This window comes from Azospirillum sp. HJ39, from assembly GCF_041507355.1.
GTDB classification, from domain to species: Bacteria; Pseudomonadota; Alphaproteobacteria; order Azospirillales; family Azospirillaceae; genus Azospirillum; species Azospirillum thiophilum.
In genome coordinates this window covers 688,436-743,033 of sequence record NZ_CP167905.1, presented here as the reverse complement: position 1 = coordinate 743,033, position 54,598 = coordinate 688,436, and the positions used below count along the sequence as shown (strand labels likewise).

55 protein-coding genes, 3 pseudogenes and 1 riboswitch (2 of these 59 cut by a window edge) are annotated in these 54,598 nt (G+C 68.1%); of the genes and pseudogenes, 25 read left to right on the top strand and 33 right to left on the bottom strand.

Annotated features, from left to right (window positions below):
* A riboswitch (cobalamin riboswitch) is annotated at positions 1-41 on the bottom strand (it extends 223 nt beyond the left edge of the window).
* 222 nt (positions 42-263) lie between these two features.
* The 3 genes from ABMY26_RS03945 (at position 264) to ABMY26_RS03935 (ending at position 3,511) form a co-directional block, all read left to right on the top strand.
* A complete protein-coding gene (locus ABMY26_RS03945) occupies positions 264-689 on the top strand; it encodes a DUF2946 family protein (RefSeq protein ID WP_372394148.1) in 426 nt (141 codons plus the stop codon).
* Positions 690-759: 70 nt separating this feature from the next.
* A complete protein-coding gene (locus ABMY26_RS03940) occupies positions 760-1,305 on the top strand; it encodes a DUF2244 domain-containing protein (protein ID WP_372394146.1) in 546 nt (181 codons plus the stop codon).
* Between the two features lie 133 nt (positions 1,306-1,438).
* Positions 1,439-3,511, top strand: coding sequence for a TonB-dependent receptor family protein (locus ABMY26_RS03935; RefSeq protein ID WP_372394144.1), 2,073 nt, complete (start codon positions 1,439-1,441; stop codon positions 3,509-3,511).
* Between the two features lie 100 nt (positions 3,512-3,611).
* On the opposite strand, the gene ABMY26_RS03930 is transcribed toward ABMY26_RS03935, so the two are convergent.
* From ABMY26_RS03930 to ABMY26_RS03900, 7 genes are all read right to left on the bottom strand, one after another.
* Positions 3,612-4,370 carry an amino acid ABC transporter ATP-binding protein gene (locus tag ABMY26_RS03930; RefSeq protein ID WP_372394142.1) on the bottom strand — a complete coding sequence of 253 codons (759 nt, stop codon included), beginning with the start codon at positions 4,368-4,370 and terminating at the stop codon, positions 3,612-3,614.
* Positions 4,370-5,470, bottom strand: coding sequence for an amino acid ABC transporter permease (locus tag ABMY26_RS03925; protein WP_372394140.1), 1,101 nt, complete (start codon positions 5,468-5,470; stop codon positions 4,370-4,372). The genes ABMY26_RS03930 and ABMY26_RS03925 overlap by 1 nt, the downstream gene beginning before the upstream one ends.
* A 38-nt stretch (positions 5,471-5,508) precedes the next feature.
* Positions 5,509-6,663 (bottom strand): amino acid ABC transporter permease, encoded by a 1,155-nt coding sequence (locus ABMY26_RS03920; protein ID WP_372394138.1) that lies wholly within the window; start codon positions 6,661-6,663, stop codon positions 5,509-5,511.
* A 39-nt stretch (positions 6,664-6,702) separates the two neighbouring features.
* A complete protein-coding gene (locus ABMY26_RS03915; protein WP_372394136.1) occupies positions 6,703-7,758 on the bottom strand; it encodes an amino acid ABC transporter substrate-binding protein in 1,056 nt (351 codons plus the stop codon).
* Positions 7,759-7,840: 82 nt separating this feature from the next.
* On the bottom strand, positions 7,841-9,028 hold the full coding sequence (locus tag ABMY26_RS03910; RefSeq protein ID WP_372394134.1) for a PLP-dependent aspartate aminotransferase family protein: 1,188 nt from the start codon (positions 9,026-9,028) through the stop codon (positions 7,841-7,843).
* 205 nt (positions 9,029-9,233) lie between these two features.
* A complete protein-coding gene (locus tag ABMY26_RS03905; protein ID WP_372394132.1) occupies positions 9,234-9,935 on the bottom strand; it encodes a LysR substrate-binding domain-containing protein in 702 nt (233 codons plus the stop codon).
* A 20-nt stretch (positions 9,936-9,955) separates the two neighbouring features.
* Positions 9,956-10,165 (bottom strand): LysR family transcriptional regulator, encoded by a 210-nt coding sequence (locus ABMY26_RS03900; RefSeq protein ID WP_372394130.1) that lies wholly within the window; start codon positions 10,163-10,165, stop codon positions 9,956-9,958.
* Positions 10,166-10,371: 206 nt separating this feature from the next.
* Here ABMY26_RS03900 and ABMY26_RS03895 point away from each other — a divergent pair.
* From ABMY26_RS03895 to ABMY26_RS03855, 9 genes and pseudogenes are all read left to right on the top strand, one after another.
* Positions 10,372-12,396, top strand: a pseudogene (locus ABMY26_RS03895) (ABC transporter permease subunit).
* Positions 12,397-12,472: 76 nt separating this feature from the next.
* A pseudogene (locus tag ABMY26_RS03890) lies at positions 12,473-12,946 on the top strand (amidohydrolase family protein); the annotation flags it as partial.
* A 22-nt stretch (positions 12,947-12,968) separates the two neighbouring features.
* Positions 12,969-13,343: an SDR family NAD(P)-dependent oxidoreductase gene (locus ABMY26_RS03885; RefSeq protein ID WP_372394128.1), complete on the top strand. Its 375-nt coding sequence runs from the start codon at positions 12,969-12,971 to the stop codon at positions 13,341-13,343.
* Positions 13,288-13,617 carry a hypothetical protein gene (locus tag ABMY26_RS03880; RefSeq protein WP_372394126.1) on the top strand — a complete coding sequence of 110 codons (330 nt, stop codon included), beginning with the start codon at positions 13,288-13,290 and terminating at the stop codon, positions 13,615-13,617. The genes ABMY26_RS03885 and ABMY26_RS03880 overlap by 56 nt, the downstream gene beginning before the upstream one ends.
* A 48-nt stretch (positions 13,618-13,665) precedes the next feature.
* Positions 13,666-14,280, top strand: a complete 615-nt coding sequence (locus ABMY26_RS03875; protein WP_372394125.1) for a hypothetical protein — start codon at positions 13,666-13,668, stop codon at positions 14,278-14,280.
* Positions 14,265-14,873, top strand: a pseudogene (locus ABMY26_RS03870) (SDR family NAD(P)-dependent oxidoreductase); the annotation flags it as partial. The gene ABMY26_RS03875 and the pseudogene ABMY26_RS03870, both read left to right, overlap by 16 nt.
* A gap of 7 nt (positions 14,874-14,880) precedes the next feature.
* A complete protein-coding gene (locus ABMY26_RS03865; protein WP_372395122.1) occupies positions 14,881-15,303 on the top strand; it encodes an SDR family NAD(P)-dependent oxidoreductase in 423 nt (140 codons plus the stop codon).
* On the top strand, positions 15,300-15,998 hold the full coding sequence (locus ABMY26_RS03860) for a ThuA domain-containing protein (RefSeq protein ID WP_372395121.1): 699 nt from the start codon (positions 15,300-15,302) through the stop codon (positions 15,996-15,998). The genes ABMY26_RS03865 and ABMY26_RS03860 overlap by 4 nt, the downstream gene beginning before the upstream one ends.
* 31 nt (positions 15,999-16,029) lie before the next feature.
* Positions 16,030-16,926: a TauD/TfdA dioxygenase family protein gene (locus ABMY26_RS03855; RefSeq protein WP_372394124.1), complete on the top strand. Its 897-nt coding sequence runs from the start codon at positions 16,030-16,032 to the stop codon at positions 16,924-16,926.
* A gap of 122 nt (positions 16,927-17,048) precedes the next feature.
* Here ABMY26_RS03855 and ABMY26_RS03850 read toward each other — a convergent pair whose 3' ends face one another.
* From ABMY26_RS03850 to ABMY26_RS03810, 9 genes are all read right to left on the bottom strand, one after another.
* Entirely contained in the window at positions 17,049-17,792 is a 744-nt protein-coding gene (locus ABMY26_RS03850; RefSeq protein ID WP_372394123.1) for an SDR family oxidoreductase, read from the bottom strand.
* A gap of 172 nt (positions 17,793-17,964) precedes the next feature.
* Entirely contained in the window at positions 17,965-18,816 is an 852-nt protein-coding gene (locus ABMY26_RS03845) for an alpha/beta fold hydrolase (RefSeq protein ID WP_372394121.1), read from the bottom strand.
* Positions 18,803-19,447 carry a polysaccharide deacetylase family protein gene (locus tag ABMY26_RS03840; RefSeq protein WP_372394119.1) on the bottom strand — a complete coding sequence of 215 codons (645 nt, stop codon included), beginning with the start codon at positions 19,445-19,447 and terminating at the stop codon, positions 18,803-18,805. The genes ABMY26_RS03845 and ABMY26_RS03840 overlap by 14 nt, the downstream gene beginning before the upstream one ends.
* A gap of 19 nt (positions 19,448-19,466) precedes the next feature.
* The gene (locus tag ABMY26_RS03835) at positions 19,467-20,303 is read right to left on the bottom strand and encodes an ABC transporter permease (protein ID WP_372394117.1); all 837 of its coding nucleotides are present in this window, start codon (positions 20,301-20,303) and stop codon (positions 19,467-19,469) included.
* Complete coding sequence (locus ABMY26_RS03830) at positions 20,300-21,148, bottom strand: ABC transporter ATP-binding protein (RefSeq protein WP_372394115.1); 849 nt, start codon at positions 21,146-21,148, stop codon at positions 20,300-20,302. The genes ABMY26_RS03835 and ABMY26_RS03830 overlap by 4 nt, the downstream gene beginning before the upstream one ends.
* Positions 21,149-21,153: 5 nt before the next feature.
* A complete protein-coding gene (locus tag ABMY26_RS03825; RefSeq protein WP_372394113.1) occupies positions 21,154-21,906 on the bottom strand; it encodes an ABC transporter permease in 753 nt (250 codons plus the stop codon).
* Between the two features lie 8 nt (positions 21,907-21,914).
* On the bottom strand, positions 21,915-22,886 hold the full coding sequence (locus ABMY26_RS03820; RefSeq protein ID WP_372394111.1) for an ABC transporter substrate-binding protein: 972 nt from the start codon (positions 22,884-22,886) through the stop codon (positions 21,915-21,917).
* A gap of 25 nt (positions 22,887-22,911) precedes the next feature.
* Positions 22,912-24,072, bottom strand: a complete 1,161-nt coding sequence (locus ABMY26_RS03815) for a CaiB/BaiF CoA transferase family protein (protein ID WP_372394109.1) — start codon at positions 24,070-24,072, stop codon at positions 22,912-22,914.
* Between the two features lie 5 nt (positions 24,073-24,077).
* Complete coding sequence (locus ABMY26_RS03810) at positions 24,078-24,890, bottom strand: citryl-CoA lyase (protein WP_372394107.1); 813 nt, start codon at positions 24,888-24,890, stop codon at positions 24,078-24,080.
* A 280-nt stretch (positions 24,891-25,170) separates the two neighbouring features.
* On the opposite strand from ABMY26_RS03810, the gene ABMY26_RS03805 reads away from it, so the two are divergent.
* A complete protein-coding gene (locus ABMY26_RS03805) occupies positions 25,171-25,977 on the top strand; it encodes an IclR family transcriptional regulator C-terminal domain-containing protein (protein ID WP_372394105.1) in 807 nt (268 codons plus the stop codon).
* Between the two features lie 21 nt (positions 25,978-25,998).
* Here the strand turns inward: ABMY26_RS03805 and ABMY26_RS03800 are convergent, their stop codons facing one another.
* Positions 25,999-26,475 carry an Lrp/AsnC family transcriptional regulator gene (locus ABMY26_RS03800; RefSeq protein ID WP_372394103.1) on the bottom strand — a complete coding sequence of 159 codons (477 nt, stop codon included), beginning with the start codon at positions 26,473-26,475 and terminating at the stop codon, positions 25,999-26,001.
* 236 nt (positions 26,476-26,711) lie between these two features.
* Between ABMY26_RS03800 and ABMY26_RS03795 the strand changes: the two genes are divergently transcribed.
* Genes ABMY26_RS03795 through lpdA form a run of 4 tightly spaced genes read left to right on the top strand, consistent with a single transcriptional unit; the run spans position 26,712 to position 31,710 of the window.
* Positions 26,712-27,956 (top strand): thiamine pyrophosphate-dependent enzyme, encoded by a 1,245-nt coding sequence (locus ABMY26_RS03795; RefSeq protein WP_372394101.1) that lies wholly within the window; start codon positions 26,712-26,714, stop codon positions 27,954-27,956.
* A gap of 3 nt (positions 27,957-27,959) precedes the next feature.
* Positions 27,960-28,973 (top strand): alpha-ketoacid dehydrogenase subunit beta, encoded by a 1,014-nt coding sequence (locus ABMY26_RS03790; protein ID WP_200909845.1) that lies wholly within the window; start codon positions 27,960-27,962, stop codon positions 28,971-28,973.
* A gap of 2 nt (positions 28,974-28,975) precedes the next feature.
* Positions 28,976-30,292: a dihydrolipoamide acetyltransferase family protein gene (locus tag ABMY26_RS03785; RefSeq protein WP_372394099.1), complete on the top strand. Its 1,317-nt coding sequence runs from the start codon at positions 28,976-28,978 to the stop codon at positions 30,290-30,292.
* A complete protein-coding gene (gene lpdA / locus ABMY26_RS03780; protein WP_372394097.1) occupies positions 30,289-31,710 on the top strand; it encodes a dihydrolipoyl dehydrogenase in 1,422 nt (473 codons plus the stop codon). The genes ABMY26_RS03785 and lpdA overlap by 4 nt, the downstream gene beginning before the upstream one ends.
* Positions 31,711-31,782: 72 nt before the next feature.
* Here the strand turns inward: lpdA and ABMY26_RS03775 are convergent, their stop codons facing one another.
* The 5 genes from ABMY26_RS03775 to ABMY26_RS03755 form a co-directional block, all read right to left on the bottom strand.
* A complete protein-coding gene (locus ABMY26_RS03775; RefSeq protein WP_372394095.1) occupies positions 31,783-32,997 on the bottom strand; it encodes an NAD(P)/FAD-dependent oxidoreductase in 1,215 nt (404 codons plus the stop codon).
* Between the two features lie 36 nt (positions 32,998-33,033).
* Positions 33,034-33,990, bottom strand: a complete 957-nt coding sequence (locus ABMY26_RS03770; RefSeq protein WP_372394093.1) for a GTP-binding protein — start codon at positions 33,988-33,990, stop codon at positions 33,034-33,036.
* Positions 33,980-35,503 carry an amidohydrolase family protein gene (locus ABMY26_RS03765; RefSeq protein WP_372394092.1) on the bottom strand — a complete coding sequence of 508 codons (1,524 nt, stop codon included), beginning with the start codon at positions 35,501-35,503 and terminating at the stop codon, positions 33,980-33,982. The genes ABMY26_RS03770 and ABMY26_RS03765 overlap by 11 nt, the downstream gene beginning before the upstream one ends.
* A 111-nt stretch (positions 35,504-35,614) precedes the next feature.
* Complete coding sequence (locus tag ABMY26_RS03760) at positions 35,615-36,472, bottom strand: helix-turn-helix transcriptional regulator (RefSeq protein WP_372394090.1); 858 nt, start codon at positions 36,470-36,472, stop codon at positions 35,615-35,617.
* Positions 36,473-36,537: 65 nt separating this feature from the next.
* Entirely contained in the window at positions 36,538-37,224 is a 687-nt protein-coding gene (locus tag ABMY26_RS03755; RefSeq protein ID WP_372394088.1) for a DJ-1/PfpI family protein, read from the bottom strand.
* Positions 37,225-37,317: 93 nt separating this feature from the next.
* Between ABMY26_RS03755 and ABMY26_RS03750 the strand changes: the two genes are divergently transcribed.
* The 7 genes from ABMY26_RS03750 to argE all read left to right on the top strand — a co-directional run bounded on the left by ABMY26_RS03750 (position 37,318) and on the right by argE (position 44,661).
* Positions 37,318-38,277: a GlxA family transcriptional regulator gene (locus tag ABMY26_RS03750; protein ID WP_372394086.1), complete on the top strand. Its 960-nt coding sequence runs from the start codon at positions 37,318-37,320 to the stop codon at positions 38,275-38,277.
* Positions 38,278-38,785: 508 nt separating this feature from the next.
* Positions 38,786-39,973, top strand: coding sequence for an ABC transporter substrate-binding protein (locus tag ABMY26_RS03745; RefSeq protein WP_372394084.1), 1,188 nt, complete (start codon positions 38,786-38,788; stop codon positions 39,971-39,973).
* A gap of 39 nt (positions 39,974-40,012) precedes the next feature.
* Positions 40,013-40,822, top strand: a complete 810-nt coding sequence (locus ABMY26_RS03740) for an ABC transporter ATP-binding protein (RefSeq protein ID WP_372394082.1) — start codon at positions 40,013-40,015, stop codon at positions 40,820-40,822.
* Positions 40,823-40,859: 37 nt separating this feature from the next.
* Positions 40,860-41,552, top strand: coding sequence for an ABC transporter ATP-binding protein (locus tag ABMY26_RS03735; protein ID WP_372394080.1), 693 nt, complete (start codon positions 40,860-40,862; stop codon positions 41,550-41,552).
* Between the two features lie 22 nt (positions 41,553-41,574).
* Positions 41,575-42,462 (top strand): branched-chain amino acid ABC transporter permease, encoded by an 888-nt coding sequence (locus ABMY26_RS03730; RefSeq protein WP_372394078.1) that lies wholly within the window; start codon positions 41,575-41,577, stop codon positions 42,460-42,462.
* 39 nt (positions 42,463-42,501) lie between these two features.
* Positions 42,502-43,443, top strand: coding sequence for a branched-chain amino acid ABC transporter permease (locus ABMY26_RS03725; protein WP_372395120.1), 942 nt, complete (start codon positions 42,502-42,504; stop codon positions 43,441-43,443).
* A gap of 45 nt (positions 43,444-43,488) precedes the next feature.
* Entirely contained in the window at positions 43,489-44,661 is a 1,173-nt protein-coding gene (gene argE / locus ABMY26_RS03720; protein WP_372394076.1) for an acetylornithine deacetylase, read from the top strand.
* Here the strand turns inward: argE and ABMY26_RS03715 are convergent.
* Positions 44,636-45,544 (bottom strand): LysR family transcriptional regulator, encoded by a 909-nt coding sequence (locus ABMY26_RS03715; protein ID WP_372394074.1) that lies wholly within the window; start codon positions 45,542-45,544, stop codon positions 44,636-44,638. The two genes, argE and ABMY26_RS03715, sit on opposite strands and share 26 nt — an antisense overlap.
* 93 nt (positions 45,545-45,637) lie before the next feature.
* Here ABMY26_RS03715 and ABMY26_RS03710 point away from each other — a divergent pair, with 93 nt between their 5' ends.
* Positions 45,638-46,504 carry an aldo/keto reductase family oxidoreductase gene (locus ABMY26_RS03710; RefSeq protein ID WP_372394072.1) on the top strand — a complete coding sequence of 289 codons (867 nt, stop codon included), beginning with the start codon at positions 45,638-45,640 and terminating at the stop codon, positions 46,502-46,504.
* 700 nt (positions 46,505-47,204) lie between these two features.
* On the opposite strand, the gene ABMY26_RS03705 is transcribed toward ABMY26_RS03710, so the two are convergent.
* From ABMY26_RS03705 to moxJ, 10 genes are all read right to left on the bottom strand, one after another.
* The gene (locus tag ABMY26_RS03705; RefSeq protein ID WP_372394070.1) at positions 47,205-47,735 is read right to left on the bottom strand and encodes an SRPBCC family protein; all 531 of its coding nucleotides are present in this window, start codon (positions 47,733-47,735) and stop codon (positions 47,205-47,207) included.
* 4 nt (positions 47,736-47,739) lie between these two features.
* Positions 47,740-48,726, bottom strand: a complete 987-nt coding sequence (locus ABMY26_RS03700) for a vWA domain-containing protein (protein ID WP_372394068.1) — start codon at positions 48,724-48,726, stop codon at positions 47,740-47,742.
* On the bottom strand, positions 48,723-49,340 hold the full coding sequence (locus ABMY26_RS03695; RefSeq protein ID WP_372394066.1) for a hypothetical protein: 618 nt from the start codon (positions 49,338-49,340) through the stop codon (positions 48,723-48,725). Before ABMY26_RS03695 ends, ABMY26_RS03700 begins: the two co-directional genes overlap by 4 nt.
* Positions 49,337-50,392 carry a vWA domain-containing protein gene (locus ABMY26_RS03690; RefSeq protein ID WP_372394064.1) on the bottom strand — a complete coding sequence of 352 codons (1,056 nt, stop codon included), beginning with the start codon at positions 50,390-50,392 and terminating at the stop codon, positions 49,337-49,339. Before ABMY26_RS03690 ends, ABMY26_RS03695 begins: the two co-directional genes overlap by 4 nt.
* On the bottom strand, positions 50,389-51,330 hold the full coding sequence (locus tag ABMY26_RS03685) for a hypothetical protein (protein WP_372394062.1): 942 nt from the start codon (positions 51,328-51,330) through the stop codon (positions 50,389-50,391). The genes ABMY26_RS03690 and ABMY26_RS03685 overlap by 4 nt, the downstream gene beginning before the upstream one ends.
* Before the next feature lie 8 nt (positions 51,331-51,338).
* Positions 51,339-52,187 (bottom strand): DUF58 domain-containing protein, encoded by an 849-nt coding sequence (locus ABMY26_RS03680; RefSeq protein ID WP_372394060.1) that lies wholly within the window; start codon positions 52,185-52,187, stop codon positions 51,339-51,341.
* The gene (locus tag ABMY26_RS03675) at positions 52,184-53,218 is read right to left on the bottom strand and encodes an AAA family ATPase (protein WP_372394058.1); all 1,035 of its coding nucleotides are present in this window, start codon (positions 53,216-53,218) and stop codon (positions 52,184-52,186) included. The genes ABMY26_RS03680 and ABMY26_RS03675 overlap by 4 nt, the downstream gene beginning before the upstream one ends.
* Before the next feature lie 73 nt (positions 53,219-53,291).
* The gene (locus ABMY26_RS03670; protein ID WP_372394056.1) at positions 53,292-53,627 is read right to left on the bottom strand and encodes a methanol dehydrogenase [cytochrome c] subunit; all 336 of its coding nucleotides are present in this window, start codon (positions 53,625-53,627) and stop codon (positions 53,292-53,294) included.
* A gap of 103 nt (positions 53,628-53,730) precedes the next feature.
* Complete coding sequence (gene moxG, locus ABMY26_RS03665; protein WP_372394054.1) at positions 53,731-54,309, bottom strand: cytochrome c(L), periplasmic; 579 nt, start codon at positions 54,307-54,309, stop codon at positions 53,731-53,733.
* A gap of 67 nt (positions 54,310-54,376) precedes the next feature.
* Positions 54,377-54,598, bottom strand: the 3' end of a protein-coding gene (gene moxJ / locus ABMY26_RS03660; RefSeq protein ID WP_372394052.1) for a methanol oxidation system protein MoxJ. 645 nt of this gene lie beyond the right edge of the window; only the last 222 of its 867 coding nucleotides appear in the window; the start codon falls outside the window, past its right edge; the stop codon is at positions 54,377-54,379.

Here is a 54,598-nt window from a genome sequence, read left to right as displayed (position 1 = left end):
TGCCCGCGGACGTGCAAGGAACCATAACCATCCCCACGGTAAGGTCAGGATGCGTCCGCCGTCAATAGGCTCCCCCGTGGCTGGCCGGATGGCGGGGGCGTGTCTTCCGGCCCCGTCCGGATCGGTGCCGGAACGGATCATCGGTAGAAGAATGAACTCGTCTTGCGCGGGCGGCCCGGGCTATGGTGCGGCGACGCCGTGCATCCGCGACAGTTTCGGGACACGGCAGGGCGGGTGGTCGGCGGATTGGTCGGCGGAGTGGAATGATCCTGGATCGGAACGGAAGGCGACGGGCGTGGCGGATCGGCGGTTTGGCCGGTGCGGTCGCGCTGCTGTTGCAGATCGTTTCCTGGGCCTGGATGCCCGCCGCGATCCAGGCAGCCAATGCCGACGATACCAACCGGATCGTGATCTGCGCGCCGGACGGCTTCAAGACGGTGCTGCTCGACGATCGCGGAATGCCGGTCGATCCGGATGCCGCGGACAGCGGCGCGCCCGGAAACGCCATGTCCGGCGGTTCCTGCCCGTTGTGCCCCCTGATCGGCGGCTTGGCCATGCCGCCGCTCGCCGTGTTCGCGATGGCCGTCGATTTCGAACGGCATGGTCCGGAGCAGTTGCCCGGCAGCCGCATCGCTGCCGGCTGGTTCCTGTCCACCCTCCAGGCGCGCGCACCGCCAGTCACCGGTTGATCGCCCCGCGGCGCAAGCGGGCTTCATGCCTGCCGCCGCCCTGCCATGATCGATCGACCGGAGTCTCCGCATGCCCGATCTCCTCTTCGGGGAGGCGGCCGGCACGACCGCGTTCGCCCCCGTCGTCCAGCCTCTTCCCGGGGCGAAGACGGATGAACCGCTGTTCGATGCCGTCGCCACCCCGAACGACAGCGGCACCCGTTACGGCCGCGTCCTGTTCGCCGGTGTCCTCGCCGCCTATTTCGCCATCACCCTGTACGCCTGGCTGCAGCTCGGCGCCTGGCCGATGGCCGCTTATTCCCTGATCGTCCTCGCCTTTGCCGTCTGGTCCATGTACGCCGACGCCCGGCGCCGGCGGCAAGCCGAGCGCATCCGCATCTGGCCGGACCGCACCCTTCTGGAGCGCATCGACGGCTCCGGGCGACAATCGGCCAGCGAATGGCAGACCGCTTGGCTGCGGCTGGCGGTCGTTCCCGGCGGGGCCGGCGGTCCTGAACTGCGCCTGACCAGCCATGGCCGGTCGGAAACCGTCGGCGCCTTCCTGACCGGGTCCGAGCGGCTCGATCTGGCGAAGGCGCTGGCCCGTCACATCGGCCGCGCGACCGCAGCGCGCTGAGCCGCAAGGTCATCTCCCTCTGCGTCATTTCCCTCCGCGCCATCTCCGGCGCGCCCCGCTTTCAAAGACCCGGCCCGCACCGGCACCGCATGGCGAAGCCGGCGGCGGCCCGGCATGATCCAGGAAAGACCCGATGTCCAACCAACCTCTGGGAACCATGACCCGCCCGGCCTTGCTGGCCGCGCTGATGGCAAGCGCGGCGTCGGTGGCGTTCGCCCAGGATGCCGCTCCTCCCACCCTGCTGCCGCCGGTCACCGTGACCGGCAACGCCGGCTCGTCGCTCACCGTGCCGGCGACGGACGAGGCGGAGCAGCGGATCCGGCGCACGCCGGGCGGCGTCGAACTCGTGCCCGACACGGCTTTCAAGAACGGCGCCGCGAACACGATCAGGGACGTGCTCGGCTGGGTGCCGGGCGTCGTGACGCAGCCCAAGTCGAACGTCGACAACCGGGTGTCGATCCGCGGCTCCGGCCTGACGCGCAACTACGGCAATCGCGGCGTCAACCTCTACATGGACGGCATCCCAATCAACACCTCCGACGGCCTGTTCGACGTCTTCGAGATCGATCCCAGCGCCTACCGCTATGTCGAGGTCTACAAGGGGGCCAACTCGCTGCGCTACGGCGGCAATGCGCTGGGCGGCGCGGTCAATTTCGTCACGCCGACCGGCCGCGACGCCTCCCGCTTCGACGGGCGCTTCGATGTGGGGAGCTTCGGATATGTGAGGGGGCAGGCGAGCACGGGGGGAGCGTCCGGAGCGTTCGACTATTTCGCCAACATGTCCATGCAGCGCGAGGACGGCTATCGCGACCACAGCGACGGCCATATCGGGCGTGGCAGCGTCAACATGGGCTATCGCATCTCTCCGGACGCCGAAACGCGATTCTATGTGAACGCCAATTCCTGGCGCCAGCGCCTGCCCGGCGAACTGACCAAGAGCGCTGCGCTCGACACGCCGAAATCGGCGGATTCCGAGTTCGTGCGCCAGGACCAGCAGCGCAACATCGATTCTATCCGGATCGCCAACAAGACCACGCTGCGCTTCGACGGCACCGAGGTCGAGTTCGGCGTCTTCAACCACCGCCGCCATGTCGACCACCCGATCTACCGCTATATCGACTACACCGTGAACGATTACGGCGGCTTCGTCGGCGCCACCGACGACCGGACCATTGCCGGCTTCCGCAACCGGCTCTCCGTCGGGGCGAACGTGCTCAACGGCACGCTGGACTACGAGGAGTTCGCCAATGTCGGCAATGCCGTGAAGGGCGCGCTGGCCTTCTCGACGCGGGACAGGTCCGAAAACTACTCGGCCCATGCGGAGAACGCCTTCCACATCCTGCCGGACGTCGCCCTGATCGCCGGTGTCCAGTACCTGCACGCGGTCCGCGACCGGACCGACCGCTTCCTCGGCGATGGCGACCAGTCCGGCCGCCGGACCTACGACCTGTGGAGCCCCAAGGTCGGGGCGATGTGGGACGTCGACCCGAACTGGCAGCTGTTCGCCAACGTTTCGCGCAGCGCGGAGGTGCCGACCTTCGACTCGAACAGCTTCGCGTCTCCGGCGTCTTCCAACGTCAAGGCCCAGACCGCGACCACCTACGAGATCGGCACGCGGGGCCGCCGGACCGACGTCACCTGGGATCTCGCGCTCTACCGGTCGCAGATCCGCAACGAACTGCAATGCGTCACCACCTCGCCCTACAGCACCTGCACCGTGCGGAATGCCGACAAGACCGTGCATCAGGGCGTCGAACTGGGCCTCGGGCTGGCCGTCCTCAAGGATCTCGCCGCGCGCGAGGACCGCACCTGGCTGAACCTCACCTATACCTACAACGACTTCTTCTTCGATGGAGCGTCCTATCACGGCAACAGCCTGCCCGGTGTCCCGCCGCATTCCATCCGCGCCGAGCTGCTCTACAAGCACCCCAGCGGCTTCCATGCCGGGCCGAGCGTCGACTGGATGCCGAAATCCTTCTATGCCGACAATGCCAACACCATTGCGGTCGATCCGTACGAGTTGCTGAACCTCAAGGTCGGCTTCGACCAGGGGGCCGGCTGGTCGGGCTATCTCGAGGGGCGGAACCTGCTGGACAAGCGCTACATCTCATCCACCATCACCGCCGAAACCGCGACGGCCGCATCGGCCCTGTTCAATCCGGGCTATGGCCGCGCCGTCTATGCCGGCCTGCGGCTGGTCTGGTAGGCAGGGCGGCTGCGAAGGCGGAGAGGTTTCCCCGGGAACGGGGCCTGTCCGCCTCCTCAATGCCCCCTCAATGCCCCCTCAATGCCCCCTCAATGCCCCTTCAATGAAGGATCTGGTGCAGGAAGGAGCGCGTCCGTTCGTGGCGGGGGGCATCGAAGAACGCGTCGGGAGCGGCGCATTCGACGATCCGGCCGCCGTCCATGAAGACCACGCGGTCGGCCACCCGGCGGGCGAAGCCCATCTCATGGGTCACCACGATCATGGTCATCCCGTCCTCGGCCAGGGACACCATGGTCTCCAGCACCTCCTTCACCATCTCCGGATCGAGCGCCGAGGTCGGCTCGTCGAACAGCATCACCCGCGGCTCCATGCACAGGGCGCGGGCGATGGCCACCCGCTGCTGCTGCCCGCCGGAGAGCTGGCCCGGGAATTTCGCCGCCTGCTCGGCGATGCGGACGCGCCGCAGCAGCTGCATCGCCCGGTCTTCGGCGTCCCGCCGCGATGTCCCGCGCGCCAGCATCTGCGGCAGGGCGCAGTTGTCGAGAATCGACAGATGGGGAAACAGGTTGAAGTGTTGGAACACCATGCCGACCTCGCGGCGGACGGCGTCGATGTTGCGCACGCTGTCGGTCAGCTCCACCCCATTGACGGCGATGCGGCCGGCCTGGTGCTCCTCGAGGCGGTTGATGCAGCGGATCAGCGTCGATTTGCCCGACCCCGACGGGCCGCAGACGACGATGCGCTCGCCCGCCGCCACCGTCAGGCTGACCTGATCGAGGACCTGGAAGGTGCCGTACCATTTGTCGACCGCTTCGATCAGGATGGCGGGGCTTGCGGCGGCGGTTGCGGGTGCGGTCATCAGCGGTTGTCCTTTTCCTGGACGCGGCCTTCCAGCCAGCGGGCGTAGAGCGAGATGGCGAAGCAGATGAGGAAATAGACGGCCCCCACGAACAGGTAGCCTTCCGCATAGGGAGCCGGCCAGACCGGGTCGGAGGCGGCGGTGCGCCCGGCGCTCAGCATGTCGAACACGCCGACGATCAGCACCAGGCTGGTGTTCTTGACCATGACGATGGCGGTGTTGGTCAGCGGCGGGATGACCTTCTGGATCGCCTGGGGCAGCACGACGTGCCACACCGACTTCCACACCGGGATGCCCAGCGCGCGCGCCGCCTCCATCTGCCCGCCGGGGACGCCCTGCAGGCCGCCGCGGATCACCTCCGCCAGATAGGCGGCGGCGAAGATGGTGAGCGCGGCCAGGGTGCGGCCCAGCTTGTCGACCGTCCAGCCCGCCGGCAGCAGCAGCGGCATCATGATCGAGGAGATGAACAGCAGCCCGACCAGCGGCATGCCGCGGATGATCTCGATCACCAGCACCGACAGGACGCGCGGGACCGGTATCTTGGAGCGGCGGCCGAGTGCCAGCGTGACGGCGACCGGAAAGCCCAGCCCCAGCGACAGGATCGCCAGCAGCAGCGTGACCGGCAGGCCGCCCCAGTTGGCGGTGGAAACGAAGGGCAGGCCGGCGAAGCCGCCCCACATCAGCGCCAGCATGGCGCCGACCGTCACGCCCCATGCAACCAGCAGGCGGCGCCCCCAGAACCTTGGCGGCAGCGACACCAGCACCATGGCCAGAACCAGCCCGATCACGGTCAGCGGGCGCCATTGCTCGTCCGCGGGATAGACGCCGAACAAGATGAAGCGGATCTTGGCGGCGACGAAGGCCCAGCAGGCACCGCCGCCGCCGCAGCGGCCGGGATCGGCCGTGCTCCACACGGCGTCCAGCACGCCCCAGCGCAGCGCCGGCAGCAGCGACAGCAGCAGGGCGCCGGTCAGCACGGTCAGCCCCGCCGCGATCAGGTCGCCGAACAGAACCTGCAGGATGGGGGTGCGGCGGCGCGGCGGCGGTCCGCCGGACGGCGCGGCTGGAGCGGTGGCGGGAACGTCTGTGGTCATGGTCATGGTCGGGAACTTTCCCATCGGCAGGCTCATCGCTCGGCTCATCGCGTGGCCAGGGCGGTTCTGGCGTTGCACCAGTTCATCAGCAGCGAGACCGTGCTGCCGATCGTCAGATAGACGGCGAGAAGGATGGCGATGCTTTCCAGCGCCTGGCCGGTCTGGTTGATGACGGTGCCGATCACCAGCCCCAGCTCCGGAAAGCCGACGGCGAGCGCCAGGGTGGAGTTCTTGACCGTCGAGAGATACTGCGTGGTCAGCGGCGGGATGATGACCCGCAGCGCCTGCGGCATGACGATCCGCATGAGCGTCTGCCGCTCGCTGAGGCCGAGCGCCCGCCCGGCCTCCCACTGGCCGCGGCCGACGGCGTCGATGCCGCCGCGGATGATCTCGCCGATGAAGGCGGCGGTGTAGAGCACGAGCCCGACCATCAGCGCCGCGAATTCCGGCGACAGCCGCATCCCGCCGGTGAAGTTGAAGCCGCGCAGTTCGGGCAGGCTCGCCCTGGCGCCGATGCCGGTCGCCCAGGCGAGGAGCAGGGCGGCGATCAGCGCCCCGGCCACGGGCAGGATGCGGACCATCCCGCCTTGCCGGTCTTGCGGGCTCCGCCGGCGCAGCCGGCGCGCCAGCAGCACCGCGGCGATCAGAATGGCCGTGGTCCCGGCCGCGAAGCCCCAGCCGTTGCCGCTCCACTCGATGCCCGGCAGATAGAGTCCGCGCTGGGAAAGATAGATGCCGGGCAGAGGGTGCAGCGCGTTGCGCGGCGCCGGCAGAGCCGTGGTGGCGAGCGCGTACCAGAACAGCAACTGCACGATCAGCGGCGTGTTGCGGACCACCGTGACGAAGACGCCTGCCGCTCCGGACAGCATCGGGTGAGCCGACCGCCGAGCAAGCCCGACGAACAGCCCGAGCAGGGTGGCGAACAGGATCGCCAGGGCCGAGATCGTCAAGGTGTTGCCGACGCCCACCACATAGGCCCAGGCGAAGCTGTCGGTCGGGCTGTAGGGGATCACGCTTTCGGAAATCGGGAAGTTGGCCGGCCGGGTGAGGAAGTCGAAACCGACGCGGATGCTGCGGACAGCCAGATTTTCGACCGTGTTGCCGGCGAGCCAGACCAGCGTCCCGACGAAGAGAAGGAGAAGAAGTGCCTGACCGGCCCAGGCCCGGAGGCGCGGGCTGTCCCAGAGGGCGGCGAGCATGGGCCGATCTCCCGGATGCTGTGCGGATGCGGGGCGGGCTTACTGGAAGGCGAGCGGGAACATCAGCCCGCCGTCGCGGAACAGTCGGTTGTAGCCGCGGTCGATCTTCAGCGGGCTGCCCGCGCCGAGGTTGCGGTCGAAGATCTCGCCATAGTTCCCGAGCTGCTTGACGATGTTGTAGGCGAACTTGTCGTCCAGCCCGATCGCCGTGCCGTTGCCGGGCTCGACGCCCAGGAAGCGGCGGACGCGGGGATCGCCGGAGGTCAGCTTCTGGTCGATGTTGGCCTGGGTGATGCCGAACATCTCCGCCGCCGTCAGCGCCTGGAACGACCAGGTGACGATGTCCATCCACTGGTCGTCGCCGTGCCGCACCGCCGGGGTCAGCGCGTCCATGTAGGGTGTGGCCGGGAAGATGACGTAGTCGGCCGGGGTCTTCGCCTGGGTGGCGCGGATGGAGGCCAGCGCCGCCGCGTCGGTGATCAGCGCGTCGCAGCGGCCGGAAAAGAAGGCCTGCCGCAACGCCGACACGCTGTCGAAGACCACGGTCGTCAGTTGGAGCTGATGCTCGCGCGACACGTCGTTCACCACGACCTCGGTGGTCGAGCCGGTCTGCACGCACACCGACGCGCCCTTCATGTCCTGAACCTTGGTGACGCCGAGGCTCTTCGGCATCAGGAAGCCGGTGAACTCGTAATAGTTGGGGGTGGTGAAGTTGATGCCGTTGCCGTCGCGCTGGATCGTCCAGGTCAGGGTGCGGGGCAGGATGTCGATCTCGCCGCTCTGCAGGGCCGGGATGCGCTGCTGGCCGCTGAGCGGCACGAATTCGGCCTTGTCCTTGTCGTTGAAGACGGCGACCGCCACGGCGCGGCAGGTCTCGACGTCAAGCCCGCGCCAATAGCCCTTGTCGTCCGGCGCGCTGAAGCCGATGGTGCCGGAACTGGCGGCGCAGATCACCTTGCCGCGGGCCTTCACGGCGTCCAGCGTGGTGCCGGCCAGGGCCGGAAATGCGGTCGCCGAGCCGATCGCCAGCAGTGCGGCGGTCGTCGCGACGGTGAGGGCGGCGGCACGCCGCCAGCCGGAAACTGTTGTGGTCATGAGGAAAACCCCTGTTCGTCGTCTTGCTTGTTGTCCGCCTGCCGTTGTCGGCAGTGCGTGTGCGTGTGTGGACCCGCTGCCGTCAGGCGGCGTGTGCCTTGGCCGTCCGTGCGGCGATGTCGTCGAGGAAGGCGGTGAGGTCGTCCTGCAGGTCGGACGGATCCTCCAGCCCGACGCTGATGCGCAAAATCAGATCCTCGCCCTGCCATGGGCGGGCGGTCCGGTTGCGCCTGACCGGCATCGGGGCCATCAGGCTGCGGGTTCCGCCCCAGGAAGCGCCGATGGCGAAGGTGCGCAGCACGTCGAGGGCCGGCGAGACGTGGGGGGTCGCCGCCGGCGTGAACACCACGCTGAAGACGCCGCTGGCTCCCAGGAAGTCGCGCTTCCACACCGCATGGCCGGGAGAGCCGGCGAGCGCCGGATACAGCACCTCCTCGACCAGCGGGTGGCTGGCCAGCCGCTCGACCAGGGCCATCGCCCCGTCGGACGCCTGCCGCATCCGCACGCCCAGCGTTTCCATCCCCCGCAGCACCAGCGAGGCGTCGTCGGGCGATACGCCGATTCCATAGCGGCCGAGAGCGCTGCGGATCGGCGTGATCAGCGCCTCGTCCCGCACGGTGAGGGATCCCATCAGCAGGTCGGAATGGCCGCCGACATATTTCGTCAGCGCTTCGGTCACCAGATCGGCGCCATGGTCGAGCGGCTTGAAGTTCAGCGGGGTGGCCCAGGTGTTGTCGCAGCCGACCAGGGCGCCATGGCGGTGCGCCACCGCCGCGATGGCGGGCAGGTCCTGGACTTCCATCGTCGTGGAGCCGGGGGATTCGCACCACACGATCCGGGTGCGTCCATCGATCCGCCGCTCCAGGTCGGCGACGGAGGTCGGATCGTAATAGTCGACCTCGACGCCGAACCTGGCCAGATCGCGGTTGGCGAAGTCGCGCACCGGCGGATAGGAGGTGTCGGCGATCAGGATCCTGTCGCCCGCCTGCAGGAAGGGCAGCACGGCGAAACTGTTGGCCGCCTGGCCCGAAGGCAAAAGAAATGTCCAGGCACCGTTTTCAAGCGCCGTCAGCTTGGCTTCGAGCGTCCTGGTGGTGGGCGTGCCGTAGAGGCCGTAGGTATAGCCCGTGTGTCCACGTTCGCCGCGTGTCGCGTAGCCTTCGGCATTGGCGAACACGATCGTCGATCCACGATGGACGGGCACGCTGAGGCTGTCGAATCCTTCGGTGGCGACCGAAGGATTCACCACGCATTGGGTGAGATCTTTCATGGGAGGCGTCCTTTGACTGACGGCCCCGATTTGACGCCACCAGCCCTATCTCGTCCAATATCGATTTCCGGGCAGTCTATTCCCGGGGGTTATAGAGGGGTCGCCATGTCCCGCGGTGGGGCGAGGTGCTCCATACGGTCATCGAGGCCCCGTCGGGATTCTGGGCCTGCGATGCGGTTTCTTCTTGCCGGGTGGGGGTGAGACGTCAGGCCGGTACCGTGGCGACGGTGAAATTGCGATCCTCGCGCCGCAATTCATCCAGCAGATCGTCGATGATGTGCAGGGCCTGGGCCGTGGCGGCGTTCGGTTCGCTTTCGGTCGGGCGGATGAGGAACAGCGTGCGCGTCAGCGCCGGCTCGCTGATCGGCCGGATCACCAGGGCGCCGGCCTGGAGGTCTTCCGCGACGGCACTGTGCGGCAGGATCGCGCAGGCCAGTCCGCGCCGGACCATGTCCTTGATCGCCTGCATGGATTCCAGCGAGAAAGCGACGTTCGGCACCAGCCCGCGCGCGGTCATCGCCTCGGTGATCAGCCGCCGGACCAGATCGCCCTCGTTGGGCATCGCCAGTTCGGCGCCGGCGATGTCCGCCAGCGTTACCGGCCCCGCCCCGTCGAAGCGCGAGCCCGGATGGGTGATCAGGCACAACGCCTCGTTCAGCCGTGGCTCGCTGTGCAGCATGCGGCTATGCGGCACCGTGTAGGCCAGCGCGAGATCCAGCTTGCCCGACGAGACATGGCCGATCAGCGCATGGCTCAACTCCTCGAACAGCTTCAGTTCGACCCCCGGCAGGGCGCTGCGCAGCCGTTCCATCAGCCTGCCGGCCAGCAGTCCCGACAGGCTGGGGGTCAGTCCCACCGCCAGCGTCCTTGGAACCTGCCCGGCAACCTCGTGCAGCGACCGTTTCAAATCCTGCAGGCGCCGGACGATCAGCCTCGCCTCTTCCAGGAAGAGGAGGCCGGCCGGAGTGGGATGGGTTCCGGTGACGGTGCGGACCAGCAGCGTGACCGGAATTCCCGCTCCAACGCCCTGATCTGCACCCCCAGCGCCGGTTGGGCGATGTTCAGCGCCAGCCCCGCCTTGCTGATGCTGCCCAGTTCGCAGACCAGGATGAAGCTCTCCAATTGGCGGCTGCGCATCGGTGGTGTCCATCCTTTCGGCGGTTTGCGGCGCCTGTGCGCGGTCCGAAGCGTCGCATCGGCAAAGAGGGGGGCAAACAATTTTCATATGGGGGTGGTCCAAAGCTGTCCTGGACAGGACCGGCGGGCTGCATTTGTTTGCTTGCAAAACAAACAGAAACAAGGCGGAACGCAGAACGCCAGTCACCGGGAGGGAGACACAACCCATGCGTGGCCTATCGTCAGAACGAACACCGGTCCCCGATGGGCCGGCAGGCGCACCCCATCCGGCGCAACCGATTCCCCTCGGCCGCACCCCGGGAGCCAACGGCTCGGCGGCTGGAAGCCATGCCGTGATGACCGGCGTCACCCGCATCTTCGGGTCGGTCGTCCATGCGCTGGGGCCGGTCGATCTGGAGCTGCGGCGGGGAGAGTTCTTCTCCATCGTCGGACCGTCCGGCTGCGGAAAATCCACCCTGCTCGACGTGCTTGCCGGGTTGAGCGCCCCGACCGATGGCACCATCACCTTCGAGGGCAAGCGCGTGCGCGGCACGGTTCCCGACGGTGTCGGCGTGGTGTTCCAGGAGGATGCGTCCTTTCCCTGGCTGACCGTGCGCGACAACATCGGCTTCGGCCTGCGGCGTGCCGGCTTCCTGGGCGCCGAGGCGGAGGACCGCGTGCGCCATGCCATCGATTTCATGGGCTTGAACGATTTCGCCGACGCCTATCCCAACCAGCTGTCCGGCGGCATGCGCCAGCGCGTCTGCATCGCCCGGACGCTGGTGATGCGCCCGCACCTGGTGCTGCTCGACGAGCCGTTCGGCGCGCTCGACCAGCAGACGCGCCTGCTGATGGGGGATGAGCTGCTGCGGCTGTGGCGGGCGAGCGGGGCGACCGTCCTGCTGATCACCCATGCGCTGGACGAGGCGGCGATGCTGTCCGACCGCATCGGCGTGATGTCGTCCCGCCCGGGCCGTTTCATCGAGATCATCGAGACCGGCTGGCCGCGCGACCGCACCAGCGCGATTGCCGCCGAGCCCGCCTTCGTGCTGTACCCGCTGTTCATCGTGCTGCTCGGCATGAACGCCTTGCCGATCATCGCCATGGGCTTTCTCTATGCGGTGATGGCGATGGTCACGGCGACGCTGTCCGGGCTGGACCGCATTCCGCCGGTGCTGCGCAAGGTCGGCCGCACCTATCGCCTCGGCCGGCTCCAGGACGCGTTGCTGATCCAGCTTCCGGCTGCCGGGCCGCACATCTTCAGCGGCGTCAAGCTGGCGCTGAGCTATTCGGTGACCGGCGTCATCGGGGCGGAGTTCATCCTGGCCGGCAGCGGGCTCGGCTACTCCATCGCCTTCGCGTACAACAATCTCCAGGACCGGACGATGTACGCGCTGCTGCTGTTCGTGGTGGTCTTCGTGTCCAGCCTGACCGTCCTGCTGCATTGGGCGGAACAGCGGGTGCGCCACCGCTCCGGCGCCGGCCGCGTCGGTGCCGCCCGCGACATTGCCGGAACGGGGGAGAAGCTGGTGGCGGCCGCCGTCATCGTCCTGCTGATCCTCGGCGGCTGGCAGCTGTTCCACGGCATGGCGGGGGACGAGGCGCTGGCCTCGCCGCTGGTCACCCTGAACCGGCTGGTCGTCCTGTTCGGCAACCCGTCCTTCTGGGAGAATGTCGCGGAGACCGCCAAGGCGCTGGGGTTGTCGCTGCTGATCTCCTGCATCGGCGGCGGGCTGGCGGGTGTGCTGATCGGTGCCAACCGGTCGCTGTCGGACATGCTGGAGCCGCTGTTCGTCACCCTCCACGCCATTCCCAAGGTCACGCTCTATCCGGTGATCCTGCTGCTGTTCGGGCTGGGCATGCCGGCGAAGGTCGCCTTCGGCACGCTGCACGGCTTCATCCCGATGATGCTGGTCACCATGGGCGCCATCCGGGCCATGAACCCGGTGCTGCGGCGCTCTGCCCGGGCCATGCGGCTGTCGCGGATGCAGACCCTGACCGCGATCCTGGTTCCGGCGACGGTGCCCTAGATCGTGACCGGCCTGCGCATCAGCTTCTCCATCACCCTTCTCGGCGTGATGGTCGGCGAGATGTTCGCGTCCAAGCGCGGGCTGGGCTTCATGATCATGAACGGCATCAGCGTCAACGACACCGCGACGATGATGAGCGTCACCGTGCTGATCGGCCTGTTCGCCCTGGCGGTCAACAGCGCGCTGCTGGCGCTGGACAACCGGATGCACCGGGCCTCCTGACCGGACCGGCCATCCTTCGGCACCTCCGTCCACCTTCTTTCCGGCCGCCGGCCCGTCCGGTGGAAAGGGCCCTGCCATGCCCATCGAAACCGCCAAGCTGATCGACGTCCATGCCCATGTCCGGCTGGAGGCGACCAACGGCGCCGCCGGCGTCCACGGACCGGAGCATGGCGTGGACGGGAACGGCCAGCCCTGGTACCGCGTCGGCAACTACCGGCTGAGCGGCGTGCGCCACCTCAACAGCCCCTTCACCGATCCGGAGCTCCGGCTTCGCCGCATGGACCGGGCCGGCATCGATTTCCAGGTGCTGTCGGCCAGCCCGCTGAATTATTTCCACCATATCGACGTGCCCTCGGCCGTTTCCTTCTGCCGCCGTCACAACGACGCGCTGGCGGAACTGGTCGGGCGCCATCCCGGCAGGCTGGGCGGGCTGGCCGCCCTGCCGATGCAGGATCCCCGCGCCGCGACGGAGGAACTTGAGCGGTCCGTCACCGAACTGGGCCTGTGGGGGGCGGCGACCGGCACCGAATTCGCGCGCGAACCGCTGCACAGCCCGGAGTTCGACAGGCTCGGTGCCGGTCCATGCCTATGCGTCGAGCAAGGCGGGCGTGGTCAGCCTGACGCTGAACCTCGCCGGGGAATGGGGGCGCGCCGGGGTGCGGGTCAACTGCGTCTCCCCCGGCTCCACCCTGGTGCCGCGGGTGGTGGAGCGGATCAGGTCGGGCCGCTATGCCGCCGACCCGGCCGAATTCACGGCGCTCGGCCGGATCGTCCAGCCGCGCGAGGTGGCGGAGGGCATCGAGTTCCTGGCCTCCGACCGGGCGTCGGCGATCACCGGCGTCAATCTGGTGGTGGACGCCGGATGGCACGTCGCCGGCACCTGGGCGCAGTATGGCGGGGTCCGTCCGGCCCCGGCCCCAGCTCCGGCGGCAGGAGGCGCGGCATGAATCCGCTGTCGCTCTCCTACTACACGGTGCCGGAACTGTCGCCGCCTCCCGCGACCATGCGGCCGACCGCGACTCCCTGCTGCACACCGCGGTGAAGGAGCGGCTGTTCCCGGGCGAGGGCGGCATCGACCTGATCGGCCTGCTGCGCGCGCTTCCGCCCGGCCTGCCGCTCGCCCTGGAGATTCCGACCGCCACCCTGGCGCGGACGATGGACGCGCCGGCCCGCGTCGCCCGCGCGGCCGCCGCCACCCGGCGCCTGCTGGCGGCGCTTTGACACCCGCCTTTCGCTCCCGCCCCTCGACGGACTTCCGGAGGAAACATCATGGTCGCCAGTCCTGAAACCGGTTCCGCAATCCGCGCCTGCGCCCAGGCGGCGATCCGGGCGATCGAGGTCCACGGTCACGACACCGCCCGCCTGACGGCGGCGCTGCGCGAGCCGCTTGCCGCCTTGACCGCCCGGCCCGATCTCTGCGCGGCCGGCGTGCCGCGCATCGGCAACCATGTCGCGAACTCGCAGTATCTCTACTATGACAGCGACCTGTCGATCCTGCTGTTCGAGTTGCCCAGCGGCCAGCCGATCGCCGTCCACGACCACGGCAATTGGGAAAGCATGGCGATCTACCAGGGGCGGGTGCAGCACACCGTCTACGAGCGGCGCGACGACGGTTCGGTTTCCGGCAAGGCCGATCTGGCTGTGGTCGAGGATCGCGTGCTGGAGCCGGGCGACAGCGTGGTGATCGCCCCGCCGGCCGACATCCACGGCTTCATGGCGCTGGAGGACGGGAGCTGGGGCATCACCGTGGCGAGCGGCGTCTACAAGCCCGAGCGCTGCTATTTCCAGCCCGAGGCCGGCACCGTCGTCAGCAAACGTCCGCGCGGCCGAAGGCCCGCCGTTGCATCCGGAAATGGAAGAACACACCGATGGATATGGGACTGAAGGGCAGGGTCGCGCTGGTGCTGGGCGGCAGCCAGGGCATCGGGAGGGCGGCGGCGCTGGGGTTCGCGTGCGAAGGCTGCGCCGTCGCCATCTGCGGGCGTGATCCCGGACGGCTGGAGGACGCCCGGGCGCTTCTGGAGGAAACCGGCGCGCGGGTGGTGCTGGCGATCCGCGCCGACGTCGGCGATGCGGATGCCGTGGAGCGGCTGGCAGGGGAGGTCGTCGAGGCATTCGGCACGATCCACATCCTGGTCAACAACGCCGCGGGTCCGAAGCCCGGTTCCTTCGGCGGGCTGAGCGCGGCCATCGCGCGCCGTCTGGCCGGCGAGGGCTATCGCGTGGCGCTGCTCGACCTCGATGCCGCCGGGCTGGAAACCGAGGCTGCGCGCATTCCCGGCGCATTGGCCTTCACCGCCGACGTGACCGACGAGGCGCAGGTCGAGGCGGTGGTGGCCGCGATGGATGAAGCCTTCGGCGACGATCCCGAGGTGCTGGTCAACAATGCCGGCATCGTCCGTTTCGGCGACATACTGGACCACAGCGTCGCCGATTTCCGGCGTGTGGTGGACGTCAACCTGACCGGTACCTTCATCGTCACCCGTGCCGTGGCGCGGCGGATGGCGGAGCGCGGGTCGGGGGCGATACGCGGTCGCTCCCAGCCCCGATGCGGGGGCCTATCCAGCCACCAAGGCAGCCGTCGCGCTGCTGACCGAGCATCTGGCGCTGGCGCTGGCACCGCGCGGCGTGCGGGTCAACGCGGTGGCCCCCGGCTTCATCGACGCCGGCATGTCGGCGCCGATCCATGCCGATGCGGAGGTGCGCGCGGTGCGCGGCAGCGCCGTGCCGGCCCGGTCGCTCGGCACCGCCGACGACGTCGCCGACGCGGTGCTGTTCCTGGTCTCGGACCGGGCGCGTTACATCCACGGCCAGCATCTGATGGTCGACGGCGGCGTGTCCTTCAGCCTGAAGATGCACCTGCCCCGTCGCGCACCGGCGGTCAAGCCGCCGGCGGTCGGTCGATGAGCGGGGCGATCCGCAACCTGATCCTGACCGGAGGCATCGGCCACCCCTTCGCCGACGCCGCACCGGCGCTGGCGGACGTGCTGGCCGAGGCGGGGGTCGTCTCCACCGTCACCGAGGACATCGAGGGCGGCCTCCAGGCGCTGGGGCAGGGCGGTTTCGACCTGCTCACCGTCTACGCGCTGCGTTGGCGGATGCTGGGCAACGAGAAATACGCCCCGCACCGCGAGCGCTGGGCCTTCTCGCTGTCGCAGGAGGGCCGGGAGCGGCTGTCGAGTTTCGTCACCGGTGGCGGCGGGCTGTTGGGCCTGCACACCGCCCTGATCTGCTTCGACGACTGGCCGGAGTGGATGGATTTGCTCGGCGGTGCCTGGGTCTGGGGCCGCTCCGCCCATCCGCCGCGTGGGTCCGTAACCCTGGTCCCCACGGCCAAACCGCATCCCCTCACCGCCGGCCTGCCGCCCTTCGCACTGGCCGACGAAGCCTATTGCGACTTCGATCTCGCCGCCGATGTCGAGCCCCTGGCGACCGTTGCGTCGGAAGGCGGGAAGGCCTGGCCGGCCTTGTGGACGCGCGAGGCCGGCCGGGGCCGTGCGGTCGCCGACACGCCGGGCCACGACCGCGCGGCCCTGGAACACCCGCAGCACCGCCGAATCCTGACGCGCGCCGCCCTTTGGGCCTGCCGCCGCCCGTTCTGACACCCAATCCGATTCGCAAGGAACCGATCCGATGACCAGCCTCCATGCGCAAGCCGATGCCTCCGCCATCTCCCCCGCCATCTCCTCCCCGATATTCCGGCCGTTCGACGGCATGATCGGGGCGGAGACCGATATGCTCGACCTTTCCCGGCCGCTCGACGATGCGGCGGCCGGCGTGGTGCGCGCGGCCTTCCGCGACCGTCACCTGCTGGTGATCCGCAACCAATCGCTGGACAAGGAGCGCATGTACCGGTTCGCGGAACTGTTCGGCCCGATCGAAAGCCACATGATCCGGCTGGCCGACGGGTCGAAATGGGACGCGGTCCACACCATCACCAACCTGGACGCCGCCGGCAACCCGGTGGCCAAGCCCTTCATCAGCTCCAACTATTTCTGGCACACCGACAAGTCCTTCCTGAGGGAGCCGTCGTTGCTGACGATGCTGCAGGCGGTGGAATTGCCGCCGAACGGTGGCGATACGCAATTCGCCGACATGACCGCGGCGTACGACGCCTTGCCGGAGGCGACCCGTCGGCGGATCCAAGGGCTGAAGTCGGTGCAGAGCCTGGAGTTCATGCGCTGCTACACCGGCAGTGCCCCGCCGACCGAAGAGGACATCGCCGCTGCTCCGCCCATCGCCCATCCGTTGGTCCGTACCCACCCGGAGACCGGCCGCAAGAGCCTGTATATCGGCATGTACAGCTCCCATATCGAGGGACTGCCGGAGGAGGAGGGCCGCGCCCTGCTGGAGGAGTTGCTGGAGCACGCGACCCAGGACCGGTTCGTCTATACCCACCGATGGAAGCATGGCGATCTGGTGTTCTGGGACAACCGGTGTCTGCTGCACCGCGCCACTGCCAACTACGAGATGGGCAAGCACAGGCGTGTGTTGATGCGCGTGGTGGTGAAGGGAACCGTGCCGGAGTGACAGGCGGCGGCGGTCGGTCCATGGCCGGCCGCCATCGCCTGTGCCCCCCTTGGACAGAGCGACGTGCCCGGCCTTGCCGCTTCGGGCCGTTGTGCAGACCGGAGCGGCCGGCCGGCTGCCGGTCAGGTGTTCGACCAGCCACCGTCGATGGCGACCGCCTGCCCGGTCATGAAGGAGGATTCATCGGACGCAAGATAGACGGCGAGTTTCGCCACCTCCTCCGCGGTTCCCAGCCGGCCCATCGGCTGACGGGCGACGAAGGCGGCGCGCGCGGTGTCATAGTCGCCCAGCGCCCGCATGCGGTCATGCAGCGACGGGCTGTCCACAGTGCCCGGGCAGATGGCGTTCACGCGGATGCCGCGGGTGACGTAATCGGCGGCGACCGACTTGGTCAGGCCGATCACCGCGGCCTTGGTGGTGCCGTAGATGAAGCGGTTCGGCGCCCCGATGATGGAAGAGGCGACCGACGACATGTTGACGATGGAGCCGCCGCCCGCCTCCAGCATCCCCGGCAGGAAGGCGCGGATCATGCGGTACATCGACCGGACATTCAGCGTGACGGCGAAGTCGAAATCATCCTCGCCGCAATCCAGCACCGTTCCGGCATGGACATAGCCTGCGCAGTTGAACAGCACCGACGGGGCCGGAATCTCCGCAGCGAATGCCTGGATCGCCGCCGGGTCGCAGACGTCGAGGCGGCGGGTGGCGATGCCGGCCACGCCGTCCAGCTCGGCCAGCAAACCTTCGTTGATGTCGGTCGCCACCACGCTGGCGCCCTCTTGCGCGAAGGCCAGGGCGGCGGCCCGTCCCATTCCCTGCGCCGCCGCGGTGACGATGGCGGTCTTCCCCTGCAATCTGGCGGTCATGGCTGCGCGCTCCTCCCTCGATGTCCGGCCCGGTCGGGGGGCTGCCGGCCGCGTCCGGTTTCCCATGTTGAAACGACGTCGGTCCCGGTCACGCTGCCCCCTCTCCTGTGCGGGCGTTGTTCTATTCTACAAATGATTCTCCGGTTTCACTCGAAAAAACAATGCCGGTTCGTCAGGGACAGGCGTCGGCGAAGGCGGCCAGATCGGCGTCGAAGCGGTCGGACGCCTCCCAGAAGGGCATGTGCCCGACTTCGGGGTAGAGGCGCAGCCCGGCGTTCCGGGCCTGCCGCACGGTGTGCCGCGCCATCGCCGGGCGGATCACCGCATCGTCCTCGCCATGTATCGCGAGCACTGGAATGCCGAGGCTGCGCAAGGTGCCGTCGTAGTCCGCCGGCCGGCCTGCCAACGCGCGCCGCACAGCCGGAGATGTCAGGGCGGTGGAGGCCCGCATCGCCGCAGCGTCCTCGTCCGGCAATGGCAGGTGGGTGCAGCGGTCGACGAACTCCGCGGCGGCGGCATCCGCCGTCGCCGGGTCCTCGTGTCCCATCGCCGCCATCAGTGCGGCGGCAGGGCCGACGCAGGCGGGGGCGAGCGTGCTGGTGGCACCGACCATGACGAGGCCGCCGACCGCCCCATCGCCATGGCATGTCAGGTAGTCCAGCGCGATCCGCCCGGCATAGGACCAGGCGACCAGGATGGGGCGGTGGAGGCCCAGCCCGTCGATCACCGTCCGCAGCTCGTCGGCCCACAGTGCCGGATCGCGGTAGGCGGCGGCGTCCACCGGCTTGCCGGAACGGCCGTGGCCGCGGTTATCGTAGGTCACCAGCCGCAGCCGCTCCGCCAGCGTCCCGCCGGTCTGCCGTTGCCAGCATCGATGCGATTGCGAGAAGCCGTGCAGCAGCAGCACGTCCCGTCCGCTCGACGGACGGCGCCAGTCCTGCACCGCCAGCCCGACCCCGTCGGGGGTGGTGAGGGCGACGGGGTGGCTCTCCGGGGGGTGGCCCGGCCCGTCAGGCGGCGACATAGCGCTCGACCGGCCCGACGATCCGGCCGCCCAGGATGGGAACGCAGTCGGGCGGAAATTCCTGGACCACACTCATCTCCCGCTGCGCCAGTTCGCCCAGGAAGCGGTCGAGGGAGTCCATAGCCCCGGTATCGAGGTCGTGCAGCACGACCAGCGGCCAGCTTTGCCGCCCGCACATGTCGAGCGCGCGGTCCACCCAGCCCTTGGGATCGTCCCAGTCGCGGGGAACCACGTTCCACAGCACGCAGGTGAAGCCGCCGGCCACCAGATAATCGAGCGCCCGGCGGCTGAACAGCGTGTCGTTGAGGGCGCCCAGCGCGCCGGACGGACGGAACAGCGGCGCCGGCTCGGAGAGCGGGCCGATCAGATCCTGCGCCTTGCCGATTTCCCAGGCCGGCAGGTCAGGGTTCGCGCTCATGCCCAGCGGCATGATGTGGCTGTAGGTGTGGTTGCCGATGGCATGCCCTTCCGCACGCGCCCGTTCGCACAGCGCGCGGCGGCCGGGATCGCGCAGCCGCTCGCCGACCACGAAGAAGGTGGTGGCGATGCCGTGGCGGGCCAGCACGTCCAGCACCTGCGGCGTGGCGTCCGGATCGGGGCCGTTGTCGAAGCTCAAGGTGACTTTCTTCATCCTGGCGACCTCCGTTTCCTCAAGACGCATCCGTCGGCCCCTGTGCCGGCCTGCGCGCCGCCTTGTCCCGGCCGCGCCCGACGATCCATCGCTTCTCGATGGCCTGCACCGCGAGGTCGAACCCGATCGCCAGCGCCAGGATCAGGATGATGGCGGCGAAGACGCCGGGGCTGTTCAGCTGGGTCCGGTATTTGGACAGCAGGAAGCCGATGCCGGCGCTGGACATCATCATCTCGGCGACCACCACCCCGACGATCACCAGCGCGCCCCCCAGCCGGAACGAGGCCAGCACGGTGGGGACCGACGCCGGCAAGGTCACCCACAGGATCTGCTGGAGGCGCGTCGCGCCCATGCTGCGGGCGGCCTGGGTGAGCTGGCGGTCGATGGTCTGCGCGCCGGCGGCCGTCCCCAGCACCGTCGGCAGCAGTCCGTAGACGCTGGCGAACACCACCTTGGACGTCGACCCGATGCCGAACCATGCGGTGAACAGCGGGTAGAGCACCACCAGCGGCACCGCGAACAGCGCCGACACCACCGGCAGGAGGGCCTTGCGCACCGCCAGGGTGCTGCCGACCCATAGGCCGAACAGGATGCCGAAGCCGCAGGCGAAGACCAGCGCCATGCCGACCTCCTGCAGCGTCACCAGCATCTGGAGCGCGAAGTCGTCGGCCTGGGCCACCAGCACCGTCAGCGTGCTGCTGAGCGACGGCAGGAAGAGGCGCGGCACCAGCCCGAGCCGCGGCACGATCTCCCAGGCGGCGACGATCCCGGCGATGATGGCGTAGCGGCAGATCCGCGCCTTGGCCTCCAGGCTCATCCCGGCGGCCGTGCCGCGGTCGCGCGGGATGTGGGTCACGCTTTGATCATATGCCATATCGCCTCACGCAGCTCTGCGAACCGTGGTTGCGCCATCATGTCGAGCGACCGCGGGCGCGGCAGGTCGATGACGACGCGGTCGAGGATGCGGCCGGGACGCCCCGACAGGACCAGCACCTCGTCGGACAGGTAGATCGCCTCGCTCAGCCCGTGGGTGACGAAGACGATGGTCTTGCGCGCCTTCTCCCAGATGCGCAGAAGCTCGTCGCCCATGGTGATGCGGGTCTGCTCGTCCAGCGCGGCGAAGGGCTCGTCCATCAGCAGGATCGGCGGATCCTGGACGAGGCCGCGCGCGATGGACACGCGCTGCTTCATGCCGCCGGACAGCTCGTGCGGCAGGCTGTCGGCGAAGCGGTCGAGCCCGACCAGCGCCAGCGCCTCCTCCGCCTTTTCGCGCCGGACGGCCTTGTCGACGCCGCGGAGGAACAGCGGGAACTCGACGTTGCGGCGGGCGGTCAGCCAGGGGAACAGGCTGGCGTCCTGGAACACGACGCCGACGCGGGTGGGATCCGGCCTGGTCAGGGGCCGGCCGCCGACGGCGATCGTGCCCTCGCTCGGCGTCAGCAGCCCGGCCAGCATCATCAGCAGCGAGGACTTGCCGCAGCCGCTCGGCCCGACGATGGAGAGGAAGCGGCCGGCGGAGACGCCGAAGGCGATGTCCTTCAGCGCCTGCGTCGTCTTGCCGTTGACGCTGTAGCTGTGGTTGAGGTCGCGGACCTCCAGCGTCTTGCCGGCGTCGGCTGCCGGATGGTCGGGCCCGACCAGCGACATGGTGGAGCCGTGCCGTTTCCGGATGGACGCCGCGGCTTGGGTCATGCGGGGCATCACTGTCAGTTCCTCCAGTGTTCGCACTTGGCTTCGACGTAGCGGATCGCCTCGTTGAAGCCGATGGCCAGGACCGAGACGAAGAGCACCATCGCCAGCAGTTCCTTGATCTGGAAGCCCAGGCCCCAGACGCCGATGGCGTTGCCGATTCCCTCGCGGGACGCGTACATCTCGGCCAGAAGGATGCCGGTGAAGTTGAAGATCATCGCCACGCGCACCGCTTCCAGCAGGACCGGCGTCATGCTCGGAAGGTAGACGAAGAGGATCTTCTGCATCGTCGACGCATCCAGGGAGCGGGCGACGCGCAGCTGGTCCTCGCGCACCGATTCCACCGCGGAAAAGGTCGTCATCATCACGATGAAGACGGTGGAGAAGACGCCGAAGGCGACCTTCTGCCAGAAGGCGATGCCGAGGATCAGGATGAAGATCGGCAGGAAGATCGATTTCGGGATGCTGAAGACGAAGAAGATCAGCGGCTTGAAGATCAGCGAGGCGAGCCGGCTTTCCTGGACCAGCACCCCAAGCAGCGCGCCCAGCGGCAGCGCGATGGCGAAGGCCGTCAGCGTCTCCAGCAGCGTCAGCTGGACCTGCTGCCAGAAGTCCGCCGTCGCCGCCATGGCGCCGAGGGTGGCGGCGACTTGGGAAAAGGGCGGCAGCAGCCGCTCGTCCACCCAACCCAGCCGTGGCGCCGCTTCCCAAAGGGCCAGGAAGACGGCTCCCGCCGCCCCGTAGCCCGTGACCGCGCCGCGCGTCGCCATCGCCCGGCTCAGCGCGCGATCGCGACAGGCGTGAAGGAACTGTCGAACAGCGTGGCCGCATCCAGCTCCTTCTTGCCGCTGGAGTAGAGGTTCAGCGTCTCCTGGACCAGTTCCCGGGTCATCGCGCCGTCGTCGGACAGGTGGCCGAAGGTGCTGGCGTATTCCTGCTTGGCGACCTCGACGGAGACGCCGTCGTACTTGGCGAGCTGCGGGATGACGGCGTCGGGATTGGCCTTGATGTAGGCGACGCCTTCGAACAGGGCGGTGAGCGCCCGTTTCAGCGCGTCCTTGTGCTTGGCGGCATAGTCGTCGTCCGCCGCCCAGCCGGCCTCGAGATGGGGCGGCATGGCGTCGCCGAAGTCGGTCAGCACCCGGCCGTTGCCGTCGAGGGCGACCTGATAGCTGAGCGGCGGATAGATCACGACGGCATCCAGGTTGCCGCTGATCAGGTTGGGGACGAGGCCGGCGCCGCCGACCGGGATGGCGATGAAATCGATGCCGTACTTCTTCTTCACCCAGCTGGAGAGCAGGTCGGTGTTGGACCCGGCCGAGGTGATGCCGACCTTGCGCTTGGCCAGATCGGCGACGGTCTTGATGCCGCTCTTGGGCGGCACCATGATCTGCCAGCCGAAGTTCCGGGTCGCCAGCATGGCGACCATCTTGACGTTCACGCCGGCCTCGCGCCCCTCGCCGACGATGCTTGGATTGCTCGACATCAGGTCGGCAGCTCCCGCGGCGATGGCGGTCAGGGCTTCCGAGCCGCTCTGGTAGACGGTCAGCTCGGCCTTGATGTCATGCTTCTTGAAGAAGCCCTGCTGCTGGGTGAGTTCCGCCACGAAGGAGGGGAACCAAGCCTTGGTGGAGAGGCCGATGCGGATCGTATCCGCCGCATGGCCGGTGCCGGTCAGCAGTGCCGTCGTCGCCACCGCCGCCAGCAGAGCGAGCCCGGTGTTCCGGAATTTCGTGAAGCCCGTCTTCATCTCGTTTTCCTCCCGTTCTTGTTGATCAGGCCGCCGGCCAGCGGCCTGGGGCGTCGGACGCCAGTTGCGCGCGGATGGCCGCGCCATGCTCGTCCAGCGTCGGCGGCGGCAGGACCTGCAGGTCCGGCTCGCCGTCGATCGTGTAGGGTGGGCGGACCGTGCGGAAGCGGCCCATCACCGGATGCTCGGCCTCCACGGTCAGCCGCAGATGGACCGCCTGGGGGTCGTCCAGCGCTTCGTCGGAATCGTAGGCGGCGGAATGGGGCACGCCCTGCTTTTCCAGCATCGCGCACCATTCGGCGCGTGGGCGGCCCGCGAACAGCGGCGCCAGGATGTCGATCAGTGCGTCCTGGTTCGCGATGCGGGCCGGGCGTTCGGCAAAGCGCGGGTCGCCGAGCAGATCCGGCCGCCCCACCACCTCGGTCAGCCCCTCCCAGAACTTGACGGGAGAGGACAGATGGATGGCCAGCCAGCGGCCGTCGGCGCAGGCGAAGGTATAGGACTGGGACACCTTGGGACGGCTGAGCGGCCCCATCACCTCGCCCGCGCTGAAATAGTGGGTGAAGCTGTCCAGGTTGAAATGGGTCATCGCCTCCAGCATGGAGATGTCGATCACCCGGCCCTGTCCGCTCGTCGCGCGTTGCAGCAGCGCCGCCATGATGCCGAGCGCCGCATACTGGCCGGTCACCGCGTCGGCGATGGCCGGCCCGATCACCCGCGGGCGGTCGGGCGGCGTCAGCAGGCGCAGATAGCCGGCTGCGGCCTGCGCCACCGTGTCGAAGGCCGGGCGGTCGCGATAGGGTCCGGTGCGGCCGAATCCGGAGATGGCGCAATAGACCAGCCGCGGGTTGGCCGCGCGGAGCTGCTCGGGGCCGAATCCCATGCGTTCGGCGATCCCGGGGCGGAAATTCTGGATGAAGACGTCGGCCCCTGCGATCAGGCCGTCGAAGGCGCTACGGTCCTCCGGCTTTTGCAGGTCGAGGGCGATGGAGCGCTTGTTGCGGTTGTAGGTCTGGAAATGCGGCGAGTAGAGGCCGCCCTTGAAGGCGCGGAACGGGTCGCCGTCGCCCGGGCGCTCCACCTTGATGACGTCGGCGCCGAGGTCGGCGAGGTGCATGCCGGCGGCGGGGCCGGTGATGTAGGTCCCCATCTCCACGACGCGGATGTCGGCGAGCAGTTTGGTCATGGCCGTCACTCCGCCTTGCCGGCTGCATTGGACGACCGGCGGCCGTCATAGCCGATCGCCTGGTCGGCCTGATGGGACATGATGAAGCCGATGGGACGCCGCGCCTCCTCGAACAGGTGGGCGACCAGACCGGCGCACCGAGCCAGCAGCGGGATGCCCTTCATCGCCTCCAGCGGCCAGCCGGCATCCAGCATCACCGCCGGGATCGCGCCCGACACGTTCATGGGCAGCGGGCGTTCGAAGATGCCGGCGCCGAGTGCGTCGAGGGTCTTCAGGGTTGCGACATGCCTGCCGGCGATGCCGGCCTCCTCGGCGACCGCGATCAGCCGGTGGGCGCGCGGATCGCCGCCGCTGTGCTGCGGGTGCCCCAGGCCGGGAACCTTCCGCCGCGACGCCTTCATCGCCTCCAGGCTGCGGGCGCAGACCGCCGCCGGCTCGGCGCCCGACGCCTCGGTTTCCTGCACCAGCTCGGCCAGGTAGCGGCCGGCGACCTCCGAGCTGCCGGCAACCACGCTGCCCATGCCGAGCAGGCCGGCGGCCATCGCGCCCTGCCAGGCCTCGGGCGCCGCGGCCAGCGTCATGCGGGCGGCCTGCACGCTGGGCACCAGCCCATGTTCGGCAAGCGAGACGAGGCAGGCATTGGTCACCGTCCGCTGTGCCGCGCTCGGCCGTTCGCCGGTCACCAGCAGCCAGAAATGGTCCACGAAATCGACGACGCCAATCAACTCGGAGCAGAGGTCGAAGCCGCGGACGGTGATGCTGTCGGCATCCGATGTCGCGATGGCGCTGAAGGCATTGTCCTGCTTTCCGATTCTCAACGGACCGCTCCCGGTAAATTTTTTCTCATAGCGAAAATTCTTTCGCTTATCGGCTATCGAGTCAAGGAAAATGATTGTCGAACGAACGAATCATTGCGACGGTGCGACCGGCCGATGGTTGTGCCCGCTCCCGATCGCGGCGCGGGAAGCGGCCCAAGATTTCGGAATGCGAAAACTCTTGATCGGAAATGATCGGGGGCGTTAGCTTCCGCCTTTCCTTCCGGTCTTGCCTCCCAGCAGGGGAGGGCCGGCGGCGAACACGGACGCGCATCAGGCGGGGATGGATTTGGACGATTCGGAAAAGCCCGCGGAGTTCGTCGAGGGGCTCGCCAAGGGTCTGGCGGTCATCGAGGCGTTCGACGCCGAGCATGGCGAGATGACGTTGAGCGAAGTGGCGCGCCGGATCGACGCATCGCCGTCCTCGGCGCGGCGGTCCCTGCTGACGCTGATGGCGCTGGGCTATGTCGGACAGAAGAACAAGCGCTTCCATCTGCGGCCCAAGGTGATGGCGTTGGGGTCGGCCTACTACGTCTCCGCCCGGATCGAGGAATTGCTGAAGCCGGAACTGAAGCGGATCGTCGACACCTATGGCGATGCGTCCTCCGTCGGAACGCTCGACGGACCGGACCTGATCTACATCGCTCATGTCTCGGTCCAGCACGCGCGCCGGGCGTCCGCGGTGATCGGCGCCCGCTATCCCGCCCACGCCACCTCGCTGGGCCGCGTGCTGCTGGCCGGCCTGCCGGACGCGGCGTTGGACGATTATCTGGAAAAGATGACGCCCCGGGCGCTGACCCGCCACACGGTCACCGACAAGGACGCGCTGCGCGCTATCATCCTGCAGGCCCGGGCCGACGGTTACGCGACGACCGTCGACCAGCTCGACTATGGCATCACGGCGCTGGCGGTGCCGATCCACGGAGCCGGTAACGAGATCGTCGCCGCGGTGAATTCATCGGGCTACACCGGGCTGCTGACGCCGGAGAAGTTGGTCGAGGAGCGGCTGTACGCCCTGCGCGCGGCGGCGACGGCGATCTCGGCCACCATCGCCCGCTATCCGGTCCTGTCGGCGGCCATCGGCCCCTGACATCGGGGTTCCCGTCCGCTCCTACTCCAGCAGGGACAGGGGCAGGGCGGTGGTGTGCTTGATCTCCGACAGGGCGATGGCGGAGTTGGTTTCACGCACGGCAGGAAGCTGGGACAGCTTCTCGCGGAAGAAGTGCTCGTAGGATTCGACGTCCCGCGCGACCACCTTGATGATGTAATCGGTGGCGCCCAGCAGCGTATAGCATTCCAGCACCTCCGGCAGTTGGCGCACGGTCTCCTCGAACTCGGGCAGGGTCCGGCGGCCATGGGCGGCGAGCTTCACCTGCGCGAACACCAGCACGTTCAGCCCGAGCCTCTTGCGGTCCAGCAGGGTCGCGCGCAGGCGGATGACGCCGTTCTCCTCCATCCGCTTGATCCGGCGCCAGCAGGGAGCCTGCGACAACCCGACCCGCTCGGCGATCTCGGCGCTCGACAACTGGGCGTCGGATTGCAGCAGGGTCAGGATGCGGCGGTCGATGGCGTCGAGTTCTACCTGCATTGAAGATCGCTCCAGATGGGGAATGAACGAATTGAACAATTCGTAATTCCGTCATAGCAGGCATTAGAACGCAAAGAAAATTCGTCAGTCAAACGGTATGATCGCAGCCATGCACCAGCCATGGCGGCATGCGACGCGACCGCTCCTTCACCCTCGGTCACCCGTCATCGCCGCCGTCATCGCCGTCCCTCGGACACCCTCGTCCGATGCCATCGCCTGCGTTTGGGAGGAATATCATGGATGCCCCCTTGCCCTGTCCGGCGCCGTTGAGCCTGCATGTGCCGGAACCTCCGCAGCGGCCCGGCAGCGAGATCGATTTCAGCGCCCTGAGCGTGCCGCCGGCCGGAGCCGCCCGCCGCCCGGACACCGACTGTCCGGCGGCCGACATGACCGACCTCGCCTATGACCTGGTGCGCGTGCTCGACGATCAGGGGCACGCGGTCGGCCCCTGGGCTCCGGCGCTCGATCCCGACACGCTGGTGCGCGGGCTGCGCTCGATGATGACGGTGCGCGCCTATGACGAGCGCATGCAGCGGGCCCAGCGCCAGGGCAAGACCTCCTTCTACATGAAATGCACCGGGGAGGAGGCCATCGCCGTCGCGCAAGGAATGGCGCTCTACCGGGCCGACATGCTGTTTCCGACCTACCGGCAGCAGGGGCTTCTGATCGCCCGCGACTGGTCGTTGGCCGACATGATGTGCCAAGTCTACTCCAACGCCGGCGACCGGCTGAAGGGCCGGCAGATGCCGGTCTTCTATTCCAGCAGGGAGGCCGGCTTCTTCTCGATCTCCGGCAATCTGGGGACGCAGTACAGCCAGGCGGTGGGCTGGGCGATGGCCTCGGCGATCAAGGGCGACACCCGCATCGCCGCGGCCTGGATCGGCGAGGGCGCCACCGCGGAGGGCGACTTCCATCACGCCCTGACCTTCGCGTCGGTCTACCGCGCCCCGGTGATCCTCAATCTGGTCAACAACCACTGGGCGATCTCCTCCTACCATGGCATCGCCGGCGGGGAGCGCACGACCTTCGCGGCCCGTGGCCTCGGCTACGGCATTCCCAGCCTGCGGGTGGACGGCAACGATTTCCTCGCGGTCTTCGCGGCGACGCGCTGGGCGGCGGCGCGGGCACGCGCGAACCTCGGCCCGACGCTGATCGAGCTGTTCACCTATCGCGCGGCCGCCCATTCCACCAGCGACGACCCCGGCAAATACCGGCCGGAGAATGCCGGTGCCCGGTGGCCGCTGGGCGATCCGATCGACCGGCTGCGCCGGCACCTGATCGGCCTCGGCATCTGGTCGGAGGCCAGGCACGAGGCGCTAGGCCAAGAGGCGGCGGCGGCGGTCCAGGCCGCCGGGAAGGAGGCCGAAGCCCTCGGCACCCTCGACAAGGGGCCGTTCCATTCGGCCCGGACGATGTTCGAGGATGTCTACAAGACCATGCCCTGGCATCTCGAACGCCAGCGCCGGCAAGCGGGGGTCTGACCGATGGCGACCATGACCATGGTCCAGGCGCTGAACGCGGCGATGGACGAGATGCTGACGAGGAACGGCGACGTCGTCGTGCTCGGCGAGGATGTCGGCTATTTCGGCGGTGTGTTCCGCTGTACCGAGGGGTTGCAGCGCAAGCATGGCCGCACCCGGGTCTTCGACACCCCGATCACGGAGGCCGGCATCATGGGGATCGCCGTCGGGATGGCCGCCTACGGCCTGCGCCCGGTCGCCGAGATGCAGTTCGCCGACTACATTTACCCGGCCTGCGACCAGCTGATCTCCGAGGCGGCGCGGCTGCGCTACCGGTCGGCCGGCGAGTTCACCGCGCCGGTCACGGTGCGGGCGCCCTATGGCGGCGGCATCTTCGGCGGCCAGACCCACAGCCAGAGCCCGGAGGCCATCTTCACCCATGTCGCCGGGATCAAGACGGTGATCCCCTCGACCCCCTTCGATGCCAAGGGGCTGCTGATCAGCGCCATCGAGGATGACGACCCCGTGATGTTCTTCGAGCCCAAGCGGCTCTACAACGGTCCCTTCGAGGGCTACCACGACCGGCCGGTGGTGCCCTGGTCCAGGCATCCCGCCAGCGAGGTACCCGAGGGCCATTACGCCATCCCGTTGGGCAAGGCGGCGACGGTGCGCAGCGGTGCCGCCGTCACCATCCTCGCCTACGGCACCATGGTGCATGTGGCGCTGGCCGCCGCGCGCGATGCGCAGGTCGATGCCGAGATCCTCGATCTGCGCACCCTGGTGCCGGTCGACATCGAGGCGATCGAGGCGTCGGTGCGCAAGACCGGCCGCTGCGTCATCGTGCATGAGGCCACCCGGACCGGCGGCTTCGGCGCCGAGCTGTCCGCCCTGGTGCAGGAGCATTGCTTCCACCATCTGGAGGCGCCCATCGAGCGGGTGACCGGCTGGGACACGCCCTACCCGCATGCCTTCGAGTGGGAGTATTTCCCCGGCCCGGCGCGGATCGCCGAGGCGTTGCGCCGCGTGATGGAGGAGTGATCATGGCGCGCTATGTCTTCAAGCTGCCCGACGTCGGCGAGGGCACGGCCGAGGCCGAGATCGTCGTCTGGCACGTTGCGCCCGGCGACCGCGTCGCCGAGGACCAGACCCTGGTCGACGTGATGACCGACAAGGCGACGGTGGAGATCCCGTCGCCGGTGGCAGGCACGGTGCTGTCGATCAACGGCGACCCCGGCGCGATGCTGGCGGTCGGTTCCGAGCTGGTCGTGCTGGAGGTGGAGGGGGCGGACGACCGGCTTCCCGACGATGCTCCCGTGGCCGCGGCCGCGGCACCGGCTCCGCCGCCTGCCGCCTCTGCAGTTGCCGTTGACGTTGCTCTTGCGCCGAAGCCGGCGGCGGTCCTGCCGGACGCGGCTCCGCCCGCTCCTGCGGTCCGCCGGCCGCCCGGTGTCAAGCCGACCGCCTCGCCGGCGGTGCGGCGGCGTGCCTGTGATCTCGGCATTCCCTTGCAGTTCGTCGCCGGTTCCGGCCCCGGTGGCCGGGTTCTGCACCGCGACCTCGACCGTTACGCCGCCGACGGGGCGACGGAAGCCGGTGGCGTCGCCGTTGCCGGTCGGCCGTCCATGCCGGCCCGAACCGGAGTGTCGGAGGTGCCGGTGCGCGGCCTGCGCCGCAGGATCGCCGAGACCATGCAGGAGGCCAAGCGCCACATCCCGCATTTCTCCTACATCGAGGAGATCGACGTCACCGCGCTGGAGGAGCTGCGCCTTCACCTCAACGCCGAGGGTCAAGGCGCCGACGGTGCCGCAGCGCGGCCGAAGCTGACCCTGCTGCCCTTCCTGATCCGCGCCCTGGTGCGGGCGCTGCCGGAGTTCCCGCAGATCAACGCCCGTTACGACGACGCGGCAAATGTCGTCCACCGGTTCGAGGCGGTGCATGCCGGCATCGCGACGCAGACGCCGGGCGGTCTGGTGGTGCCGGTGGTCCGCCATGCCGAGGCGCTCGACCCGTGGCAGACGGCCGATGCGATCCGCAAGCTGGCTGCCGCAGCGCGGGACGGGCAGGCGGGGCGGGAGCAGCTCAGCGGCTCCACCATCACCATCACCAGCCTGGGCGCGCTGGGCGGCCTCGCCACCACGCCGATCATCAACCGGCCGGAGGTCGCCATCGTCGGCGTCAACAGGATCATCGAGCGGCCGGTGGTCCGCAAGGGCGCCGTTGTCGTCCGGTCGATGATGAACCTGTCCTGCTCCTTCGACCACCGGGTCGTCGACGGCTGGGACGCCGCCTCCTTCGTCCAGCGGGTGAAGGCCCTGCTGGAACAGCCCGCCACCCTTTTCATGGACCAGCCGCGATGAGCACGCCCAGCATCAAGACCGTCACCGCCAAGGTTCTTGTGGTCGGCGGCGGGCCGGGCGGCTATGTCGCCGCCATCCGCGCCGGCCAGCTCGGGCTCGACACCGTGCTGGTCGAGGCCGACCGGCTGGGCGGCACCTGCCTGATCCGCGGCTGCATCCCGTCCAAGGCACTGATCCATGTCGCCGCCCGCTTCGAGACGATGGAGCGGTCGGTCGGCGACGGCCATGCCGGCATCGCGCTCGACACGCCGCCACGCCTCGACCTTGCCGGCGCCATGCGCTGGAAGGACGGCATCGTCGACCGCCTCAGCGGCGGCGTGGCGGCCCTGCTGCGCAAGGCGAAGGTGCGCGTGTTGCAGGGCTGGGCGGTCTTCTCCGACGCCAAGACCTGCACCGTCCAGGGCAGGGACGGTCCGCTGACCGTGAAGGCCGAGCATGTGATCCTCGCCACCGGCTCGGAACCGGTGCCGTTGCCGGCCCTTCCCTTCGGCGGACCGGTGCTTTCCTCGACCGAGGCGCTGTCGCTGGAGCGGCTGCCGCGCCGGCTGGTGGTGGTGGGCGGCGGCTATATCGGGCTGGAGCTGGGCAGCGCCTTCGCCCGGATGGGATCCGCGGTGACTGTGGTCGAGGCGCAGCCGCGTATCCTGCCGCTCTATGACGAGGCTCTGACCGACCCTGTGCGGCGCTGGCTGGAGCGGTCGGGCGTGACCGTTCATCTCGGCGCCCGCGCTCTCGGGCTGGAGGCGGAGGGGGAGGGCCATGCACTGGCCGTGCGGACTGCGGATGGCGGGACGATCCGTCTGCCGGCCGACGCGGTGCTCTCGACCGTTGGCCGGCGCCCCCGGCTGGAGGGCTGGGGCTTCGAGACGATGGGTGTGGATCGCAAGGGCGCCTTCGTTGCGGTGGACGACCGGTGCCACACCTCGATGCGCAACGTCTGGGCCATCGGCGATCTGGTCGGTGAGCCGATGCTGGCACACAAGGCGTCGGCGCAGGGCGAGATGGTGGCGGAGATCATTGCCGGCCACCGCCGCCGCTTCGCCCCGGCCGCGATCCCGGCGGTCTGCTTCACCGAGCCGGAGATCGTCAGCGTCGGCCTGTCGCCGGACGAGGCATCGGCGCAGGGGATCGACGCGATGGTCGACCGGTTTCCCTTCGCCGCCAATGGCCGTGCGCTTACCCTGGACGCCGGGGAGGGTGGCTTCGTCCGGCTGGTGGCGCGCCGCGACGACCGTCGGGTGATCGGCATCCAGGCGGTGGGGGCCCATGTCTCCGAACTGTCGGGCGAGTTCGCGCTGGCTCTCGAAATGGGGGCGGAGCTTGAGGATGTGGCGGGGACCATCCACGCCCACCCCACCCTTGGCGAAACCTTCCACGAAGCGGCGTTGAGGCTGCTCGGCCGGCCGCTCCATTTCTGATCCCTGAAAAGCGGCGGGAGCTGGGGTGCGACCGGCCTCCAGCCCCCGCCTGTACCCGACACCCTTCCAGGTCTAGGATATGCCGCCGTCGAGGCCGGCGATGGCCCCTGCCTCGCCGTCGAACGCCCGTGCGAAGCGCTCGGCTGTCACCGGGCCGAGGGTGAAGCCCTGATGGCCATGGCCGAAATGGAACCACAGCCCTGCATGGTGCGGCGCCTTGCAGACCAGGGGCAGCATGCCGGGAAGGCAGGGCCGCGTTCCGGACCAGGCCGAACCCTCCACCGCCTTTCCAAGCTGGAACATGGTTTTGGCGACCGCCTCTCCCCGCGCCAGCTGCGGCGGATAGGTCGCCGCCTCCGCCGCGGAGAGTTCCGCCGCCGTGGCGATCCGCAACCCGGCGAGCATGGGGGAGAGGACGACCGAGTGATCGGCCAGCAGCATCGGCCTGCTCGGGCCGCTGTCGCAGTCGTAGTGGAGATGGTAGCCGCGCTTGCGCACCATCGGCACCCGATACCCGAGTCCCTTCAGCAGCTCCGGCGACCAGGGGCCGAGCGCGACGACGGCGTGCTCCACCGCTTCCCCGCCGACGCGCCAGCCGCGGCCCGATTGCGTCAGCGAAGCCGCGTCCCCCTGGACGATCCTGCCGCCCCTCGTCCGGAAGAGGTCCGCATAGGCGGCGACGAGCTGGCCGGGCGCCACGCAGGTCCAGGGGGCCGTCCAGTGGATGGCGCCCGGGACTTTGGTTCGCAGGGCGGGTTCCGCGCGTGCGAGCATGTCCGAATCCGCGGCCTCGAAGTCGACGCCATAATGCAGCCTGCGCCGCTCCGCTTCGCGCAGGGCCGCGGCAAGGCCGGCCTCCGTCGCGTGAACGTCCCAATAGCCGTGCCTGCGGATGAGACCGCCGGCTCCCGACGCGCCGATCAGGGCATCGTGCCGCGGCACCGCTTCCGCAACGAGCTGGCGCCAGACCGGAACGACCTTGCCCAGCGGCGTTTCCGCCGACGAGCGCCAATAGGAATAGAGCGCCGGAAACTGGCGCGGCAGCGACGGCCAATGAAGCGCGACCGCGTTCTTCCAGCCGAACGCCATGCGGAGCATGAGCAGCGGGTTCACCGGCAGGGCATAGGGTTCGACCGCCTCGGCCTGGATGATACCGGCATTGCCGTAACTGGTCTCCGACCCCGGCGGCCGCCGGTCGACGACCACGCAGTCATGCCCCCGCTCCTGCAGGGCCAGAGCCGTGCAGATGCCGACCATGCCCGCACCCAGTATCGCGATCTGCGCCATGTGCGCCGTCCGTCCTGTCTTTTCGTTGCTTCCGCGCTACGCGAACCTGATCGACTCCAGGGCCGATCTCGCCTGCCCCGTATCGAACTGTCCTTCCCGGCCGATGAAAACCAGCTTCACGCCGGGGCCGGGGCCGGAGCCATCCCCTGCAGAGGGCGACGGGCCGGGCGACAGGCTCGCCCGTTTTCCGACAAGCTGGAACAGGAACCGCTCGCCCGGCCGCTCCCGGATCGAAAGGAAGCCTTTGCCGCGAGCGAGCTGCGCGGCGAAGCTCTGGACCGCATTCTGGAATGCAGGGAGGGAAACCGGGGTCTCCGACGTCCATTCCAGATGCACGAACCTGTCGTCGGTGTGCAATGGAGGGGGGCAAGCCCCGGTCACGTCCTGCCGGTCGGGTGGGTTGCCGAAAAAGATGTCGAACGGGATGTCGGTGGCCTCCCGTATGACGAACACCATCGTCTTCCGCATGGCGTGCAGCAGTGTCCTGACGCCAAGCAAATCCTTGCCGGACACGCAATCCGCCTTGGAGAGGACGACGAAGTCGGCGGCGTCCAGCTGGGTTCTCCAGAGGGGATCGGAGATGTCATGCTCTTGCGCATCGACGACCGTCACCACGGAATCGAGCCTGACCGCTCCCTTGAGCACCGGGTCGAACAGTGCCGCGACGATGCCGCGCGGATCGGACACGCCGCTCGCTTCGATCACGATTCCGTCGATGCGGGGCCGATGGGACAGGATCGTCCGCAGCGTCCGCAGAAGATCCCCCTGGAGTGAGCAGCAGATGCAGCCGTTCTTCAGGCCGATGACGGAGCGGCCGGAGGCCGACAGGATCGTCTCGTCTATGTTGATCGCGCCGAAGTCATTGACGATCGCGGCGAAGCTCCGCCCGGCGCTGCCCTGCAGGATATGGTTGATCAGCGTCGTCTTTCCCGACCCCAGGACCCCGGTGACGAGCATCACCGGGACGGGATCGGCAGGCAGGTCAGGGTTCATCGTTCCGGCCCTCGCATCTGATCGCGCGGCCCGGCCGCACCTGCGTATCCAGTGCCCCGCCGAGGATGACCGGCGTTCCCCCCACCAGCACGGCATCCATCCCGGCTGCATGCGCGGTCATGTCTACGAAGCTGGCGCGCTCCACGATGGTTTCGGGATCGAAGACGACGATGTCGGCATCGCAGCCTTCCTGCAGCCGTGCCTTTCTGCGCATCTGCGGCAGGCATCCTTCGATGATCCGCGAAGGGATGAGGGTGCATTTTTCGATGGCTTCCCGCAGGCCGATCTTTCCGCGGTTCCGGTGGTAATCGCCCAGGAATTTGCTGAATGTGCCGGCGGATCTGGGATGTGACGACAGCCGCGGCGGCAAGGGCCATTCCGCGCCGCGGTAGAGGGAGCCATCCGGTTCGACCCAGGGCATCGCGTCGGATGCGATGGCGCCGCCCGGATACAGGACGGACAGGTCGAGCAGATCCCGGTGTCCGTCGTTCCGCTCCAGATCCAGGAAGTGCCAGGCGACCAGCGCCCCCGGATCGGCCTGCCTGACGCCGAGCAGCTCGTCCCGGTCGCGCATCTGGTGCCGGTTGTGGATCAGCTCGATGCTGCCGTACGCCGAGCCGGTTCGCTTCGGAAACTCCGGATCGGCAAAGAAGGCGGCGGAAATGACCGTCGAGCCGGTGCCGTAGGGATAGGCTTCGACGGTGATCGGCAACCCCATCCTCTGCGCGTTCAAAAGGAGATCGCGGCATCGGCCGATGTCGTGCAGCGACGTGGAGTTCAGATGGCAGACATGCATGTGGGCGCCCGTCGCGGCGGCATAGCCGATCAGCCGGACATAGGCCTCCTCCGAGCTTTGCGGATCGGTGTTCGACATGAAGGGGATGTGGGTGAATGTCGGCACGCCCGCCGCCGCGGCGACATCGCAGACCGACGTCATTTCCTTGACGCCCGCTCCCGGTGCATAGCCGTGCGGAATGCCGATGCCGATGCCTCCTTCCCGCAAGCCGGCGCGCAGGATATCCCGGATTTGGACAAGCTCGCCGGTCGAGGCCACCGCGCTCGACCACCCCCCGTCGTCGCCGGCGCCCTGGCCCATCATCTCCATCGGGTGCAGGTCCGGATCCGCGGCGATGCCGGCCTTGACCGCCTTGCGCGCGAAGATCCAGCCGACCGAGACCCCATGGTTCAGGACTCGGCCTTCGGTCCTTTGCCGATCGTACCAGGCCGCCACCGGAAGAACCCCGACCTCCAGTTCGAGCGCCGTGGTCACGCCGTCGAACGCCTGCATCCAGTCCGCCGCGACCGACTGGCCATGCGCATGGAGGTCCACGAAGCCGGGGCACACGACTTTCCCGGAAGCGTCGATGGTCTTGCCGCCGGTTCCCTCCGGGATCGCACCGACGGTGGCGATGAGCCCCGACCTGACGCCGACATCGACGATCTCATCCCGGCCGCTTTCGGGATCGACGACACGACCCCCTCGGATCACCACGTCGTATGTGCAGTTCTGCAACGTCCCTTTACTCCCCGATCCATGCGCCGGCGGCCGGCGCGCCGTTCGATCCTGCGGCGCCCCTTTCACGGTGGGAACGGCGCGAATATTTTAAAATCGCTGTGGTGCGCATCAATAACTGCGGGCCATCCGTTCCCTGAGGGAATTTCCGTAAAGACTGAACAGCTCGTGTATCGTGCCGACCCCAAGCTTCGAGTAGAGGTTCTTGCGGTGGGTCTTCACCGTCGTTCCGGAGATATCCAGGCGAAGGCTGATCGACAGCGTCGAATGGCCGCCGATCAGCAAGCCGACGATCTCCTTTTCGCGCGGGCTGAGGCGCTCGATCCTTTGCAGCAGCCCGCAATCGATCCTGTCGTCCTGGCTGTCGGCCGGCAGGCCGGCGGATTGCCAGTGGCGGCGGAACACCGTGGTCAGGAACGGGAGGACGGCTCTCACGTTTCCGGCCTCCTCTTCCGTAAAGCCCCGTCTGCTGCGCTTGCGCGTGAGGACCATCAATGTGCAGGCAGTTCCAGACATCGGCAGGCAAATGCAGAGTTCGTCGTTCCCATCCGGCATCCCGTCCGGCAGGCGATCGAGGTCCCCGGCCGGACCTGCCGGGGGATTCAGCCGTCCGGCATCCCCGGTGGGGCGGCCGAACCGGACGATGTCGCGCCGCAGGTAGACCCCCGATCTGATGCCGGCCCGATACATCCGATGGAATGGATGCGGCACGGACCCGCTGTCCCGATGTTCGGAGCCGCTCGGTGGACGGTCCCGACCGTCGCGGCCGGGAACCGGCGGTCCATCGCCGTCGTAGAGGAGCCGGGTGCATTCGTCGAAGGAGATCAGCGTGGCGAGGGAGCGGGAGAAGACGCTCGGGAACACCGGATCCTCGATCGCTTCGACAAGTTCCGCCGACGTCTCGGCCCAGGCGGCCAGAAGTCCGTGGTGAGAGACGATGCAGGTCCGCGTGTCTTCATAACACACCATTGCGCCCTCGCTTCGTAGAGGCCGGCTTCGTGTCTTCCGAGGCGGTCGCGCCGCGCAGTATCGGATCAGGACATCCGTGCGGCGGCTTGCCGTACCGCTTCCATCCTGCGCGCCCGGAACGGGGCGATCCGTTCGCTCATCGATGCGAGAACCTCCGCCGGCGCCGTGTCCGGCGAGCCTGCGTTGAACGGCGGAGCGGGATTGTATTCCAGGCGCAGTTGCACCGCTTCCGCGGTCGCGCGGTCGATGAGGTTCGACACCAGGGTCAGCGCGAAATCGATCCCGGCGGTGACGCCGCCGCCGGTGATGCGGTTCCGGTCGATGCAGACCCGTTCCCGGGACGGGGTGGCACCGAAGTGCGGAAGCGCCTCGACCGCGCTCCAATGGGTGGTCGCGCGATAGCCCTTCAACAGGCCCGCCGCCCCGAGCACGAGCGATCCGGTGCAGACCGACGTGATGTAGCGGGCACCCTCCGCCTGCTTCCGGAGGAAGCCGAGGACGTCATCGTCGCTGAGAAGATCGTCGGTGCCATATCCGCCCGGTACGCAGATGACGTCAAGTTGCGGGCAGTCGGCAAACGTGACGGTCGGCGTCATCGCAAGGACGGAATCGCTCGGTACCGGTTCCATGCTTTTCCAGATCAAATGCACGTCGGTGCCCGGTACGCTGGAAAAGACCTGCAGCGGACCCGTGAGGTCGAGTTGTGTCACGCGGGGGAAGACCATTAGTCCGATTTGCAACGGTTTCGCCATCACGGTGCTCCAAATATTCGGCTTGACGAAAGAAATCTGCCATGATGCCATCGGGACGCAAACGGCGTAATTCCCTCCTTTTCGGACGGACGCATGATCGGAGTTCTGATCTATCCGGATTTCCAGCTGCTGGACGCCGCAGGGCCCATATCCGTGTTCGAGATCGCAGGGCGCTTTGCGGGCAAGGCGCCGGCGATCCGGATGTATGCCACCGATGCGGGGCCGGTGCGGAGTTCCTCCGGCGTCGAGACGCTCGCATATGGCCTGCGGTCCGCCAAGTCCGTCACCACCTTGATCGTGGCCGGAGGCGAGGGAGTGACGGCGGCGGCGGGATGCCGGACGACGCTTGCCTTCGTGCGGCGGCTCGCAAGCCGGGGCGTGCGGATCGCGAGCGTCTGTTCCGGAGCCTATGTCCTGGCCGAGGCCGGGCTGCTGCAAGGCCGCCGCGCCACGACCCATTGGTGCCGGACGCAGGACTTCATCGCACGCTATCCCGGGGTGAAGCTCGAGCCGGACAAGATTTTCACCTGCGATGGCGGAGTGTGGACATCGGCGGGCATCACCGCCGGGATCGACCTTGCGCTTGCGCTGGTCGCCGAGGATCATGGCGACGCGATCGCACAGATGACCGCACGCCAGCTCGTGCTCTACCACCGCCGAAGCGGCAGGCAGACGCAATTCTCGCCTCTGCTCGACCTGAAGGATCCGAAGGGCCGCTTCGAGGCGCTGCTGTCCTGGGCCCGTGAGCATCTCGACGAGGCTCTGACCGTGGAGGTTCTCGCCGAGCGCGTCGGCATGAGCTCACGGCATTTTGCCCGGACCTTCATCGCCGAGACCGGCATGACCCCGTCGAAGGCGATCGAGAAGCTGCGCATCGAGGTCGCGCGGTCGTGGATCGAATCCTCCAGCGAGATGATCGAACGCGTGGCCCAGATCACCGGCTTCGGCGATCCCGAGCGGATGCGCCGGGCTTTCATCCGCGTCTTCGGCCAGGCGCCGCAAGCCCTGCGGCGCGCCGCGCGCGCTGCGAAGGCTCCCCTCCCGACCCGGTGACAGTGCTTGAATCCCGAGAGAGGCACGGGTCCGCCCGCCATCCTCCCCTAGGAGGATGGCGGTCAAGGGGACGCCCCGCCAAAGTAAGAAAGTTAACATAATCTGGTAGGCATATCGGCCGGACCCAAACGGTCGGAAATGGTGCTGCAACCAGAACGGGGAGCTTGCACGTAGTCTCCGCCTTTCAACGACGAATGCCGGGCCGAGTACCGGGCCGAGTACCGGATTGGGCCACACCGTCCTTGTCGATGGACGAGTCAAAGACCGCTTGCGATCCGATGATGCCGTTTCAGGGTCGCAATGGGGTTTCTGAGGACTGTCGGAACATTCGACTGGCGAAGAGGGCAGGGACGTTGTCGGGCGGAGGGAACCATCGCGCCACAGCAATCGCAATGACCGACTCAGCGCAGGGACGACGGGAAACATGCACCATCATCGAAGCCTATCCATCAAGTCTTGGTTCCGTTTCGCGATCCGGATATCTACGGCTGCGGCTGCATTTTCGGCCATGGCGATCGTGGCCGATGTTTCGGCGGCTGAAATCTCGGATGGCGTGGTGCGGATCGGCATCATAAACGATCAATCGGGCGCATTGTCCGATTTGGCGGGGCCCGGGTCGGTCGTCGCCGCCAAATTGGCGATCGAGGACTTTCAAAAATTGAAGCCTGACCTGAAGGTCGAGCTTGTCACCGCCGACCATCAGAACAAGGCCGACATCGGTTCCCAGGTCGTGCGCCGGTGGTTCGATGTCGACGGCGTCGACATGATCGCCGATGTCGGAAACTCCGCCGTGGCATTGGCGATCCAATCGATTGCCCGGGACAAGAACAAGATCGTCATCTATTCGGCGGTCGGAACGACAGAGATCAGCGGCAAGCAATGCTCGCCGACGGGCATCGCGTGGCTTCATGACAATTACAATCTGGTCGCCGCCCCGATCCGCAAGCTCGTCTCGGAAGGGCAGGACAGCTGGTTCTTCGTTGCCGCCGACTACGCCTTCGGCAGGAACATGGTGGCGGAGTCTCAGCGGATATTGTCCGAGATCGGTGGAAAATCGGCCGGTGCGGTCTTCCATCCGCTCGGCACCGTCGACTACAGCTCGTTCATTCTGCAGGCAAGCGGCTCTCAGGCAAAGGTCATCGCCTTTGCGAATGCCGGCGACCAGCTCGTCGCCGCCATGAAGCAATGGAACGAGTTCGGCATGAACACGGGCTCGCAGAAGGTGGTTGCCGAACTCATGTTTCTGACCGACGTGCACAGCATGGGGCCGGAGATCGCAAAAGGATTGACGACCGTCACCGCCTGGTATTGGGACCTGAATGACGAAACCAGGGCCTTCGGCCGGCGCTTCTACCAAGCCCGCAACAGAATGCCGACGGCACCCCAGGCCGCGGTCTATTCCGCCGTGCTGCATTACCTGAAGGCCGTCGCGGCGGCCGGTACGGATTCGACCGCAGCCGTCATGGAAAAGATGCGATCGATGCCCGTCGACGATTTCTATGCGCGTGGAGCGATGCTGCGTGCTGACAACAAGCTCGTCCACGATTTCTACCTGGTCCAGGTCAAGGAACCGGCCGAGGTGAAGGGCCCCTGGGAATATTACAAGCTGGTCGCGACGATCCCCGCAAGCGAGGCTTACCTGCCGCTGAGCCAGAGCGAGTGCCCGCTGGTCAGCACGGCAAGCAACCGGAAATGAAGGGTCGGCTGATCGCGGAGACGCCGCTGCGGCTTCTCGATGCGCTTATCCACCGTCAGCCACAAAGAACGCGGGAGCGCGACCTTGAATGACGACATCATTTTGGAGGCCCGGGGCCTTTCCAAGGAGTTCAAGGGCTTCGTCGCGGTCAAGGAGGTGAACCTGCAGGTGAAGCGGGGCACCATCCATGCGCTGATCGGCCCGAACGGCGCCGGCAAGAGCACGGTGTTCAACCTGCTCACCAAGTTCCTGACGCCCACCCGCGGCCGGATCCTCTACAAGGGCCGCGACATCACCAGGACCAAGCCGGCCGACATCGCGCTGATGGGCTTGGTGCGGTCCTTCCAGATCTCGGCCGTCTTCCCGCATCTCAGCGTGCTGGAGAATGTCCGCGTCGCCCTCCAGCGCCCGCTCGGCACCAGCTTCCATTTCTGGAAGTCGGAGTCGTCGCTCTACGACCTGCATGACCGGGCGCTGGAGCTGATCGAGGCGGTCAACCTCTCCCCCTGGGCCGGGCACACCGCCGCCGAGCTGCCCTATGGCCGCAAGCGCGCGCTCGAGATCGCCACCACCCTGGCGCTCGACCCCGAGGTGATGCTGCTCGACGAGCCGCTGGCCGGTATGGGCCATGAGGACATCGAGGGCACCGCGGCCCTGATCAAGCGCGTCGCCGCCGACCGCACCGTGCTGATGGTCGAGCACAACCTCTCGGTCGTCGCCCACCTGTCCGACACCATCACCGTGCTCCGCCGCGGCGAGATCCTTGCCGAGGGACCATACGAGGTGGTGTCGAAGAACCCGCAGGTGATGGAAGCGTACATGGGCACTGGGGGGACCGGACATGCCTGACGGGATGCAGACGAAAACCGCCCAAGTGGGAACGGCGATGCTTGAGATTTCCGACCTGCACGGCTTCTACGGCGAGAGCCATGTGCTGCACGGCGTCAGCCTGGAGGTGCGCCACGGCGAGGTGGTGACGCTGCTGGGCCGCAACGGCGCCGGCAAGACCTCGACCATGCGCGCCGTGATGGGCATCATGGGCAAGCGCACCGGCTCGATCCGCTTCCAGGGCCAGGAGCTGACCGGCATGGCCCAGCACAGGATCCCGCGGCTCGGCATCGGCTATGTGCCGGAGGAGCGCGGCATCTTCTCGAGCCTCAGCGTCGACGAGAACCTGACGCTGCCGCCGGTGGTGAAGGAGGGCGGCATGACCGTCGCCCAGATCTACGAGCTGTTCCCCAACCTGAAGGGCCGCGGCTCGACCCAGGGCACGCGGCTGTCGGGCGGCGAGCAGCAGATGCTGGCGATCGCCCGCATCCTGCGCACCGGCGCCACCCTGATCCTGCTGGACGAGCCGACCGAGGGGCTGGCTCCCGTCATCATCGAGCAGATCGGCGTGGCGGTGCGGGCGCTCAAGGCGCGCGGCTTCACCATCCTGCTGGTCGAGCAGAATTTCCGCTTCGCCGCCACCATCGCCGACCGCCATTACGTCATGGAGGAGGGGCATGTGGTGGACATGATCCCCAACGACCGGCTCAACGCCAACATGGACAAGCTCCACACCTATCTCGGCGTGTGAAGCGGGAGACGAGAGACCCACCATGTCCCATCTGCTCGGCATTCCGCCGCAGGCCCTGTTCGGCCAGCTGCTGCTCGGCCTGATCAACGGTTCCTTCTATGCGCTGCTCAGCCTCGGGCTGGCCGTGATCTTCGGCATGCTCAACGTCGTCAACATGGCGCACGGCGCCCTGTACATGGTCGGCGCCTTCGTGGCGTGGCTGTTGCTGACCTATGCCGGCATCGGCTATTGGGGGGCGCTGGTGCTGGCGCCGCTGGCGGTCGGCGCCGTCGGGCTGGTGCTGGAGCGCACGCTGCTGCGCCGGCTCTACACGGTCGACCATCTCTATGGGCTGCTGCTGACCTTCGGGCTGGCGCTGATCCTCGAGGGCGCCTTCCGCCACCAATATGGCGTGTCGGGCCAGCCCTATCCGATCCCCGACCTGCTGAAGGGCGGCACCAACCTGGGCTTCATGTATCTGCCGACATATCGTGGCTGGGTGGTGGCGGCGTCGCTGCTGGTGTGCCTGGGCACTTGGTTCGCCATCGAGCGGACGAAGCTGGGGGCGTATCTGCGGGCGGCGACGGAGAACCCGACGCTGGTGCAGGCCTTCGGCATCAACGTGCCGGTGATGGTGTCGCTGACCTACGGCTTCGGGGTGGCGCTGGCCGGGCTGGCCGGGGTGCTGGCGGCGCCGATCTACCAGGTGTCGCCGCTGATGGGCTCCAACATCATCATCGTGGTGTTCGCGGTGGTGGTGATCGGCGGCATGGGCTCGATCCTCGGCGCCATCGTGACCGGGCTGGGGCTGGGGTTGCTGGAGGGGCTGACCAAGCTGGTCTACCCGGAGGCCTCCAACATCGTGGTGTTCGTGATCATGGCCGTGGTGCTGATGGTGAAGCCGGCCGGCCTGTTCGGACGGGAGAGATAAGCGATGAGCATGCAAACCCAGGCGCTGCCGCGGACGGGGATGGAGGCGGGGGCGCGCAAGGCGCTGCTGCTGGGGGGCGGGCTGCTGCTGGCGGTGCTGGCGCCGTTCCTGCTGTATCCGGTGTTCCTGATGAAGCTGCTGTGCTTCGCGCTGTTCGCCTGCGCCTTCAACCTGCTGATCGGCTTCGCCGGCCTGTTGAGCTTCGGCCATGCCGCCTTCTTCGGCGGGGCGGCCTACATCGCCGCCCACACGGTGAAGGAATGGGGCTGGGCGCCGGAGGCGGGGCTGCTCGCCGCCACCGCCGTCGCCGGGCTGATGGGGCTGGTCTGCGGGTCGATCGCCATCCGGCGGCAGGGCATCTACTTCGCCATGATCACGCTGGCGCTGAGCCAGATGATCTTCTTCCTGGCGCTGCAGCTTCCCTTCACCCATGGCGAGGACGGCATCCAGGGTGTGCCGCGCGGCACGCTGTTCGGGCTGTTCGACCTGACCCAGCCGCTGACGATGTATTACGTCGTGCTGGCGATCTTCCTCGGCGGCTTCGCGCTGGTGTGGCGCACGGTCCATTCGCCGTTCGGGCAGGTTCTGAAGGCGATCCGCGAGAACGAGCCGCGGGCGGTGTCGCTCGGCTACCGCACCGACCGCTACAAGCTGGTGGCCTTCGTGCTGTCGGCAAGCCTGGCGGGGCTGGCCGGCGGGACCAAGGCGCTGGTGTTCCAGCTGGCCTCGCTGACCGACGTGACGTGGCAGATGTCGGGCGAGGTGGTGCTGATGACGCTGCTCGGCGGCATGGGCACGCTGCTCGGCCCGGTGGTGGGGGCGGCGCTGGTGGTCACGCTGGAAAGCTACCTCGCCGCCACCAGCCTGCCGGTGCCGGTCGTCATCGGCTGCATCTTCGTCGTCTGCGTCCTGCTGTTCCGCAGGGGCATCGTCGGGGAGATCGTCGCGCGCATCGACGCCAACGGCAGGAAGCCCGGTTAACCAGGGGCCGTGGCCGCCACGCCTTATCGTCATTCGGAGGCTGTCATGACGAGTAGAGACATCCTGAGCCGTCTGGTCGGTTTCGACACGGTCAGTTCGAAGTCCAATCTGGCGCTGATCGACTGGGTCCGCGATTATCTGGACCAATACGGAATCCGCTCCGACCTGATCCATGACGAGACCGGGACCAAGGCCCATCTGTGGGCGACGGTCGGACCCGAGTGCGACGGCGGCATCGTGCTGTCGGGCCATACCGATGTGGTGCCGGTGGACGGCCAATCCTGGAGCAGCGATCCCTTCACCCTGACCGAACGCGATGGCAAGCTCTTCGGCCGTGGCACGGCCGACATGAAGGGCTTCATCGCGGTCGCGCTGAATGCCGTGGAACGCTTCAAGGCGGCATCGCTCGACCGGCCCGTGCATCTCGCTTTTTCCTTCGACGAGGAGATCGGCTGCATCGGTGTGCCGAGTCTGCTGGAGGCCATCCGTCGGCGCGGCATCCGACCGGCAGCCTGCATCGTCGGCGAGCCGACCATGATGAAGCTGGTGATCGGCCATAAGGGCATCCTGTGCGCCCATGGCCATGTCCGCGGCTTTGAATGCCACAGCTCGACGGCGCCAGAGGGCGTCAATGCCGTCCAGTATGCCGCCCGGATCATCGATTTCGTTCGGCGGGAGAGCGAGCGGCGCTATCGGGAGGGGCCGTTCGACCACCGCTTCACCCCATCCTCGACCACTTTGCATGTCGGCACGGTGCATGGCGGCACGGCGTTCAACATCGTGCCGCGGGACTGCCGGTTCGACCTGGAGATCCGTCATCTGCCGACCGAGGATCCCCACCGGATCCTGCAATCGGTCGAAAGCCATTGCCGCGACGTGCTGGAACCGGAGATGCGCGCCGTCGCCCCCGACACCGGCATCACCCTGTCGGTGTTCTGCGACACCCCGGGATTCGTTGCCGATCCCGACTCCGACATCGCCGCTCTCGTGCGGCGGATCACCGGCGACAACGACAGCGCCGTCGTCGCCTACACCACCGAGGCCGGTCATTTCAGCCGGGAAGGCTACCCGACCATCGTCTGCGGTCCGGGCTCCATGGCCCAGGGCCACAAGCCCGACGAGTTCATCGAAGTATCTCAATTGGCGGCCGGAGACCGCTTCATGGAGGCGCTGGCCGGCGCGCTCGGCCGCGTCAGCCCGCCGCGCCCCTTGCCTTGACGAAATCGAGGAAGGCCCGGAGCGGCGCCGGCACCAGGCGCCGTCCGGGATAATAGAGGAAGGGGCCGGAAAAGGACTGCCACCACGGCTCGAGCACCGGTTCCAGCGCCCCGCTGTCCAGATGCGGCTGCAGCCATTGCTCGAACAGGTGGATCACTCCGGTACCGGAGATCGCCGCTTCGATCGCAAGCTCCATGGCGCTTCCCGAACCCACCACCAGCGGCCCGGATGGGTCCAGCCGGATCACCTCCCCCTGGCGCTCGAACTCCCAGGGAGGCATGGCACCGCTGGAAAAGCGCCCGCGCAAGCATGCATGGGCCATCAGGTCGCGGGGGTGTTCGGGATGCCCACTCGCTGCAAGGTAGGAGGGCGAGGCCGCGGTCGCGAAGCGCTGCCGGCGTGGACCGATGGGGACGGCGATCATATCCTGCTCCAGCCGTTCGTCGTAGCGGATGCCGGCGTCGCACCCGGCGGCGAGCACGTCGACGAAGCTGTCCTCCGCCATCACCTCCAACTGTATCTCCGGATAGGCTGCGAGGAAGGGCGGCACGATCGCCGGCAGGACCAACCGCGCCGCGACGACGGGCACGTTGAGCCTGAGAGTGCCCGCCACGCGGTCACGGTAGCCGTTCACCACGTCGAGTGCGGCATCCACCTCGCGCAGGGCCGGGCCGAGCCGGTCCAGCAGCCGCTCGCCCGCTTCGGTCGGTACCACGCTCCGCGTGGTGCGGTTGAGCAGCCTGACGCCGAGTTGCACCTCCAGCCGCCGCACGGCTTCGCTGAGGGCTGAGGCGCTGATGTTGCCCGCACGTGCGGCGTCGCGAAAGCCGCGTGCCCGCGCCACGGCGACGAAGGCGTTCAGGTCTCCCAAGTCATGTCGCATTGTTCGAAAATCCGCACGGGTTGTCCCTATTGTGCAGACTAATCGGACAGGACCGTCCCCGCTAGATTTGGTCGAGCCATCAAGGAGACGATCATGTCCAGCATCGACAAGTCCGGTAGTTTTTCCCTCGGCGGGGCGGCGGTAAGGCGGCTCGGCTACGGAGCCATGCAACTCGCCGGTCCCGGCGTGTTCGGTCCTCCGAAAGACCGCGATGCCGCGATCGCCGTGCTGCGCCACGCCATCGAGGCGGGCGTGAACCACATCGACACCAGCGACTTCTATGGTCCGCATGTCACCAACCGGTTGATCCGCGAAGCGCTGGCGCCCTATCCTGACGATCTGCTGATCGTAACCAAGATCGGCGCGCGGCGCGGCGACGATGCTTCCTGGCTGCCGGCGGCGTCGCCCGACGAACTGCGGCAGGCCGTGCATGACAATCTGCGCAACCTCGGTCTGGACGTGCTCGACGTCGTCAATCTGCGGCTGTGGGGCGAGAACGGCCATGCTCCCGCCGAAGGACCGGTCGAGCAGGCGTTGAGTGTGCTGGCCGAACTCCAGCAACGGGGTCTGGTGCGGCACATCGGCCTCAGCAACGCAACGCCCAGCCAGATCGACGAGGCCCGCCGCATCTGCGGGATCGTCTGCGTGCAGAACCACTACAATCTCGTGCACCGGGCGGACGATGGCTTGATCGACGATCTAGCCGGCAAAGGGATCGCCTATGTGCCGTTCTTTCCGCTCGGCGGCTTCACACCGCTCCAGTCCGGCACATTGTCCGGCGTCGCCGGCCGTTTGGGTGCGACGCCCATGCAGGTGGCGCTCGCCTGGCTGTTGCAGCGCGCACCCAACGTCCTGCTGATTCCAGGAACCTCTTCGGTCGGACATCTGCGGGAGAATCTGGCGGCGGCGGAACTGGAGTTGCCCGCCGACGCGGTCGAAGCATTGGATCGCATGGCCTGACTGCCGCATACCGGCCGGTCCGGCTGATGCAGGTCCGGCAAATGCGATATTCATCCGGCAGAGGCCGGAGTCTGCCAGCAGCCGACGGCACCCCGATTGGAAATAGTCGAGGTGCCAGCGGCTTCGGGCGGCACCCCTACGGTCCATGGTGCGCCCCTTCGAACGGGATGTTTCCATCCATATCGGGAACGGCAGTCTTATCGACATCGGATCCCTGTCCCGTTGTCGAAATCGATGAGCAGCTTAAGGCGTCGCATGTCCAAGAAGTTAGACGCTATGAATGCGATTCCTGCCTGCATAGTGTTTGAGTTTATATCAGGTACAACGTAATTCCGCACGATATAAAACAAAACAATGATAATCGTAATAATGCAATTTTCTCTTTAGTATACTGCTAACGTTGTATTGACATCATACTGATAGTATTTGTATATTTTTCTGGCACAAAGGGTATTTACTTATGAAGAGCCCGTTCTGTCTCAGGCAGCGGGCTCTTTTTTTGCGATGGGAAATACCCGTCAATTGCGGCTCGTTGTTCTCGTAAAAGTTGATCGGCATTGCTCCATTCCAGCTCACGGGGATGTACGGTTCCAACTTGCGACAGGGCGTGTCCCGGTAAAGCTTCAGTTGTTTCTGTGAAGTGGGCTGATTGGAAAGGCCGAGGCGATCCCGAGACGCTGATGCGCCGCTAGGGCGGAGGTCACCTCCGTTCCATCTTCTCCTTCAGGCCCGCAAGACCGGCCTGCATGAAATTGGCCATCGCAGTCTGGGCGGCCGTATCGTCGAGCGTCTCAGGCGGGTAGTTCCCGGTGTCGCCGCGGTAGAAGCGTGCCGACCATCGCACCATGCTGCCGTTTTCCGGGGCTCCGCTCACCGTGAGGGTGGCCGAGTAGAAACTGACGGGAAAGGCCTCGAGGTTCGGCTTGATCAGGCGATAGGAAAGGCTGCGTCCGCCGGCATCCAGCTCGTCGAGGCTCTCGACCAGCATGCCGCCGTCGCGCAGCGTCAGGGTCCGTTCGGCATTGCTGGCGGTTTCCGCCGCCACCGTGCAGGCCGCGACCAGCGGATGCCATCCTGCGAGACCTGCGAAATCCGCGATCATCCCCCACACCAGCGCGGGGGTGGCCGCGATGACGACGCCTTCCTCCGCCTTCTGCGGGGTCGGGCCGTGGGCCGAAACGGGTGCGCTCGATACCAGGAGTGCGGCGATCAGGAGGAGTCGGTTCAACATCGGGTCAACCTTTTCCGGTGAGCGGATGGGCAGGGCGGCGGCGCAGACGCTCCAGGGCCGGCAGCAGGCCGTAGACGGCCAGCAGGGCCAGCAACGCCAAGCCTGCGGGAAGGGGGCGGAGGTCCACCGCGGCAACGATGGGGCGGCCGGCGGCGTGGCGTTTCAGTGCGGCTTCAAGGGCGTCCGGGCCGGTCGGACGGGCGTAGCCAAGCCCGGTCCGCTGCGCCAGCTCTTGCAGATAGGGCTCGCGAACCGCAGTCAGGTGCTCGGCTCCGGCCAGCGGGGCCGCGCCGAACGGGGCATTGCGTGGATGCCAGCCTTCGCGGGCGGCCGCATCCGCCGGCGGCGGGCCGACGCGTGACTCGTGGGGCACGTCGGCGGCCTGGACGAAGCCGATCTCGCGCCCCCGGTCGTCGAACCGGGGGATCGGCACCGGAACCGTACCGCCGACGCCGACGATCACGCCGTTCACCTCTCCCGGCCGCCCTTCGAACGGCGGCGGACCCGACAGCGGAAGCGGCGGAGCCTCCTGCCCGTCGGTCAGGAAGACCAGGCTGCTCCCCAGGTCGCGGGCGATGGCGATGGCGCTGTCGAGCCCCGAAGCGATCCGGCTGTCCCCCTCCCAGGCCATGCGCCAGTCGAGCGACGCGATTGCCCCGTCGATGGCCGCATAGTTTCCGCAGGTTTCGATCGGCCCGAACAACAGGAAGCTGCGCCGCTCCGTGAAGATGCCGAGGCCGGCGCGGGATCCGCAGGGCAGGCGGGCCAGCAGCGCGCGAAGCTCATGCTTCACGAACTCCAGCCGGCTCACCGTGCGCCCTTCGACCGTCTGGTCGCGCGCGTTCATGCTGCCTGTGATGTCGGTGACGAACAGCAGATCGAAGCCGAGGCGCGACGCCGTGGCCTCCGGCCGGGCGAGGGCCGCCAGCAGGCCGAGGAACGCCAGGACGAGCAGCCGGAAGCGCATGTCGCGTGAAGCCCGCGGCGTCATGGCAGGCCTCTCGGCAGGCCGGGCAGGTCCGACCACAGCCGCACCGGCAACTCGGGCGGCTCCTCCTCCGGCACGCGGTCGATCTGGGGAAAATCCCGCACCAGGCGCATGGCGACGTCGAGATTGTATTTCGCGTCCCACAGCCCCGGACCGAGCGCGAGCGAGTGCCGGTAGCCGTCCTTGGCCAACCGGACCAGCGCCCCGGCGGCATCGATCCGCCCGGCTTCGAGCAGGGAAAGCGCCGCGCGCAGACGGGCGTTGGCAAGGTCGTATTGCGCCGCGGCAGCGATCCCGTTCCGGCCGGGCGGCAGGCGGTCGACCATGATCTGCGCCTCTTCGAAACGGTCCCGCACCATCAGGAAATGGGCGCGGGCGAACCGCAGCTCGGCGACGGCCGTCTCATCCACCGGCAGATCCCGGCCGCCCGACAGCCCGGCGATCAGCCGGTTGTCCCGCATGGCGAGCAGCAGGCCGCCGGTGCAGGCCGCACAGGCGCCGAGCGCCAGCGCCAGCAATCCCCAGAGCGCGCCGGACAGGAGAGGTCCGCGCCACCGCATCGCACGCAACGATCCGGCATGCGCGGCGGCCGGTGCCGGGTTGGGGGCATCGGTCATGGTGCCCGCGCCTTTCCGTGCCGGATGACGCCGCCGCCGTCCGCCGCGACCCGTCCGCCGGCGGGCCGCCGCTCGGCCAGCTTGGCGAGCATCAGGAGCCCGACACAGGCAGCAGCGCCGGCATAGGCCGCACCGGCCAGATCGCGACGCGGGATGCGCTCCCAAAAGCGGACCGGACGGGATTCGAGCGAATCGATCTCGCCGATGGCGGCTTCGACCGCCTGTGCGCTCGTCGCCTCGAAGGCGCGGTAGGAGACGCCGAGACCGGCGAGGAAGCGGTGAAGATGACGCTCCGGCATCGCCTGCGGCGTGTCCTCGCCCGGATTCTGCGGCTCGTCGAAAATGCCGCGGCTTCCCTTGGTCCGCAGGAACAGCCAATAGAGATGCAGCGGCGTCCGGACCGCGGCGTCGCGCAGCGCCTCCTGCACCCGTCGGTCTATCACCGCCGCGCCGTCCGACACCAGCAGAACGGCATGACCCGGGTCGGGTCCGCCGTCGGGCCTGTCCAGCGCCACCATCGAGAAGGCGAGCACGAGGCCCCGCCCGACATCTGTGTAGGCCAGGCCGGGCCGATCGATCGCGCCGATCGCCGCCAGCACCGCCGCCCGCTGGTCGGTGACCGGCAGCACCGGCATCGGCGCCGTCGAGAAGGCGACGATGCCGACGCGGTCGTGGGGCCGGCGGGCCAGAAGCTGGATGAGCAGGCGCCGGGCCGTGGCCGACTTCGTTTCCTCGTCGCCATCGGGCGGACGGCCGGCGAAGCCGTCGTCCATGCTGCTGCTGCGGTCGAGCAGCAGGACGAGAGGCGCCCCCCGGCCGATCCGCTCCACATCCAGCGCCACCCGATGCAGGCCGGCGAGACCCAGGATGAGCGTCAAGATGGCCAGGGCGGCGGCAAGCCTCAGGCCGATGTCGATGCCGGTGGAAACCGGATCCCGCGGAAGGAACGAAAGGGAGGGGAGGGCCGACGGGACGAAGAGCGGCGTCGCCAGAGGAAGCGCGGCGAGCGGCAGCAGCAGGAGTATGGCGGGATCGTCGAAAGCCAGGGTCATCCCGCCGCCCTTTCCGCTGCGGCCAGCCGGCGCCCCAGTGCCACCAGCCCCTCGGGTGGCAGGAGACGAAAGGCCGCGGCGCCGTCGGTGCGAAAGAACGCCTGCCTGGACGCGGCAAAGAAGCGTTCGATGTCGCTCCGCAGCGGGCGGAATGCCGGAGCCGCATCGAGGAACATCGGCAGGTCGTCGGCCAGAATCCGACGCTTCGCGGTGGCGTCGAAGGCGCGATGGAGGGTGAGCAGGGCGGCGCGGTAGGCCTCCATGTCGGCGCCGTCCCGCAGGCTGCGGCGCAGATCGCGGACGGAGCGGGCGAAGGGGCGCCGGGCACGGGCGCGGAACGGCCACCAGCCACGGTGACGGGCGATCAGGCCGAGCAGCAGAAGGGCGGAGCCGCTGGAGCCCCCGGTCGCCATCAGCCAGCCCGACAGCGGAACGCCCCGCGGAGCAGCGTCGGGCCGCAGATAGGTGCCGGTTTCGTCGCGCTGCGGGCGGATCTCGCGCAATGGCGATGTCAGGAAAGTCCAGGCGGGAACCGTGGCCTCGGCCCGTTCGGCGCCGTCCTGCAGCGTCAGGGCGATGGGAGGGATCTCCAGCGCCAGCGGTTCGAGCGGCGCGTAGAAGGTCTGATACTCCAGATGCAGCCGGTGACGCCGCAACCCGCCGCGATCGCCGAGATCCTCCAGTTCGACTCCCCTCAATTCGAGCCAATAGGTCAGCGGACCCGGCCTGGGGAGCGAGGCGGCCACCACCCGGAGGCCCGGATCGGCGGTGATGGTGACCTCATGGCGGATGATGTCGCCGATGAAGAAGCCGAAGGGCCGCGGACCGGAGAGCTCCACCGAACGGACGGCGGCGGCCGTGGCGGAGGCTGCCGGTACGGCCAGGGCCAGGGCGATGCAGAGGGCGATGCGGAGGGAAAGGGCCGGTGAGTGGCGCATGGCGGTGTTCATCCGGCGGCCAGATGTTCGGCCAGGGCGTCGGCATCGAACCCATCGGTGAGGATGAACGGTGCGCGCCCATGCCGCCTGAACAGACGGTCGAGCGCGGCCCGGTGGGCCAGGGCTGCCTGGTGCCACGCCGCGCGCAGGCCGGGCCGCATCACCGCAAGCCGCCGCCGCCCGGTTTCCAGGTCGCGCAGCGCAACCAGCCCCCAGCCCGGCAGGTCGGCCTCCTCGCCGCCGTCGCGGAGCAGAACGGGAAGGACATCGTGCCGCCACAGCCGGTCGAACACGGATGCCACCAGATCGAGCGGCAGCAGGAAGTCCGAGATCAGCACGACCAGACTCCGCCGTGCCGGAAGCCGGTCGGCCATCTCCAGCAGCCCTTGCGCGCTCGATCCTTGCGGCATTGCCCCCAGGAGACGCGCCCAGGCATCGGTTTCCACGCCCCGGCGGTGGGTCGGGGGAATGAAGATGTCCTCGCGCACGCCGGCATCGCAGCCGACCAGCCCGAACCGGTCGCCCATCTTGCCGGCCGAAACCGCCAGCGTGGCGCAGAGCGCGGCGACACTCTCCATCCGCGTGACCCGCCCGGCAAATCCCATCGATCCCGACAGGTCGACCACCGCCACCACCGCGACGGCGGTGCGGCGGGCGAAGCTGCGCACCTGCACCTCACCCATCGGATCGCGCGCCGTCTCGCGCAGATCGATGCGCCGCGGGTCGGGATGCTGCCAGAGCGGCCGGTGACGGAGGAACACGCCGTCGCCGCCCTCGCCGCCGCCGGGATGCGCCCCGGCCCGCGCGCCGCCCGGACGCCAGCGCAGCCGGTAGGGAATGGGGGTGGACGGCATCATGGCGCCGGCACCCGTTCGAACACCGCGCGGCACAATGCCTGCACGACGGGCGCGCGGCGCCGTTCATAGACCGGATCCAGGAAGATGCGGTGGGCCATGACCTCGAAGAAGACGTCGCGCAGATCCTCGGGCACCACCATGTCGCGTCCCTCCAGCCACGCCCTGACGCGGGCCGCCCGAACCAGGAAGGAGACGCCGCGGGGGCTGGCGCCGCCGATCACCAGCCTTGCGGTGTCGACGCCGTCCAGCACGATCCCATGACGGTGCGGATCGCGGACCGCTCCCCACAGCGCGATGGTATAGGCTTCGATCGCATCGCTCGCCTGTACCGTACTCTGGATCGCCTCGGCGGCGGCGGGCAGGCCGGCGACGTCGAGGATGCCCTCGGGAACGGTGGCGACCAGCCGGTCGATGTCGTGGAAGCGCGTGTCGAACACCAGCCGGCGCCGGATCGCCTCGTCCGCCGGCATGGGAACCTCGATCTCCATGAAGAAGCGGTCCCGGGCTGCGGCCGGCAGCTCGAACGTCTCCTCCTGCTCGACCCGGTTGCGGTCGGCGAAGAGCTGAAGATGGGGAAAGCGGTAGTCGCGGTTGAAGGCGGAGACGCTGCGCTCGGCCATCAGCCGCAGCAGCAGCGAATGGACCTGGGGGCGGGCGCGGTTGATCTCGTTGAAGAAGAAGATCGACAATTCCTCTCCCTGGCGCAGGAGCGGCCCGGGTTCCACGCGCGGCCGGCCGTCCTCGGCGAGATGGGCGTGGTAGACGAGATCCGTCGGCATCAGGTCGATGGTCCCGTCGATGCGTTCGAAAGCGCCGCCGACGACGCGCGCAAGCGCGCGCAGCAGCGTCGTCTTGCCGACCCCGACGTCACCTTCCAGCAGGACATGGCCGCGGGCGAAGACGGCGATCGTCAGCAGGCGGATGACCCGCTCCTGGCCGATCACCACCTTGCCCACCTCCCGCTGCACCTCGTCGGCGCAGGCCAGCCAGTCGCTCAGCGCCGCATCGGCGCCGCGGACAACACGCATCATGGCCCCTTCCACATCCTGCCCGGCCGTCGTGGACGGCGTCGCGACGTTTACCGCGTCCGTTCACGGTGTCCGTTCACTGCGTCGGGATTTTCTTCACGTCATAGACGAAGGTGCCGGTCTTCTTGAAATGGTCGACCCGCTGTCGGTTCCGCTCGTCCATGGCCTTGATGGATTCCTGTTGCTTGTTGAGTTCCATCGGGTCGTGCTTGGGATCGTACTTGGAGCCGGCGATCTTCGCGGGATAGCCCGGCTTCGGCTCCCAGCAATTGCCGGGCGCCTTGCAGTTGGTGCCGTCATAGGCGGCCGCCGGAAGGGCGGTGCCGGCCAGCACCGCGGCCACGGCCATGGCGGCGAGCACGGCACCGGCGCGGCCGGATTCCGCCGTCGGCTTGGTCATCGGCTTCGTCATCGTTATGATCCTTTCCCGTTCGGTGCGGCGGCCGGAGGGACCGCCGCCATGGTTCCACGCGCTGTCCTGTCCAGACCGGTTCGAATGCATCGGCTTGACCGCATCAATTCACCGCTGCCCGGCATTGGCCGGGCTCGGCGGGGGCCTGTGCCGTTTCCACCCGCGCCGACGAATAGGGCTTGAAGGCGCGGCGCTGGTCCTCACTGAGCCACTCCGCCCCGCCCGGAGGGCCGGTGTAGACATGCCGGACCCAGGCCATCACCAGCAGGATGTCGTTGAGCGACAGCGCCCCGTACTGCGGCCCCATCTGCCCCTGGGCGCCGCCGAACACCGTCTCGAACAATCCCTTGTCCGTGGTGTTCTTCGGGTAGGTCCAGTAATCGTCGTTGAGCCCCGGCCCGATCTTGCCTTCGGCCACATGCCCATGGCAGCCGGAGCAGGCCGACAGGAAGATCTCGGCACCGACGGGCAGGCAGGACGCATTCTCGTTGTAGGGATTGTTGCCGGTTTCCAGGAAGGTCTTCACGGCCGGCGTGTCCCGGCCTTCCGGCAGCCCGTGGCTCAGGTCCAGCACCTCTCCGGTGACCGTGTTGTTGAAGGTCAGGGCCGCTTGGGCTCCCCAGGTTCCCACGGCGCCGAGAACGCCGCCGAGGGCGATTCGCAGGATCGTCTTTCTGTTCATTCCGCTTTGTCGCTCCCAAGGCAGCCATGGCTGGTCGACGGGATTCCGGGCGGGATGCCGGGCGCAATCATTGCCCGAGCCCCGGTTCCATCGGAGGAATGCCCTCCTCGCGCAGGATCGCCGCGATCTGCGGACGCACCTTGGCAATCGCCGCATCGAGTTCGGAACGCAGCGCGGCATCGTCCTTGCGCACGGCCATCGACTGGTCGAACTGCTGCGGCACGAGCTTGCCGGCCGCGGTCATGCCGTTGCGGTCGATCATCGTCATCCGCAGCGGAATGCTGGACGC

Excerpts from the sequence above, each read along its gene's own strand:
- moxG (WP_372394054.1), bottom strand. The coding sequence starts at position 54,309 with ATGAACAGAAAGACGATCCTGCGAATCGCCCTCGGCGGCGTTCTCGGC.
- ABMY26_RS03840 (WP_372394119.1), bottom strand. The coding sequence starts at position 19,447 with ATGAAGAAAGTCACCTTGAGCTTCGACAACGGCCCCGATCCGGACGCC.
- ABMY26_RS03760 (WP_372394090.1), bottom strand. The coding sequence starts at position 36,472 with ATGGTGTGTTATGAAGACACGCGGACCTGCATCGTCTCTCACCACGGA.
- ABMY26_RS03735 (WP_372394080.1), top strand. The coding sequence starts at position 40,860 with ATGCTTGAGATTTCCGACCTGCACGGCTTCTACGGCGAGAGCCATGTG.
- ABMY26_RS03910 (WP_372394134.1), bottom strand. The coding sequence starts at position 9,028 with ATGAAAGATCTCACCCAATGCGTGGTGAATCCTTCGGTCGCCACCGAA.
- ABMY26_RS03855 (WP_372394124.1), top strand. The coding sequence starts at position 16,030 with ATGACCAGCCTCCATGCGCAAGCCGATGCCTCCGCCATCTCCCCCGCC.
- ABMY26_RS03710 (WP_372394072.1), top strand. The coding sequence starts at position 45,638 with ATGTCCAGCATCGACAAGTCCGGTAGTTTTTCCCTCGGCGGGGCGGCG.
- ABMY26_RS03775 (WP_372394095.1), bottom strand. The coding sequence starts at position 32,997 with ATGGCGCAGATCGCGATACTGGGTGCGGGCATGGTCGGCATCTGCACG.
- ABMY26_RS03715 (WP_372394074.1), bottom strand. The coding sequence starts at position 45,544 with ATGCGACATGACTTGGGAGACCTGAACGCCTTCGTCGCCGTGGCGCGG.
- ABMY26_RS03850 (WP_372394123.1), bottom strand. The coding sequence starts at position 17,792 with ATGACCGCCAGATTGCAGGGGAAGACCGCCATCGTCACCGCGGCGGCG.
- argE (WP_372394076.1), top strand. The coding sequence starts at position 43,489 with ATGACGAGTAGAGACATCCTGAGCCGTCTGGTCGGTTTCGACACGGTC.
- ABMY26_RS03830 (WP_372394115.1), bottom strand. The coding sequence starts at position 21,148 with ATGCCCCGCATGACCCAAGCCGCGGCGTCCATCCGGAAACGGCACGGC.
- lpdA (WP_372394097.1), top strand. The coding sequence starts at position 30,289 with ATGAGCACGCCCAGCATCAAGACCGTCACCGCCAAGGTTCTTGTGGTC.
- ABMY26_RS03820 (WP_372394111.1), bottom strand. The coding sequence starts at position 22,886 with ATGAAGACGGGCTTCACGAAATTCCGGAACACCGGGCTCGCTCTGCTG.
- ABMY26_RS03705 (WP_372394070.1), bottom strand. The coding sequence starts at position 47,735 with ATGTTGAACCGACTCCTCCTGATCGCCGCACTCCTGGTATCGAGCGCA.
- ABMY26_RS03755 (WP_372394088.1), bottom strand. The coding sequence starts at position 37,224 with ATGGCGAAACCGTTGCAAATCGGACTAATGGTCTTCCCCCGCGTGACA.
- ABMY26_RS03935 (WP_372394144.1), top strand. The coding sequence starts at position 1,439 with ATGTCCAACCAACCTCTGGGAACCATGACCCGCCCGGCCTTGCTGGCC.
- ABMY26_RS03750 (WP_372394086.1), top strand. The coding sequence starts at position 37,318 with ATGATCGGAGTTCTGATCTATCCGGATTTCCAGCTGCTGGACGCCGCA.
- ABMY26_RS03930 (WP_372394142.1), bottom strand. The coding sequence starts at position 4,370 with ATGACCGCACCCGCAACCGCCGCCGCAAGCCCCGCCATCCTGATCGAA.
- ABMY26_RS03875 (WP_372394125.1), top strand. The coding sequence starts at position 13,666 with ATGGTCGCCAGTCCTGAAACCGGTTCCGCAATCCGCGCCTGCGCCCAG.
- ABMY26_RS03680 (WP_372394060.1), bottom strand. The coding sequence starts at position 52,187 with ATGATGCCGTCCACCCCCATTCCCTACCGGCTGCGCTGGCGTCCGGGC.
- ABMY26_RS03925 (WP_372394140.1), bottom strand. The coding sequence starts at position 5,470 with ATGACCATGACCACAGACGTTCCCGCCACCGCTCCAGCCGCGCCGTCC.
- ABMY26_RS03880 (WP_372394126.1), top strand. The coding sequence starts at position 13,288 with ATGGCGGGGTCCGTCCGGCCCCGGCCCCAGCTCCGGCGGCAGGAGGCG.
- ABMY26_RS03675 (WP_372394058.1), bottom strand. The coding sequence starts at position 53,218 with ATGATGCGTGTTGTCCGCGGCGCCGATGCGGCGCTGAGCGACTGGCTG.
- ABMY26_RS03805 (WP_372394105.1), top strand. The coding sequence starts at position 25,171 with ATGGATTTGGACGATTCGGAAAAGCCCGCGGAGTTCGTCGAGGGGCTC.
- ABMY26_RS03745 (WP_372394084.1), top strand. The coding sequence starts at position 38,786 with ATGGCGATCGTGGCCGATGTTTCGGCGGCTGAAATCTCGGATGGCGTG.
- ABMY26_RS03785 (WP_372394099.1), top strand. The coding sequence starts at position 28,976 with ATGGCGCGCTATGTCTTCAAGCTGCCCGACGTCGGCGAGGGCACGGCC.
- ABMY26_RS03790 (WP_200909845.1), top strand. The coding sequence starts at position 27,960 with ATGGCGACCATGACCATGGTCCAGGCGCTGAACGCGGCGATGGACGAG.
- ABMY26_RS03700 (WP_372394068.1), bottom strand. The coding sequence starts at position 48,726 with ATGACGCCGCGGGCTTCACGCGACATGCGCTTCCGGCTGCTCGTCCTG.
- ABMY26_RS03915 (WP_372394136.1), bottom strand. The coding sequence starts at position 7,758 with ATGACCACAACAGTTTCCGGCTGGCGGCGTGCCGCCGCCCTCACCGTC.
- ABMY26_RS03695 (WP_372394066.1), bottom strand. The coding sequence starts at position 49,340 with ATGACCGATGCCCCCAACCCGGCACCGGCCGCCGCGCATGCCGGATCG.
- ABMY26_RS03690 (WP_372394064.1), bottom strand. The coding sequence starts at position 50,392 with ATGACCCTGGCTTTCGACGATCCCGCCATACTCCTGCTGCTGCCGCTC.
- ABMY26_RS03860 (WP_372395121.1), top strand. The coding sequence starts at position 15,300 with ATGAGCGGGGCGATCCGCAACCTGATCCTGACCGGAGGCATCGGCCAC.
- ABMY26_RS03945 (WP_372394148.1), top strand. The coding sequence starts at position 264 with ATGATCCTGGATCGGAACGGAAGGCGACGGGCGTGGCGGATCGGCGGT.
- ABMY26_RS03825 (WP_372394113.1), bottom strand. The coding sequence starts at position 21,906 with ATGGCGACGCGCGGCGCGGTCACGGGCTACGGGGCGGCGGGAGCCGTC.
- ABMY26_RS03795 (WP_372394101.1), top strand. The coding sequence starts at position 26,712 with ATGGATGCCCCCTTGCCCTGTCCGGCGCCGTTGAGCCTGCATGTGCCG.
- ABMY26_RS03670 (WP_372394056.1), bottom strand. The coding sequence starts at position 53,627 with ATGACGAAGCCGATGACCAAGCCGACGGCGGAATCCGGCCGCGCCGGT.
- ABMY26_RS03900 (WP_372394130.1), bottom strand. The coding sequence starts at position 10,165 with ATGCGCAGCCGCCAATTGGAGAGCTTCATCCTGGTCTGCGAACTGGGC.
- ABMY26_RS03740 (WP_372394082.1), top strand. The coding sequence starts at position 40,013 with ATGCGCTTATCCACCGTCAGCCACAAAGAACGCGGGAGCGCGACCTTG.
- ABMY26_RS03770 (WP_372394093.1), bottom strand. The coding sequence starts at position 33,990 with ATGAACCCTGACCTGCCTGCCGATCCCGTCCCGGTGATGCTCGTCACC.
- ABMY26_RS03815 (WP_372394109.1), bottom strand. The coding sequence starts at position 24,072 with ATGACCAAACTGCTCGCCGACATCCGCGTCGTGGAGATGGGGACCTAC.
- ABMY26_RS03920 (WP_372394138.1), bottom strand. The coding sequence starts at position 6,663 with ATGCTCGCCGCCCTCTGGGACAGCCCGCGCCTCCGGGCCTGGGCCGGT.
- ABMY26_RS03725 (WP_372395120.1), top strand. The coding sequence starts at position 42,502 with ATGGAGGCGGGGGCGCGCAAGGCGCTGCTGCTGGGGGGCGGGCTGCTG.
- ABMY26_RS03845 (WP_372394121.1), bottom strand. The coding sequence starts at position 18,816 with ATGTCGCCGCCTGACGGGCCGGGCCACCCCCCGGAGAGCCACCCCGTC.
- ABMY26_RS03940 (WP_372394146.1), top strand. The coding sequence starts at position 760 with ATGCCCGATCTCCTCTTCGGGGAGGCGGCCGGCACGACCGCGTTCGCC.
- ABMY26_RS03730 (WP_372394078.1), top strand. The coding sequence starts at position 41,575 with ATGTCCCATCTGCTCGGCATTCCGCCGCAGGCCCTGTTCGGCCAGCTG.
- ABMY26_RS03685 (WP_372394062.1), bottom strand. The coding sequence starts at position 51,330 with ATGCGCCACTCACCGGCCCTTTCCCTCCGCATCGCCCTCTGCATCGCC.
- ABMY26_RS03800 (WP_372394103.1), bottom strand. The coding sequence starts at position 26,475 with ATGCAGGTAGAACTCGACGCCATCGACCGCCGCATCCTGACCCTGCTG.